This window comes from Streptomyces sp. P5F9, assembly GCF_057961495.1.
Map to the genome: position 1 here is coordinate 1 of NZ_JBXVPZ010000003.1, position 57,671 is coordinate 57,671.

Annotated in this window: 48 protein-coding genes and 4 pseudogenes (1 of these 52 running past the window's edge); 17 read left to right on the forward strand and 35 right to left on the reverse strand. The window is 70.0% G+C overall.

Annotated elements, in window-relative coordinates; genetic code table 11:
- Positions 1-411: 411 nt before the first annotated feature.
- The 4 genes from AC31A1_RS00945 to AC31A1_RS00960 all read left to right on the forward strand — a co-directional run bounded on the left by AC31A1_RS00945 (position 412) and on the right by AC31A1_RS00960 (position 6,203).
- A complete protein-coding gene (locus AC31A1_RS00945) occupies positions 412-2,709 on the forward strand; it encodes an alpha-L-fucosidase (RefSeq protein ID WP_489651319.1) in 2,298 nt (765 codons plus the stop codon).
- A gap of 596 nt (positions 2,710-3,305) precedes the next feature.
- The gene (locus tag AC31A1_RS00950; RefSeq protein ID WP_489651320.1) at positions 3,306-3,860 is read left to right on the forward strand and encodes a TetR/AcrR family transcriptional regulator; all 555 of its coding nucleotides are present in this window, start codon (positions 3,306-3,308) and stop codon (positions 3,858-3,860) included.
- Positions 3,861-3,998: 138 nt separating this feature from the next.
- Positions 3,999-4,766 carry a phytanoyl-CoA dioxygenase family protein gene (locus AC31A1_RS00955; RefSeq protein WP_489651321.1) on the forward strand — a complete coding sequence of 256 codons (768 nt, stop codon included), beginning with the start codon at positions 3,999-4,001 and terminating at the stop codon, positions 4,764-4,766.
- 399 nt (positions 4,767-5,165) lie between these two features.
- The gene (locus tag AC31A1_RS00960) at positions 5,166-6,203 is read left to right on the forward strand and encodes an MBL fold metallo-hydrolase (RefSeq protein WP_489651322.1); all 1,038 of its coding nucleotides are present in this window, start codon (positions 5,166-5,168) and stop codon (positions 6,201-6,203) included.
- Positions 6,204-6,217: 14 nt separating this feature from the next.
- Here AC31A1_RS00960 and AC31A1_RS00965 read toward each other — a convergent pair whose 3' ends face one another.
- Together AC31A1_RS00965 and AC31A1_RS00970 are read right to left on the reverse strand one after the other, a co-directional pair.
- On the reverse strand, positions 6,218-7,267 hold the full coding sequence (locus AC31A1_RS00965; RefSeq protein WP_489651323.1) for a MaoC family dehydratase: 1,050 nt from the start codon (positions 7,265-7,267) through the stop codon (positions 6,218-6,220).
- Positions 7,264-8,151, reverse strand: a complete 888-nt coding sequence (locus AC31A1_RS00970) for an HpcH/HpaI aldolase/citrate lyase family protein (protein ID WP_059211590.1) — start codon at positions 8,149-8,151, stop codon at positions 7,264-7,266. The genes AC31A1_RS00965 and AC31A1_RS00970 overlap by 4 nt, the downstream gene beginning before the upstream one ends.
- 78 nt (positions 8,152-8,229) lie before the next feature.
- On the opposite strand from AC31A1_RS00970, the gene AC31A1_RS00975 reads away from it, so the two are divergent.
- The 3 genes from AC31A1_RS00975 to AC31A1_RS00985 all read left to right on the forward strand — a co-directional run bounded on the left by AC31A1_RS00975 (position 8,230) and on the right by AC31A1_RS00985 (position 11,230).
- Positions 8,230-9,387, forward strand: a complete 1,158-nt coding sequence (locus tag AC31A1_RS00975; protein WP_489651324.1) for an acyl-CoA dehydrogenase family protein — start codon at positions 8,230-8,232, stop codon at positions 9,385-9,387.
- 75 nt (positions 9,388-9,462) lie between these two features.
- Positions 9,463-10,512, forward strand: coding sequence for an LLM class F420-dependent oxidoreductase (locus AC31A1_RS00980; protein WP_489651325.1), 1,050 nt, complete (start codon positions 9,463-9,465; stop codon positions 10,510-10,512).
- A gap of 7 nt (positions 10,513-10,519) precedes the next feature.
- Positions 10,520-11,230 (forward strand): TetR/AcrR family transcriptional regulator, encoded by a 711-nt coding sequence (locus AC31A1_RS00985; protein WP_405846700.1) that lies wholly within the window; start codon positions 10,520-10,522, stop codon positions 11,228-11,230.
- A gap of 73 nt (positions 11,231-11,303) precedes the next feature.
- Here AC31A1_RS00985 and AC31A1_RS00990 read toward each other — a convergent pair whose 3' ends face one another.
- Positions 11,304-11,564, reverse strand: a complete 261-nt coding sequence (locus tag AC31A1_RS00990; RefSeq protein WP_489651326.1) for a hypothetical protein — start codon at positions 11,562-11,564, stop codon at positions 11,304-11,306.
- Positions 11,565-11,841: 277 nt separating this feature from the next.
- On the opposite strand from AC31A1_RS00990, the gene AC31A1_RS00995 reads away from it, so the two are divergent.
- Positions 11,842-12,276: a nuclear transport factor 2 family protein gene (locus tag AC31A1_RS00995; protein WP_489651327.1), complete on the forward strand. Its 435-nt coding sequence runs from the start codon at positions 11,842-11,844 to the stop codon at positions 12,274-12,276.
- A gap of 74 nt (positions 12,277-12,350) precedes the next feature.
- Here AC31A1_RS00995 and AC31A1_RS01000 read toward each other — a convergent pair whose 3' ends face one another.
- The 20 genes from AC31A1_RS01000 to AC31A1_RS01095 form a co-directional block, all read right to left on the reverse strand.
- Entirely contained in the window at positions 12,351-13,493 is a 1,143-nt protein-coding gene (locus AC31A1_RS01000) for a CaiB/BaiF CoA transferase family protein (protein WP_489651328.1), read from the reverse strand.
- Between the two features lie 11 nt (positions 13,494-13,504).
- Positions 13,505-14,740 carry an NAD(P)/FAD-dependent oxidoreductase gene (locus AC31A1_RS01005; protein ID WP_489651329.1) on the reverse strand — a complete coding sequence of 412 codons (1,236 nt, stop codon included), beginning with the start codon at positions 14,738-14,740 and terminating at the stop codon, positions 13,505-13,507.
- The gene (locus AC31A1_RS01010; protein ID WP_489651330.1) at positions 14,740-14,931 is read right to left on the reverse strand and encodes a ferredoxin; all 192 of its coding nucleotides are present in this window, start codon (positions 14,929-14,931) and stop codon (positions 14,740-14,742) included. The genes AC31A1_RS01005 and AC31A1_RS01010 overlap by 1 nt, the downstream gene beginning before the upstream one ends.
- Before the next feature lie 10 nt (positions 14,932-14,941).
- On the reverse strand, positions 14,942-16,261 hold the full coding sequence (locus tag AC31A1_RS01015; RefSeq protein WP_405846691.1) for a phytoene desaturase family protein: 1,320 nt from the start codon (positions 16,259-16,261) through the stop codon (positions 14,942-14,944).
- A 23-nt stretch (positions 16,262-16,284) separates the two neighbouring features.
- Positions 16,285-17,148, reverse strand: a complete 864-nt coding sequence (locus tag AC31A1_RS01020) for an SDR family NAD(P)-dependent oxidoreductase (RefSeq protein WP_405846690.1) — start codon at positions 17,146-17,148, stop codon at positions 16,285-16,287.
- A gap of 31 nt (positions 17,149-17,179) precedes the next feature.
- A complete protein-coding gene (locus tag AC31A1_RS01025) occupies positions 17,180-18,349 on the reverse strand; it encodes an acyl-CoA dehydrogenase family protein (protein WP_489651331.1) in 1,170 nt (389 codons plus the stop codon).
- Between the two features lie 11 nt (positions 18,350-18,360).
- Positions 18,361-19,557 carry an enoyl-CoA hydratase-related protein gene (locus AC31A1_RS01030; RefSeq protein WP_489651332.1) on the reverse strand — a complete coding sequence of 399 codons (1,197 nt, stop codon included), beginning with the start codon at positions 19,555-19,557 and terminating at the stop codon, positions 18,361-18,363.
- Positions 19,558-19,654: 97 nt separating this feature from the next.
- The gene (locus tag AC31A1_RS01035) at positions 19,655-20,848 is read right to left on the reverse strand and encodes an acetyl-CoA acetyltransferase (RefSeq protein WP_489651333.1); all 1,194 of its coding nucleotides are present in this window, start codon (positions 20,846-20,848) and stop codon (positions 19,655-19,657) included.
- The gene (locus AC31A1_RS01040; RefSeq protein WP_489651334.1) at positions 20,845-22,251 is read right to left on the reverse strand and encodes an OB-fold domain-containing protein; all 1,407 of its coding nucleotides are present in this window, start codon (positions 22,249-22,251) and stop codon (positions 20,845-20,847) included. Before AC31A1_RS01040 ends, AC31A1_RS01035 begins: the two co-directional genes overlap by 4 nt.
- A gap of 5 nt (positions 22,252-22,256) precedes the next feature.
- Positions 22,257-23,462 carry an acetyl-CoA C-acetyltransferase gene (locus AC31A1_RS01045; protein WP_489651377.1) on the reverse strand — a complete coding sequence of 402 codons (1,206 nt, stop codon included), beginning with the start codon at positions 23,460-23,462 and terminating at the stop codon, positions 22,257-22,259.
- 5 nt (positions 23,463-23,467) lie between these two features.
- On the reverse strand, positions 23,468-24,730 hold the full coding sequence (locus AC31A1_RS01050) for an acetyl-CoA hydrolase/transferase family protein (RefSeq protein WP_489651335.1): 1,263 nt from the start codon (positions 24,728-24,730) through the stop codon (positions 23,468-23,470).
- An 11-nt stretch (positions 24,731-24,741) separates the two neighbouring features.
- On the reverse strand, positions 24,742-25,011 hold the full coding sequence (locus AC31A1_RS01055; RefSeq protein WP_489651336.1) for a hypothetical protein: 270 nt from the start codon (positions 25,009-25,011) through the stop codon (positions 24,742-24,744).
- 11 nt (positions 25,012-25,022) lie between these two features.
- Positions 25,023-25,541 (reverse strand): aromatic-ring-hydroxylating dioxygenase subunit beta, encoded by a 519-nt coding sequence (locus tag AC31A1_RS01060; protein WP_489651337.1) that lies wholly within the window; start codon positions 25,539-25,541, stop codon positions 25,023-25,025.
- Positions 25,538-26,815, reverse strand: a complete 1,278-nt coding sequence (locus AC31A1_RS01065) for an aromatic ring-hydroxylating oxygenase subunit alpha (RefSeq protein WP_489651338.1) — start codon at positions 26,813-26,815, stop codon at positions 25,538-25,540. The genes AC31A1_RS01060 and AC31A1_RS01065 overlap by 4 nt, the downstream gene beginning before the upstream one ends.
- A 281-nt stretch (positions 26,816-27,096) precedes the next feature.
- On the reverse strand, positions 27,097-28,662 hold the full coding sequence (locus AC31A1_RS01070) for a class I adenylate-forming enzyme family protein (protein ID WP_489651339.1): 1,566 nt from the start codon (positions 28,660-28,662) through the stop codon (positions 27,097-27,099).
- Positions 28,663-28,718: 56 nt separating this feature from the next.
- Positions 28,719-29,519 (reverse strand): enoyl-CoA hydratase/isomerase family protein, encoded by an 801-nt coding sequence (locus AC31A1_RS01075; protein ID WP_405846678.1) that lies wholly within the window; start codon positions 29,517-29,519, stop codon positions 28,719-28,721.
- A gap of 10 nt (positions 29,520-29,529) precedes the next feature.
- Entirely contained in the window at positions 29,530-30,339 is an 810-nt protein-coding gene (locus AC31A1_RS01080; RefSeq protein WP_405846676.1) for an enoyl-CoA hydratase/isomerase family protein, read from the reverse strand.
- A 1-nt stretch (position 30,340) separates the two neighbouring features.
- Entirely contained in the window at positions 30,341-31,123 is a 783-nt protein-coding gene (locus tag AC31A1_RS01085) for an enoyl-CoA hydratase/isomerase family protein (protein ID WP_489651340.1), read from the reverse strand.
- Complete coding sequence (gene fabG, locus AC31A1_RS01090; protein ID WP_489651341.1) at positions 31,120-31,869, reverse strand: 3-oxoacyl-ACP reductase FabG; 750 nt, start codon at positions 31,867-31,869, stop codon at positions 31,120-31,122. Before fabG ends, AC31A1_RS01085 begins: the two co-directional genes overlap by 4 nt.
- The gene (locus AC31A1_RS01095; RefSeq protein ID WP_489651342.1) at positions 31,869-32,321 is read right to left on the reverse strand and encodes a MaoC family dehydratase; all 453 of its coding nucleotides are present in this window, start codon (positions 32,319-32,321) and stop codon (positions 31,869-31,871) included. The genes fabG and AC31A1_RS01095 overlap by 1 nt, the downstream gene beginning before the upstream one ends.
- A gap of 103 nt (positions 32,322-32,424) precedes the next feature.
- Between AC31A1_RS01095 and AC31A1_RS01100 the strand changes: the two genes are divergently transcribed.
- The 5 genes and pseudogenes from AC31A1_RS01100 to AC31A1_RS01120 form a co-directional block, all read left to right on the forward strand.
- Complete coding sequence (locus AC31A1_RS01100; protein ID WP_489651343.1) at positions 32,425-33,225, forward strand: SDR family NAD(P)-dependent oxidoreductase; 801 nt, start codon at positions 32,425-32,427, stop codon at positions 33,223-33,225.
- A gap of 12 nt (positions 33,226-33,237) precedes the next feature.
- Positions 33,238-33,867, forward strand: a complete 630-nt coding sequence (locus AC31A1_RS01105; protein ID WP_489651344.1) for a TetR/AcrR family transcriptional regulator — start codon at positions 33,238-33,240, stop codon at positions 33,865-33,867.
- 68 nt (positions 33,868-33,935) lie between these two features.
- The gene (locus tag AC31A1_RS01110; protein ID WP_405846667.1) at positions 33,936-35,090 is read left to right on the forward strand and encodes an acetyl-CoA C-acetyltransferase; all 1,155 of its coding nucleotides are present in this window, start codon (positions 33,936-33,938) and stop codon (positions 35,088-35,090) included.
- A gap of 4 nt (positions 35,091-35,094) precedes the next feature.
- Positions 35,095-36,255 carry an acyl-CoA dehydrogenase family protein gene (locus AC31A1_RS01115; RefSeq protein ID WP_405846665.1) on the forward strand — a complete coding sequence of 387 codons (1,161 nt, stop codon included), beginning with the start codon at positions 35,095-35,097 and terminating at the stop codon, positions 36,253-36,255.
- Between the two features lie 753 nt (positions 36,256-37,008).
- A pseudogene (locus AC31A1_RS01120) lies at positions 37,009-37,269 on the forward strand (helix-turn-helix domain-containing protein); the annotation flags it as partial.
- A gap of 68 nt (positions 37,270-37,337) precedes the next feature.
- On the opposite strand, the gene AC31A1_RS01125 reads toward AC31A1_RS01120, so the two are convergent.
- Entirely contained in the window at positions 37,338-38,903 is a 1,566-nt protein-coding gene (locus tag AC31A1_RS01125; protein ID WP_489651345.1) for a class I adenylate-forming enzyme family protein, read from the reverse strand.
- 108 nt (positions 38,904-39,011) lie between these two features.
- Positions 39,012-39,465, reverse strand: a pseudogene (locus AC31A1_RS01130) (phosphoglucomutase, alpha-D-glucose phosphate-specific); the annotation flags it as partial.
- A 148-nt stretch (positions 39,466-39,613) separates the two neighbouring features.
- On the opposite strand from AC31A1_RS01130, the gene AC31A1_RS01135 reads away from it, so the two are divergent.
- From AC31A1_RS01135 to AC31A1_RS01150, 4 genes and pseudogenes are all read left to right on the forward strand, one after another.
- Positions 39,614-40,255, forward strand: coding sequence for a helix-turn-helix transcriptional regulator (locus AC31A1_RS01135; protein WP_489651378.1), 642 nt, complete (start codon positions 39,614-39,616; stop codon positions 40,253-40,255).
- A gap of 9 nt (positions 40,256-40,264) precedes the next feature.
- Positions 40,265-41,269, forward strand: coding sequence for an ornithine cyclodeaminase family protein (locus tag AC31A1_RS01140; protein ID WP_489651346.1), 1,005 nt, complete (start codon positions 40,265-40,267; stop codon positions 41,267-41,269).
- Entirely contained in the window at positions 41,266-42,441 is a 1,176-nt protein-coding gene (locus tag AC31A1_RS01145; RefSeq protein WP_489651347.1) for a DSD1 family PLP-dependent enzyme, read from the forward strand. Before AC31A1_RS01140 ends, AC31A1_RS01145 begins: the two co-directional genes overlap by 4 nt.
- 430 nt (positions 42,442-42,871) lie before the next feature.
- Positions 42,872-42,982: pseudogene (locus AC31A1_RS01150) on the forward strand (hypothetical protein); the annotation flags it as partial.
- A gap of 351 nt (positions 42,983-43,333) precedes the next feature.
- Here AC31A1_RS01150 and AC31A1_RS01155 read toward each other — a convergent pair.
- The 10 genes and pseudogenes from AC31A1_RS01155 to AC31A1_RS01200 form a co-directional block, all read right to left on the reverse strand.
- The gene (locus AC31A1_RS01155) at positions 43,334-44,026 is read right to left on the reverse strand and encodes an alpha/beta fold hydrolase (RefSeq protein WP_489651348.1); all 693 of its coding nucleotides are present in this window, start codon (positions 44,024-44,026) and stop codon (positions 43,334-43,336) included.
- Positions 44,023-44,838, reverse strand: coding sequence for a citryl-CoA lyase (locus AC31A1_RS01160; protein ID WP_489651349.1), 816 nt, complete (start codon positions 44,836-44,838; stop codon positions 44,023-44,025). The genes AC31A1_RS01155 and AC31A1_RS01160 overlap by 4 nt, the downstream gene beginning before the upstream one ends.
- Positions 44,831-45,139 (reverse strand): annotated as a pseudogene (locus AC31A1_RS01165) (CoA transferase); the annotation flags it as partial. The gene AC31A1_RS01160 and the pseudogene AC31A1_RS01165, both read right to left, overlap by 8 nt.
- Positions 45,140-45,491: 352 nt before the next feature.
- The gene (locus AC31A1_RS01170) at positions 45,492-46,427 is read right to left on the reverse strand and encodes a glycosyl hydrolase (RefSeq protein WP_489651350.1); all 936 of its coding nucleotides are present in this window, start codon (positions 46,425-46,427) and stop codon (positions 45,492-45,494) included.
- Positions 46,428-46,484: 57 nt separating this feature from the next.
- Complete coding sequence (locus AC31A1_RS01175; RefSeq protein WP_489651351.1) at positions 46,485-47,486, reverse strand: LacI family DNA-binding transcriptional regulator; 1,002 nt, start codon at positions 47,484-47,486, stop codon at positions 46,485-46,487.
- Positions 47,480-49,939: an alpha-L-arabinofuranosidase C-terminal domain-containing protein gene (locus AC31A1_RS01180; RefSeq protein ID WP_489651352.1), complete on the reverse strand. Its 2,460-nt coding sequence runs from the start codon at positions 49,937-49,939 to the stop codon at positions 47,480-47,482. The genes AC31A1_RS01175 and AC31A1_RS01180 overlap by 7 nt, the downstream gene beginning before the upstream one ends.
- Before the next feature lie 80 nt (positions 49,940-50,019).
- The gene (locus AC31A1_RS01185) at positions 50,020-51,330 is read right to left on the reverse strand and encodes an alginate lyase family protein (RefSeq protein ID WP_489651353.1); all 1,311 of its coding nucleotides are present in this window, start codon (positions 51,328-51,330) and stop codon (positions 50,020-50,022) included.
- A 17-nt stretch (positions 51,331-51,347) separates the two neighbouring features.
- Positions 51,348-54,701: an alginate lyase family protein gene (locus AC31A1_RS01190; protein WP_489651354.1), complete on the reverse strand. Its 3,354-nt coding sequence runs from the start codon at positions 54,699-54,701 to the stop codon at positions 51,348-51,350.
- The gene (locus tag AC31A1_RS01195; protein WP_489651355.1) at positions 54,698-56,233 is read right to left on the reverse strand and encodes a glycosyl hydrolase family 28 protein; all 1,536 of its coding nucleotides are present in this window, start codon (positions 56,231-56,233) and stop codon (positions 54,698-54,700) included. The genes AC31A1_RS01190 and AC31A1_RS01195 overlap by 4 nt, the downstream gene beginning before the upstream one ends.
- A 115-nt stretch (positions 56,234-56,348) precedes the next feature.
- Positions 56,349-57,671 carry the 3' portion of an alpha-N-arabinofuranosidase gene (locus AC31A1_RS01200; protein ID WP_489651356.1) on the reverse strand. 195 nt of this gene lie beyond the right edge of the window, so only the last 1,323 of its 1,518 coding nucleotides appear in the window; the start codon falls outside the window, past its right edge; its stop codon occupies positions 56,349-56,351.

Consider the following 57,671-nt stretch of genomic DNA (forward strand, 5'->3'; position numbering starts at 1 on the left):
CCCCCGCCTACGACGTCGGTGACCACCTCCACCTCAACCCCACCGGCTACCAGACTCTCGCCGACGCCGTCCCGGCCGACCTCTTCAAGCACGCCTCGATCCCGTTCGCGGTCCCCACGACGCAGTAACGAACACCCAGGGGATACGTGAGGGGACATGACCGTTTCCCTGCCGTCCGGCTCTCCCGTGAGCGCTCGATGATTGTTACGTCCTGACCTGTTGACGCGTCAGGATTAACATCCTACCTTTCGTCGTGCTACCTCAGATCAGTCGAGCAGTGCACTTCCAAAGCAGGGCAATTGAGCCGCATGAGCCGCTTGGGGTCACATAGTCCTCCGATCACTGGGGAATGCATCGACCTGTTCCCTTTGCTCTGCGAGTCAGCTCCGGCACCCCAGAAGGGCAGGAACCGTGAACGAGCACAGCGCGAGGGACCTTCGGCGCAGGGACGTGCTGAGGGGCATGGCGGCGGTCGGCGGGATGGCCGCGGCCGGCGGTCTCGGGGGCTCGCTCCTGGCCGCCGGGACCGCCTCGGCCGCGACGGCGGGGAACCTTCAGGCGCTCCAGCAGAAGTTCGTTGACATGCGGTTCGGCATGTTCATCCACTACAACATGGGGACATACCACGATGCCGAGTGGGTCTCCCCCGGCCAGGACCCGTCGTCCTTCAATCCGACCAAGCTCGACTGCGGGCAGTGGGCCGCGGCGGCGAAGTCGGCGAAGATGACCTTCGGGATCCTCACCACCAAGCACCATGACGGCTTCTGTCTGTGGCCCACGAAGCAGACGAGCTACAACGTCATGAACAGCTCGTACCAGCAAGACGTGGTGCGGAAGTGCGTCGACGCGTTCCGGGCCGCGGGTCTGGAGCCGTGGATGTACTTCTCCGTCTGGGACCGCAATCAGGGCATCGCCTCCGGCTCCGTCTCCCGGGCCGACATCGACTTCGTCAAGGCCCAGCTCACCGAACTGCTCGGCGGCACCTACGGCACCATCCCGGTCCTGGTCTTCGACGGCTGGGCCTGGCAGGCGGGGCACCGGCAGATCCCGTACGGGGAGATCCGTGAGCACATCAAGGCGATGCAACCAAACATCCTCATCGTCGACATCAACGGCCACAGCGAGCCCTGGGAGCAGGACATCCTCTTCTACGAGGAGCCGCTCAGCGTCACGGCGCCGTCCGACAGCACCTACGCCAGCTGCCAGGGACAGACCATCACCGGCGGCTGGTTCTGGCACCCTTCGACGCCGACCGCGACACCGCTGTCCCTGGCCAGCATCGTCGACAGACATCTGAAGGTGCTGGAGCCCGTCCACTGCACCTTCATCCTCAACTGCCCGCCGAATCCCGACGGATTACTGGACACCAACATCGTGAACCGCCTCGCCGAGGTGGGTGCGGCGTGGACCCCGGACACCTCCCGGCCGGCGCTGCCCGTGCAGAAGGACGTCCTCCTGCACGCGGTCACCCCGACGGCCGTCACCGCCACCAGCGGCACCGCCACCAACGCCGTGGACGGTCTGATCGACTATCCCAAGAGTTCCAAGTCCCAGTCCCTGTGGGAGACCACGGGCTCGCTGCCCCAGTCCGTCACTCTCGACCTGGGCGCCACCTTCACCCACCTCGACACCCTCGAATACCTGCCCCGGGAGGACAAGGACAGCTCCGGCGCGTACGTCACCACCGGCAACATCACCTCGTACGAGATCCACACCAGCACCGACGGCAGCTCCTTCACCCGGGCCACATCCGGCACCTGGGCGGGCGACAAGACCGTCAAGCAGGCCCGGTTCGGCGCGGTAAGCGCCCGTTATGTGCGGCTGGTGGCTGTGAACACGGTCGGCGGGAGCATCGCCGTGGCCAGCGAGGTCAACTGCGGCGGCATCGCGGCGAAGCCGGCCTCCTCTCTCACCTCACCTGTCCAGACGCCGGTCCTGCCGGGCAGTGACAACTCCCTCTCCCTGCCCCCGGCCCTGGCCGCCCTCGACAACGGCGGTATGAAGCTGGAGAACAGCCCGGCGAACATCGGCTACTGGTCCAGCTCCAGTGACAACGCCACCTGGCGCGTCCGCTTCGACGCCCCCGGCACCTACACGGTGACCGCCACCGTGGCCGCGACCGCCGCCTCGCGGCTCGTCCTGGACGCGGGGATCGGCTCCGCCGCGATCGTGGTGCCCAGCACCGGTTCCTGGTCGACCTACACGACGGTCACCACCACGATGACCGTCCCCGAATCCGGCTACCGCACTGTCAGCCTGCGCCCGGACAAGTCCATCACCTGGCAGTCGGTCAACGTCCGCGGCATCACTCTCACCCCGGGTGCCGACGGATCGCTCTCCCTCACCGCCGCCACCGCCACTCTCTCCGGCAGCGCGATCAAGCTGGAGAACGATCCGCCCGACATCGGCTACTGGACCAGCGCGAGCTCCACGGCCTCCTGGACCGTGACGTTCCCGGCCGCAGGAACCTATGCCGTACGGGCGCGGGTCTCGGCCGGTTACGGCGCCACCGCCTTCACACTCGACACCGGGGCGGGCAGCACCACGCTGCCGGTGGCACGAACCTCCGGCTGGGACGACTACGTCACGGTCGAGGGCACGACCACGGTGTCTGCCGCAGGCCGCCGAACGGCGGTGATCAAACCCGCGAACGCATCGACATGGCAGGCCATGAATCTGCAGTGGGCCGACCTGAAGCTGTCGCACTGACCTCGCGCTTCGACGAGACGAGCTGTGCGGCTGGTGATCTGGAAAACAGTGAGTTCCTCCGCACAGCACTGCTGATGATCCAGGGTTCGGCGCAGGTCGGCGCCCTGTGCCAGCACCTTTGTGACCTGTGAAAACGCCAACTACACCCCTGGGGTGACGGAGACAGATCAGGTCATCGATCGCATCTGCCGCTACCGCTCGCGCCAGGGACGTCGGCCTGGCTCAAGTCTGCGGCGGTGAGGATGCCAGTGGCCAGCCGTCCGCGGTAGGGGCTGTCGACCTCGGAGACGGCGGGACGGTGACCCCGGTGCGACCCTTGCGCAGGTGCCCTGCTCGCAGGCCAGGCGGAGGCGGCCGTGACGGGGGCGGATAGATGTCCCCCTCGAATGCGTCAAGGACTCGGCGCTGGTGGCCACCCCGTGGAGCCCGGAGAGCAGACGCAACAGACGCACTGCGAGGTCGATGCGAACAGCAACGCCTGAGCCCGACGTGCGGCACGTGAGCTCTGAGGGTTGCAAAATGAGTTGAGCTCAAATCATACTCGGGGAGTGACCGCACCAAGGAGACCGCGCTCCGCAGACTCGCGGGAGAGGCTGTTGCGCGCCGCCGTAGAGGAACTCGCCGAGACGGGTGAGCTGGAAGTGGCGGCGGTCGCCCGTCGGGCAGGGGCAAGCACAGGTCTGCCCTACCGGCACTTCGGCACCCGCAGCGGCCTCTTGATCGCCGTGCTGGAAGATTTCTATGAACGGCTCGGGGAGGCCGCGGCGCTGCGCGAATACCCACCCGGTACCTGGGCTGAGCGCGAGCAGCAGCGCATTCGCGACTGGGTGGCCTTCCTGTACGCCGAGCCCCTGGCTCCGCTCGTCCTGGGAGGGCTGGTGGGCGACGCGGAGGTGGCAGCCGCCAACGCACGGCAGCTGCACATGCTCATCGAGGTGGGCGTCCGCAACATGGCCCACGCTCAGCGCGCCGGCGAACTACCCGCCGACCGGGACCCGGAGTTCCTCGCCGCGGCCACGCTCGGCGGCACCCACGCCCTGATCTCCACCGCCCTGACCCGCACCCCGCACCCTTCGGCCGAAGACCTCGTCACCCAGCTGTGGGCCTTCGTCTCCGGCGCTGTGGGACTGACTTCACCCCCAGCCGCATGATGGGAGAAACCGACCATGTCTCACCTTTCTGACCCTCTGGATCCCGGTCGCAGCGGCGCGGGCGCCATTGGTTCGCTCGATGGCCTCCATGCCGACCTCGCCCGGCGGCACAGGGCTACGCAAAGCAGCGGAGCCACCGTGCCGGCCGCGGTCGTCGACGCCGACCTGGCCGCGGTGGAACGCGACGGGTACGTCATCCTCGAAGGCCTGCTCACCGCATCGGAGTGTGAGGACGTCCGGACAGCCGTGACGCCACTGCTGGACAAGCCCGGCCGCAACACCTTCGAAGGACAGCGGACCCAGCGTGTCTACAGCGTCCTGAACAAGACTCGGGTCTGCGATCGCCTGGTCGACCATCCGAGGGTGCTGGCCCTGCTGGACCGATTGTTCCTCCCCAACTACCTGCTCTCCCAGCTCCAGGTCATCAACATCCATCCCGGCGAGACGGCCCAGCTCCTGCACCCCGACGACAAGATGTACCCCATCCCTCGCCCCCGGCCACCGATGGGCGCGGCCACGGTATGGGCCATCGACGCCTTCACTCAGGACAACGGCGCCACCGTGGTCCTGCCGGGCAGCCACCGCTGGGGCGAGGAGCGCAAGCCCGGCGACGGTGACACCCGCGTAAAGGCCGTCATGCCGCCCGGCTCGTGCGTCTTCTTCGTCGGCACCCTGTGGCACGGCGGCGGCGCCAACGAATCCGACCGCGCCCGCCTGGCGATCACCACCCAGTACTGCGAGCCATGGCTCCGGCCGCAAGAGGCGTTCACCCTGTCCACCACACGTGACACCGTCCGTACGGTGTCCGAGGACATCCGCCGGATGCTCGGTTACAGCATCCACTCGCCCTTCATCGGCATGGTCGACGGCATGCACCCCAAGCGCCTGCTCGACACCCCATCCTGAGGGCCCACACCCCTGGGAGTCCCGGCCGACGGTGCCGTCCTGCCGCGGGCCGTCTCCGGCCGGGCAGCGCGGGCCCGGTACCCCGGGCGGAAGGCACTCGATGACCGGAAGGGCACTGCCGGCGACCTTGCCCTCCGCTCCAGGTATCCGCTGGGAGGTGACCGCCCAAGGAGCCCGGCCGCGGGTCAGGGATGACCCGCTGGGCACCACGTCGGGTTTCGCCGTGTCACGCGCGCCCAGGAGCGTGTACATCCGCTGACCGGCCGGCGGAAGACTGACCCCGGACCCCGCGCCGTGAATGCCGTCACGCCTGACCTCAGGCAGTAACAGCCTGACGCTCGTTCATTTAATCTAAGATAAGATAGATTTCTTCTGTCGAGCGCTATACGGGAGCAGGCCTTGGCGACACCACTGTTGGATCAGCCCGACGACTGGACCGAGCCCGGCGCCCACCCCGTCGTGGAGCATGTCTACCGTGTCCCTCTGACGCTGCCCGTGGACGGACTGGCTGCGGTCAACGTCTATGTGATCGAGGATCCCGGCGGACTGATACTGATCGACGCGGGCTGGGCCAGGCCGGAGACCGAGAAGACGCTCGTCGAGGCACTGCAGAGCCTGGGACACGGACTCGGGGACATCGACCAGGTCATCGTGACCCACGCCCACTGGGACCACTACACCCAGGCACTGGCACTGCGCGATTCGCTGGGCACCCGGGTGCGGGTCGGCCGGGAGGAGCGTCACACGATCGAGGACTTCGACCTGGACGGCGGAGTGTGGCCCCGCCAGGTCGACCTGCTGCGCGAGTGCGGCGCCCCCGAGCTGGCGGCCCGGGTGGATGCCTTGCCGGTCGAACCGCAGGACCGGAACATGCCGTTCGGCCCGCCGGACGCGTGGCTGTCGGACGGTGAACGGATCATCCTCGCGGACCGCCGTCTGGACGTGCGGGCCACGCCCGGCCACACCCGCGGTCATGTGGTGGTCGGGGATCCCTGCGCAGGCCTGCTGTTCTCCGGTGACCATGTCCTGCCGCACATCACGCCGTCCCTGGGGTTCGAACGGTCGCCGGAGAAGTTCCCGCTGCGGTCGTATCTCGCCTCCCTGCGCCTGGTCCGGGATCTGCCGGACGCGCTGCTGCTGCCCGCGCACGGACCCGTGACCCGGAGCGTCCACACGCGAGTGGACGAGCTGATCGCGCACCACGAGGAGCGTCTGGACGAGGTGCTGCGCCAGGTGGTTTCCGGCGCGGAGACGGCCTACGCGGTGGCGCGCGCCCTGCCGTGGACCCGGCGGCAGCACCGGCTGGACGATCTTCCGCCCGTCCACCAGATGACCGCGGTGCTGGAGATCGACGCACACTTGGACGTCCTGGACCAGCAGGGCGCGGTCGTCTGGCAGCGTGCCGACGGAGTCCGGCGGTTCGCTCCGGTCCGTTGACCCGCCGTCCCGCGTCAGGCGAGCACGACGGCGTACCTCCAGTCCAGGACGTCGCGCGGCGGTCCGTCGCCGTGGGTGGCACGGACCTTCGACCGCAGGTGCACCAGCCCGCCGTGACCGTCCAGCGGGTGTACGCGCTCCACGGCGACGGTGCTGTGCAGGGTGTCGCCCTCGTGGACGGGGCCGAGGTGGTCGCAGCCGTGCCACCCGGCCACGGTGACAATGGACGGGAGAGCCCGGGCCGCCTGGGCGAGGGCCACGCCGATCGTGTGGCCGCCGTAGACCAGCCGCCGGCCGCCCGCCGCGCTCTGATCGTGATGCGCCATGGCCACGTTGAGCGTCAGCCGCGCCAGCTCGGGCGCGCTCGACACGACGTCCCCGCCGCCGACCTCCCAGAGGGTCCCCTCGGCGAGGTCGGTCGGCCGGGGTCCGGCCACCCGTTGCGCGAACCGGTCGAGTCGCCATCCCTCAGCGACGGCGGCGAGCGCGGCACCGCCGGGCGCGACACCCACCACGTCGAGGTCGGCGGCGTGGCCGGTGTCCGCGTCCGGGTTGCGCAGCGGCAGCATGGCGCAGCGCCAGAAGTCCAGCACCGGGCGGTCGTGCTGATCGGTGGTGGTGATCCTCAGGGCGGCCAGTCCGGTGGGGCGACGCCCCTCGCGCGCCCTGTTCTGGCGCAGCGCGACGACTTCCGTGGTGGTGCGCAGGGTGTCGCCGATGAGGGGGGCACGGCGCAGGACCAGCCCGCGGTAGAAGAGATTGGCCTTCACATGATGGGTGGCCAGCGTGGACTGGCCGATGGCCACGTCCCAGACCAGGGCCGGGTGCGCAAGTGGGGCCCGGCCGGTCACCGCGCGGCTCAGCTCCTCGTCCAGCGGGAGCGCGAGCCGGTCCCCCACGATCGCCTGGTGGGTGGCGGCGTGCCCGGCGGTGAGCGTCATCGCGGGTGCCCCGCCGAAGACCTGACCCACCGCCAGTTCGTCGAAGTACGGCCCCTCGGCCGTACGCTCCGTACGAGCCGTGGATGCCGTGTGCACCGTTTCCACCGTACGTTCCTCGCTCATGCCCGCGAGCCTCCCGCCTTCGCCAGTACGCGTCGCGCCGACAGCGCGACGGCCTCGTCGAGCATCCGGCCGTCCAGAGCGACGGCACCCTTGGCTTGCACCCTGCCCCGCTCCAGCGCGGCCAGCACCGCCCGTGCCCGCTCCACCTCGTCCGCCGTCGGCGTGAACGCCTCGTTCACCGGCTGGATCTGGCCGGGATGGATGACCCACTTGCCGTCGAAGCCGAGCTGCGCGGCGCGCTGCACGTGCTCGGCGAACCGCTCGTCGGCCGCCACCCCGAGATACGGCCCGTCCAGGGCGGCCAGACCCGCGCTGCGGGCTGCCGTCAGGACGCCGTCCTGGGCGCGCAGCCAGGTCTCGGCCGGGACGTCCGCCGCGCGGCCCAGTGAGGCCGCCAGGTCGGCGTAGCCGATGATCAGGGTGGTCAGCCGAGGAGTGGCCGTTACGATCTCCCGCAGGTTGGCCAGGCCGGCCGCCGTCTCGATCAGCGCCTGCACGGTGACGGGCTCGACGCGCCCGGCGGCGGCCTCAACGCCGTCCAGCAGCCGCTCCACGAATGCCAGGTCGCCGGCGGACTCCACCTTGGGCAGCACGATCGACGCCGCGCCCGCCCGGCCCGCGCAGACGATGACATCCTCATGGCACCACGGCGTCCGTGGCGCGTTGACCCGTACGGCGATCCGCGGGCCGATCTCCGCGGACCTGTTCAGCCAGGAGGCGACCAGGTCTCGCGCTCCGGCCTTGCCGGCCGGGGGCACCGAGTCCTCGATGTCGAGCACGATCTCGTCCACTGCGGATGCGGCCGCCTTCGCGATCTTGCGATCGTCCGATCCCGGCACCGACAGACACGACCTGACCGCACCAACCGGGTTGTCCTCAGCCATCCGAACCCCTCTCGTCACTTAATTTAATTTAGACTATAATCGGAGGCCAAGCAGCGGAAGCCGAGCGAGGAGACCCGTATGCCCATCCTGTCCGACGAGGAACAGGCCGTCGTCGACATCGTCCGGGAGTTCGTCGACCGGGACGTACGGCCCGTGGTGCGGGAGCTGGAGCACGCCAACGCGTATCCCGAGAAGCTGATCGAGCAGATGAAGGCACTCGGCGTCTACGGCCTGGCCATCCCCGAGCCGTACGGCGAGGCGCCGGTCTCCACGTCCTGCTACGTCGGCGTGACCGAACAGCTGGCCCGGGGCTGGATGAGCCTGGCCGGAGCCATGGGCGGCCACACGGTGGTCGCCAAACTGCTGCTCGCCTTCGGTACCGAGGAGCAGAAGAACCGCTACCTGCCGAGGATGGCGACCGGCGAGGTACGGGCCACGATGGCGCTGACCGAGCCGGGCGGCGGCTCCGACCTGCAGGCAATCGGTACCGGTGCCCGCCGCCGACCGGACGGCGGGTATGTCGTCAACGGCACCAAGACCTGGATCAGCAACGCCCGCCGCTCGCAGCTCATCGCGCTGCTGTGCAAGACCGACCCCGGCGCGTCACCCCGCCACAAGGGCATCAGCATCCTGCTCGTCGAGCACGGCCCGGGTCTCACCGTCTCGCGGGACCTGCCCAAGCTCGGCTACAAGGGTGTCGAGAGCTGCGAACTCTCCTTCGACGACTATCAGGCGCCCGCCGAGGCGCTCCTGGGCGGCGTCGAGGGACACGGCTTCGCCCAGATGATGAAGGGCCTGGAGGTCGGCCGGATTCAGGTGGCCGCCCGGGCGCTCGGCGTCGGGCAGGCGGCCTTCGACGACGCGCTGCGCTACGCCCAGGAGCGCGAGAGTTTCGGCAAGCCGATCTGGAAGCACCAGTCGATCGGCAACTACCTCGCAGACATGGCCACCAAGCTCACCGCGGCCCGCCAACTGGTGCTGCACGCCGCGGAGAAGTACGACTCCGGAGGCCGCTGCGACATGGAGGCCGGCATGGCCAAGCTGTTCGCCTCCGAGACGGCGATGGAGATCGCGCTCAACGCCGTACGGATCCACGGCGGTTACGGCTACTCCACGGAGTACGAGGTCGAGCGCTACTTCCGGGACGCGCCCCTGATGATCGTCGGCGAGGGCACCAACGAGATCCAGCGCAACGTCATCGCCGCGCAGCTGATCAGCCGGGGTGGCCTGGGGTAGCGCCACACACCGCGGCCCCCCCCACCGCCGTACATCGGCGACGACCCCACGTTGCACAACCGACCGGAGGACCGAGTGAAACTGTCGATGCTGCTGTCCAGGTACACCGGTGATCCGGTGGAGACGGCCCGGCTGGTCCGGGACCTGGAGTCGGCCGGCCTGGACATGGTGTGGGTCCCGGAGGCCTACGGCTTCGACGCCATGACGCTCGTCGGCTACCTCGCCGCGACGACCGAGCGGATTCAGATCGGGACCGGCATCGTCAACGTCTTCACCCGCACCCCCACCCTGCTGGCCATGAGCGCCGCCGCCGCGGACAGTCTCTCCCGCGGCCGCTTCGTCCTCGGCCTCGGTGCTTCCGGACCGCAGGTCGTCGAGGGCTTCCACGGAGTGCCGTTCGAGCAACCGATGCGGCGGATCACCGAGACCATCGAGATCTGCCGCAAGGTGTGGCGCCGGGAGGCACCCCTGACCCACGATGGAAGGGTCTACCAACTCCCCCTGCCCGTCGACCGGGGAACGGGGCTCGGCAGGCCACTACGGCTGATCAACCACCCGTATCGCAACAGCATCCCCGTCTACTGGGCGTCCCTGATGGAGCGCTCGCTGCGCGCGACGGCCGAACTGGCGGACGGCTGGCTGCCCTTGTTCTTCATGCCGGACAAGGCGAAGGAGGTCTTCGGACCCGCACTCGCCGCGGGGACCGCGCGCCGCTCACCCGACCTGGCACCGCTGGATGTCGTCGCCGGCGGCCCGGTCGCCGTCGGCGAGAATCTCCCGGTCGACGATCTGCTCGACCGGGAACGGCCGACAGCCGCCCGGTACATCGGCGGTATGGGCGCCCGTGGCAAGAACTTCTACAACGACCTGGCCTGCCGGTACGGCTTCGAGGCCGAGGCCAAGGTCATCCAGGACCTCTACCTGGACGGCAAGCAGCGGGAGGCCGAGGCCGCGGTCCCCCGCGAGTGGCTGGTCCGTACCACGCTGATCGGACCGCCCGGTCATGTCGCGGAACGGATCCACGCCTACCGGGAGGCCGGCGTGACCACCCTCAGCCTGGACCCGGTCGGGCCGGACCCGGCCGGCACGGTCGAGGCGGTACGTCGCCTGGTGGACCACCTATAATTGACCCGTGTCTAGAAAATCCGCGGGCAAGCCGCCGACCGAGACCTCCGACTCCAAGTCGGCACGCACCCGCGAACGCATCCTGGACGCGGCGGCCCATGTCCTCAGCCGCAAGGGGTACGCCGGAACACGGCTGAGCGATGTGGCCGAACAGGCACAGATCCAGGCTCCCGCCATCTACTACTACTTCTCGTCCAGGGAAGTGCTGATCGAAGAGGTCATGTGGGTGGGCGTGGCCCGCTTGCGGGAACATGTCGCGGAAGCGCTCGACGCGCTTCCGGCGGACACCACCCCCATGGACCGCGTCGACGCGGCCGTCGAGGAACACCTGCGCTATCAGTTGGCGATCTCGGACTTCGCCACCGCCGCGATCCGCAACGCGGGCCAGGTCCCCGAGGACATCCGCACCCGGCAGCTCGCCGAGGAGGCCAAGTACGGGGACATCTGGCGCGCGCTCATCCAGGACGCCCAGAAGGCGGGCGAGCTCCGTGCCGACCTCGAACCGCGGGTTGCCCGCATGCTGGTCCTGGGCGCCCTGAACTGGACGACCGAATGGTGGAATCCCCGCCAGGGGTCGCTCGACGTCGTCGTACGCACCGCGAGGTCCCTGGTGCGTCACGGCCTCGGGGCGCCGGCCGTGCAGGAACAGGGTCCCACCCCGCCCTCAGGGACACCCCGGACCCGGCGCACGGCCGCCACGACAGGCCGAACGGCCTGAGAGGCGCTTGCGGGCAGGGCTCCCGCCGAAACGGCCAGAAGATTCCTTCCGTCCAAGGACACCGCCTGGGTCCTCACGAGGGCTTCGCCCCGCCCTGACCCGGGCGTCTCGACACTTGTGACGGCGAGGTCTCCACGCCCCACTTGGCGAGTTCGACGCGACGCGTCTCCTGGACATCAGTGCTCATAGTCATCCGTGGCCGCACAGCGGCCCGGATCGTGATCGCGACCGGCGCCGGAGTCTTGACCTGGGGGAAGTGACCAGCCCGGCCGAGCGCGGTCGCTGTCGCGTTCGGCAGCAACTCGGTCGCGGCGAGCACCTGACTGTCGGACACCGGTCCCGCAGTCCCCACTCCAGGCTGAGGGGGGGCCGTTCCACGGCCGCAGAGGTTGTCGAAGACCGCGGGATCAGCCAGTTCATCCTGTGGCGCCATGGCGGTACTCGGTGGACGATGGCGCACTTAATGATCGTCGGGCTGGCGGGCTCGAATCCGAGGACCCCGCGGTTACGGCGGCCAGGTGCTCTCGTCCGGGATCGCGCCGCGATACAGGGCTTCCCGCATGGCTGTTTATAATCTAACCTAGATTATAATACTTCTCCAAGGAGTCATCATGGCCTCGCCTCACCCGTCCGATCCGACCTTCGCGGACGCCTATTCGCGTGCCTGGACGTCCGATACCGAGAGTCTCCGCGAGTTCTTCGCCGACGAGGGCACGTACACCGACGTCGCCATGGGCGCGACGTACAAGGGGCATGAGGACATCTCGCGCTTCCACCGCTTCATGCTCAGGTTCGCCGCGGATTCGGTGATCGATTTCAGCGAGGCCCACGCGGCCGACGGCCACCTGTACGCCGAGTGGGTGTGGAGCGGATCCTTCGGCGGACCACTCCGGCTGCGCTCGGGGAGGGTGATCGAGCCGACCGGCGTGAGGTTCAGTGTCGCAGGCATCGCCGCATGCACCTACGGCGCGGACGGCAAACTGATCAGCCATCATGACTTCTGGGATCTGGCGACCGTACTCGACCAGGTGGCCGCGGCCGGCTGAGGAACGGTCCCCCACGCATCACCGTGCGGCACCCATGGGCGTTCGCCCATGGGTGCCGCACGCTTCCGGGTCTCTTACGCCTGCACGGCGGCCCCCGACCCCAGCAGGTCTTCGGCGCCCTCGACCTCCCACGCCTTCAGGACTTCGGCGGTGTGCCGGCCCGGCACGGGCGGGGGCGATCCGAGGGCGGTGGGCGTGGTCGAGAAGCGCGGTGCGGGCGCCGGCTGGAGGACGCCGTCCTGTTCCACCAGCGTGCCGCGGGCCTTGAGGTGCGGGTGGTCCGCGGCCTCGCGCAGGCTCATCACCGGTGCCACGCACGCGTCCGACGCCGAGAACGCCTGCGCCCACTCGCTCCGGGTGCGGCCGGCGAACGCCCCGGCGATGCGCTCGCGCAGCCGCGGCCACCGGGTGCGGTCGTGCTGGGCGGCCGGGTCCTCGTCGAGGCCGAGGACGGCGAGCAGCTCGGCGTAGAACTTCGGCTCCAGCGCGCCGACGGCCATGTGGCGGCCGTCGGAGGTTTCGTAGACCGCGTAGAACGGTGCCCCGCCGTCCAGGAGGTTGACGCCCCGTTCGTCCTGCCACATCCCCGTCGCCAGCAACATGTGCGTTCCGGCCAGCAGGTGAGCTGTGCCGTCCACGATGGCGGCGTCGACGACCTGCCCCCGGCCCGCGCGGTCGGCCTCGCGCAACGCCGCCAGGACACCGATGACCAGATACGTTGCTCCGCCGCCGAAGTCGCCGACGAGATTGAGCGGGATCTGCGGCGGTCCGTCGGCGCTGCCGATGGCGTGCAGGGCACCCGTGAGCGCGACGTATCCGATGTCGTGCCCGGCCAGTTGGGCCATCGGCCCGTCCTGACCCCAGCCGGTCATCCGGCCGTAGACCAGGCGGGGGTTACGGGCGAGGCAGTCCTCGGGGCCCAGACCGAGCCGTTCGGCGACGCCCGGGCGGTAGCCCTCGATCAGTACGTCGGCCTGGGCCACCATGTCGAGCACGGCCCGTACGGCGTCGTCCTGCTTGAGGTCGAGCAGGACGGACTTCTTTCCACGGTTCAGGATGTCGAGGTGTTCGAAGCCGGGGAACAGCCCGCTACCCCCCGGGCGGTCGACGCGGACCACCTCGGCGCCCAGATCCGCGAGTGTCATCGCGGCGAACGGGCCGGGGCCGAGCCCGGCGAGTTCCAGTACCCTGCATCCGGACAGCGGGCCGCCTGTCATTGTTTCCTCCCTCATGCGTCAGCGGTCTCACGGGCCTTGCGCCGCGTCTGCGCGAACGCGAGGCCGTCCGCCCACGAGGCACCCCGGGTGATCAGTCCCCGGTACTTCATGATCTCGGTGGGCCTGTTGACGGCCAGGGCGCCCACCAGCCGGTCATCGGCGCGGTAGAGCGCGACACCGCGGTGTTCCCGCTCGATGTCGCCGTCGACCACGTCGATCTCGTCCGCCTCGGGGATGCCGACGAACTGGATGCGGGTGTCGTACTGGTCCGACCAGAAGTACGGCACCGTCGAGTACCGTCCGGCCGCTGCCGGGTTCAGCGCGTTGCGGGCGGCCAGAGCGCCCTGTTCGGCCGCGCTGGTCCAGTGCTCCAGGCGCATGGGCCGGTCGAAGAGCGTGTTGTGCCACCGGGCGACGTCGCCCGCCGCGTACACGCCTTCGGCGCCGGTGAAGAGCGTCTCATCGCAGACCACGCCGTTGTCCAGGGGCAGGCCGGAACCCTCCAGCCAGTCGGTGGCGGGCACGACTCCGGCACCGACCACCACCAGGTCGGCGTCGAGTGCGGTGCCGTCAGAGAGCCGGACCCGTTCGATGCGTCCCTCACCCTCCAGCGCGGTGACGCTCACCCCGCACCGCAGATCGGTGCCGTGGCGCAGGTGCAGTGAGGCGAGGGCAGCGCCCATGGTCTCGCCGACGGCGCGCACGAGCGGGGTCGGCTGTGCCTCGACCACGACGACGTCCAGCCCGCGCTTCCTGGCGGCGGCCGCAGCCTCGGCTCCGATGAAGCCGGCGCCGATCACCACGGTCCGGGCGCCCGTGTCGAGTGCCCGCCGGATGGCCGCCGCGTCGTCCACGGTACGCAGCGTGTGGACACCGTCCAAGCCCTGCATGCCGGGCAGTTGACGGGCGGTCGCGCCGGTGGCGATGACCAGGGCGTCGTATCCGATGGTCCGTCCGCCGACGCCGACCGCCCGGGTGCGGGTGTCGAGGAAGGTGGCGGGGGTGCCGAGCAGGAGTTCCACACCGAGATCGGCGCGCAGCACCGCTTCGGTGCGGAAGGCCGGCGTGGTCCCCTGTTCACCGGTCGCGTCGAGGAACTCCTTGGACAGCGGCGGCCGGTCGTACGGGAGATGCCGCTCGGCGCCGACGAGGGTGATCCGCCCGTCGAAGCCGTCCTTGCGGGCGGCCTCGACGGCGCGCAGCCCGGCCAGGGAGGCGCCGACGACGACCAGTCGGCGGGTGCCCATCAGGGCTCCAGCCGGAGCGCCTCGGTCGGGCAGCCGGCGATGGCCTCCTCGACATCGGCGAGGGTTCCCGTCGGCACGGTCTCGGTCTTGAGTACGAGCTCACCGTCGTCGTTCACTTCGAACACGTCGGGTGCCAGGGACTCGCAGATTCCCAGGCCCGTGCACTTGGTGCGGTCAACAATGATCTTCATCGGTGCTCCTTCACACTCCGGTCGGCTCGCCGCCGACGCCGACCGGGTAGTGCCGCTGGATCTGCTCGACGACGAGCTTGGCGGTCTCGGCGCAGGCCGTGGTGCCGCCGTTGGCGTACTCCTTAACGGCGTCGCCGACGTTCCAGAGGTTGGGAATGGGGGTGGTGTGGGGCAGGTCGAAGCCCGCCACCGCGCGTTGCGGGGGCCAGCCGTCGCGGGTGACGACGGTGGACAGGATGCGGGCCCCCTCGAAGCCCGGGATCTGGTCGCGGAGGTCGGCCATGAGCAGCTCGGTCTCGGCCGCCTCGTCGAAGTCGCCGACGGCGGGCTGAGGTACGGCTGTTCCCACGTAGAGGTGCCAGCCTTCCGGCGCCATCTCCGGGCAGGTCGCGGTGAAGTTGGCGACGTAGCACATGCGGCGGGTCTTGGCGAAACTGAGCAGGCCCGGTGAAGTGACCAGCGGTTCCCGGCTGGCGAAGTTGACCGAGATCATCGCGCAGGGACGGTCGCCGCCGCGTACCGATGTCAGGTACTCCGCGGGGAAGTGCTGCTCACCGACCAGGCCCACGGTGGCGGCCGGGCCGGTGTCGCTCACCGCGAACCGGCAGGCGACCTCGGTGTCCCGGCCGTCGCGGGCGATGAGCGCACCGGTGACCCGGCCCGCGTCCACCGTCAGTTTCCGCACCTCGCTGTCCAGCCACACCTCACCGCCGCCCGCAGTGATCACATCGGCGAGTGCCTGCCAGATCCCGATGGTGCCGTCGGGGCAGAAGCCGAACTTCTTGAAGGCGCTCTTGCGGGTGAAGTAGGTGAGGAAGACCCGGGCGGGCAGTTCCTCCGAGCCGACCGCGAAGACCGATCCGCACATGTTGCGGAAGACTCCGTGCACCGACTCGTTCTTGGTGTAGCGGCGGATCCAGTCGGCGGTGGACAGTTCGGTGTCCGGCAGACCGCTGTCCTCACGGGCGGCGCCGATACCGTTGAGCAGCTTGGCGCCGTGGCGGGTCAGCTTGGACAGCAGCATGCCCCAGCCGCCGCCGGTGATGTCGGCGTCCTTGCCGCCGATGCGGTAGAGGATCGGCGGATTGGCCCGGCGGACGTCGAACTTGGCGCCGACCTCCTCGAAGGTCTCCTGGGTGATGCCGCCGACCTCGATGACGATGGCGCCGTTGTTGACCTTGAAACCGTCGATCTCGTGCGTCGACGCCCGGCCGCCCACGCGGTCGAGACGTTCCACCACGAGGGTGCGGTAACCGAGATGGGTCAGGCGGGCCGCGGCGAACAGGCCGCCCGCACCGGCGCCGACGACGAGGGCGTCGAAGGGTTTCACGATGGTGTCTCCTGTCCGGGCTCTCAGCCCAGTGGGTTGGTGCCGAGGGCGGAGGCGTCCATGTCCGTGATGTCGGGCCAGCGGTCGGCGACGTCCTGGAGGGTCGGGGTGCCCGGGAAGGTCGCGCCCTTGGAGGCGAACTGCGCCACCCGCTGGACCCGGCCGCCGCCGGCGACCAGCACCGTGCCGGTGTCGGTGCATTCGTCGGTCAGCAGATGGGCGACGACGGGCGCCACGAACTCGGCCGGAAGCCTCTCCAGCAGCTCGGCCGGGGCGACGTCCTCGCTCATGCGGGTCCTGGCCAGCGGTGCGACGGCGTTGGCCAGGATGTTGTACTTGCGTCCCTCGACGGCGAGCGTGTTGACCAGACCGACCAGACCGAGCTTGGCGGCGCCGTAATTGGCCTGCCCGAAGTTGCCGTACAGCCCGGAGGTGGAGGTCGCCATGACGACCCTGCCGTGTCCCTGCTCCCGGAAGTGCGGCCAGGCGGCCCTGGTGACGTGGAAGCCTCCGAAGAGGTGTACCTGAAGTACGGCTTCCCACTGGTCCGCCGTCATCTTCACGAAGGAGCTGTCGCGCAGGATGCCGGCGTTGTTCACCACGCCGTGCACGGCTCCGTACTCCTTCAGCGCGGTGCCGATCACACCCGCGGCGCCCTCCTCGGTGGCCACGCTGTCGTGGTTGGCGACCGCCTGTCCGCCCGCGGCGCGGATCTCCTCGACCACCGCGTCGGCCATCGCGTTGCCGGATCCTGTGCCGTCCCGCGCGCCGCCGAGGTCGTTGACGACGACCCGGGCGCCGTGCCGGGCCAGCAGCAGCGCGTACTCGCGCCCGAGTCCGCCGCCCGCGCCGGTCACCACGACGACCCGGTCCTGTACTCCTGACATATGTGCGCTCCTCGTTGTCATGGGTAGGGGTTCAGTACGAATTCGGCAGGTTCAGGCTGTGCTGGGCCACGAAGTTGAGGACCATCTCCCGGCTGACCGGCGCCGTGCGCAGCATGCGGGCGACGAACCACAGATCGGCCAGCCCGTACTCGCGCGACAGGCCGTTGCCGCCGTGGGTCTGGATCGCCTGGTCGAGCGCCTTGAGCGACGCGTCGGCCGCGGCGAACTTCGCGATGTTGGCCGCTGTCGCGGCGTTCTCGCCGGCGTCGAACATCTCCGCGCTCCGGGCCGTGGCGAGCCGGGCGAGTTCCACCCCGATATGCGCTTCGGCGAGGGGGTGGGCGATGCCCTGGTGGGCTCCGATCGGAGTCGACCAGACCTTGCGCCCGGCGGCGTAGTCGCGGGCCTTGGCCACCGCGTAGCGGCCGATGCCGTTGCTGAGCGCGGAGGCGGTGATGCGCTCGGGGTTGAGGCCGGCGAAGACCTGCCGCAGCCCCTTCCCCCACTCCCCTACGAGGGCGTCACGCTCCACCCGTACGTTGTCGAGGAAGAGGGTGAACTGCTTGTCGGGGCAGACCAGTTCGGTCTCGATCGGATGGAAGTGCAGGCCGGGTGCGTCGACGGGCACGACGAAGAGCGACAGCGGGGATGATCCGGAGGAGGATGGTGGCAGGTCACCGTCCCTGGTGACCACCAGCACCGCGTCCGCCTCGTCCAGAGCGGAGATGTAGTACTTGGCGCCCGAGATGAGCCACCCCGCCCCGTCGTCGGAGCGGGCTGTGGTGGTGATCGCGTGGCTGTTGGAGCCGGCGTCCGGCTCGGTGAGGGCGAACGCCATCTTCCGGCGGCCGGAGGCGAGGTCCGGTAGCCAGGCGCCCTTCATCTCCGGGGTGGCGTGGGCGGCGAGGATCGAACCGCAGATGGCCGGCGAGATGACGGCGCTGAGCAGCGGCATTCCGTGGGCCGACAGCTCCTCCAGCACCACGACGAGTTCCGCGAGGCCCGCTCCCCCGCCGCCGTACTCCTCGGGGAGGTGGACGCCGAGCAGCCCGGCTTCGCCGAGTTCTTCCCACAACTCCCGCACGCCGCCGTTGTTCCGGGCGCGTTCGGCGTAGTACGCGTGCCCGTAGCGGGCGGCGATCTTGGCGGTGCTCTCCCGGATCATCCGGTGGTCGTCGCTGTCCGTGACGAATGCGGACATCCCCACTTTCCCTACCTTCCCTCGAATGTCGGCTGGCGCTTTGCGATGAAGGCGGCGACGGCCGCCGAGGCGTCCGACGTCGCGGCGGTGCGCGCGATCCCGTCCGACTCGGCGGTCAACTGCTCGGACAACGTGGCGGACCACGAGTCGCGCAGCAGCCGGCGGATCTCGCCGTAGGCCCGGGTGGGGCCGTCGGCCAGCCTCCGGGCGACGGCGACGGCCTCGTCGGCCAGTGCGTCGGCCGGCAGCACGCGGGTCACCAGGCCCCATTCGGCGGCTTCCTGGGCGTCCAGCACCCGCTGCTCGATGTAGAACTCGACGGCGCGGCGTGGCCCGACGAGCCGGGGCAGGAACCAGGAGTTGCCGCCGTCGCCGGACAGGCCCAGGGCCGTGAACCCGGAGGCGAACTTGGTGCCCTCGGCGGCCAGCACGATGTCCGCGCAGTACAGCAGGCCGAGCCCGCCGCCGGCGGCGGCACCGTGCGCGGCGCAGACGATCGGCGCGTCGAGCCGGCTGAGGATGCGCATCGCCTCGTGGTACGGCGAGGTCATCCGGCGCAGCTTCGTGGGCAGCCCGGCGGCGGTGCTCTGAGCGAAGACGGAGATGTCGCCGCCCACGGTGAAGGCGGGGCCGTTGCCCGTGATCAGCACCGCCCGCACGCCCGGGTCGGCGGCCAGACGCTGGGCCACCTCGTACAGGTCGGCGGCCATGACCTCGTCGAGGGCGTTGCGGGTGTGCGGGCGGTCGAGCCGGATCTCGGCCAGCCCGTCACTGACGCGGAAGTCGATGGTCGTCAGACCCTGGGCGGACCCCAGGGCCGTGGTCCAGCGTGCACTGTCCGTCAGCTGGACGAGTGCGGTGATCCGCTCCTCGTCGAAGCGCAGGAGGTGGAAGAACTCCGCGTCGAGCTTGCCTCCGCCCTCCCGGGCCTCGCCGACGTACCTGCCCAGGACCAGCACCTGTCCGTCGTCCAGGTGGCGGTACTCGGCCGGTTCCGCCCGAGCGTCGTAGCTCCTGGCGATGCCGCCCCAGAACTTCCGGCGCATGGCGTCCGGCCCGGTGTACGTCCCCCCAAGGCCCATCGGAAGCCCTTCGGTGGTACGGCCCTCGAACCCGGGGTGCAGGATCTCGTCCAGTCGCTTTCGGTCACCGCGGGCCAGCGCCCGGTAGAGCCCGGCCGCTATCGCTTCCTTCTCGTCACGTTGCACGCTGACAGCCTCCACATCTCATTAATCTAATATAGATAAAATTCTGAGGACGGGTCAACGCCCCCGGCGGACGAATCACTCACCCGAGGGTGGGGCCTCACCCGAGGTCGGGCCCCACCACCGAAACAAACGAGACGCACCCGCCCGGCCGGCCGCCCAGGTTGTGGGTGAGGCCGAGAGCGGGGTCGGCGAGCTGGCGCTCGCCCGCTTCGGCCCGGAACTGCAGCCAGCACTCGTAGAGCATCCGCAGCCCGCTCGCGCCGACCGGATGGCCGAAGGACTTCAGCCCGCCGTCCGGGTTCACCGGCAGCCGGCCGTCGAGCTGGAAGGCGCCGTCCAGGACGTCCTTCCATGCCTGGCCGCGCTCGGCGAACCCAAGGTCCTCCATCAGCACCACCTCGGTCGGCGTGAAGCAGTCGTGCACCTCGGCGAGCGAGATCTGGCTGCGCGGGTCACTGATCCCCGCCTGCCGGTAGGCGTCGGCGGCGGCGCGGACCACCTCCGGGAAGGTGGTGTAGTCGTAGCCGGGATCCATAGCGCCCCGGGCCGGTCCCGCGACCAAAGACAGGCCCTTCACATACATGGGCCGGTCGGTGTACCGGAGGGCGTCCTCGGCCCGGACGATCAGCGCGCAGGCGGCGCCGTCGGAGACCCCCGAGCAGTCGAAGACCCCGAGCCGGCCCGCGACGAGAGGCGCCCGCTCGATCTTCTCCTTCGAGACCACCGAACGGAACTGCGCCTTGGGGTTGAGGGCCCCGTTGGCGTGGTTCTTCCACGCGACGTGCGTCATCGCCTCCCGCATCGCGGCCGGATCGACCCCGTACCTGTCGCAGTACGCCGGATCGAGCAGGGAAAAGGCGGCCGGCGCGGTCAGTGACTGTTCGGGAGCGGTGCCGTCGCCCGGCGGGTCGCTGCGCAGCAGCCCGGAGAAGCCGGAGTCCTTGAGCTTCTCCACGCCGACCGCCATCACCCGGTCGTACGCTCCCGAGGCGACCGCGTAGCAGGCGTTGCGGAAGGCCTCGGAGCCGGTGGCGCAGTAGTTCTCCACCCGGGTGACGGGCTTGTAGTCCAGGGACAGCGGACGGCTCAGCGTCATCCCGGACTGCCCGGAACCGAGGGTGCCCAGCCAGTACGCGTCCACGTCCTCGGCGGCCAGAGCCGGGGTCGCCGCGAAACACTCCCGGGTGGCGTTGAGCAGGAGGTCGTCGGCCGAACGGTCCCAGTGCTCGCCGAAGCGGGTGCATCCCATGCCGACGACCGCCACCCGGTCGCGGATGCCGTTGCTGCTCATGCCGTGCTCCCGTCCACGCTTGCCTCTTGGGTCGTACGGGCCTTCCAGAAGTAGTTGTGCACTCCCTGGGCGGTGTGGAGCCGCCGGAAGACCGGCTCGACCCGGGTTCCGACGGTCAGCCGGTCGGCCGCCCCGTCAGCGATCTCCAGCGTGCAGCGACCGCCGCCGTCGAAGTCGACCACCGCGTCGATCAGCGGGGGCGAGGGCGAGTACGCGAGCCGGTCGACGGTGTACGTCGCCACCGTGCCGCGTGCTCCGGCCAGCGGCACGGGCGTCATCGCGTCCACCGCCCCACACTCCTTGCACACCCGGGTGGGCGGCATGTGGACGAAGGCGCACCGGTCACACCTGCTGCCGGTGAAGGCGAACTTCCACCTTTCCCCCCGCGCCGACGGCGGAGCCGCCGGACGTTCGGGCTCAGGGCGGCGCGGTGGCTCACGGTCCAGCCACCCGCGCCAGGTCAGGTACGTCGTGTACGAGACGTCCCGGCCGCCGACGAGCTGATGGGTGACGGGTTCGGGCTGCCGGGCGACGAGCACGCGGTCGGTCGTCCGCAGCAGTACGGCATCGCAGCCGTCCACCGCCGAGAGCAGCAGGATCGTCTCGCCGGCTCCCGCGCGGTCGAGCGCGTCGGCCAGGGCGAGGCCCGCGTCGGCGGTGCCGGCGTGGCCTATGGGTGAGCCGCCCGCGGAAAGATGCGCGGTGAACAGCTTCGTGGCGCGCTTACGGACCGCCGAGTTGGGTGAGACCAGGACGACGTGGTCGGCCTGCCCGGCGCCTGCGGCCTTCAGGGCGCGCTGCCCGGCGTCCTCGATCAGCGGCAGATAGCGCTCCAGGCCGAACCGTTCCTCCCACTGCTCGCCGGCCCGGTTCTCCGGAACCCGCCAGCGGTCCAGGAACTCGGAGGTCGCCGAGGTGTGAGCAAGTATCTCGGCCACCGCCGATCCCGCGTCGCCGAAGAGGAAGGCGGCCGCCCCGTCTCCCCCGTCCCGCTCGTCCGCCGAGCCGGGCCGGCCGGTGCGTACGTCGGACAGCACGGCGAGCCCGCCACCGCCCCAGGCGGCGCGCAGCGCGGCGATTCCGGAGCGTGCCGAGCCGGCCAGGTCCGCCGCGAAGGCGTCGTGCGGCAGGGCGAGCGCGGCGTGCAGGGCGGCGGCGTTCGTCTTGTCGAGGTAGGCGGGCGAGGTGGTCGCGAAGTACAGCGCGTCGGGCGCGCGGTGCCCGGGCAGGGCACGGCGGGCCGCTTCGACGCCCATGGTGGTGCTGTCCTCGTCGAAGGAGGCGGCGATCCGCGCCCCGCGCCCCGCGTTGATGCCCAGCGCGGTGCCCAGTTCCTCGCGCTGAAGGCGGTGTCGGGGGAGGTAGGCGGCGTAGGAGACGATGCCGTAGGGGCTCGGGCTCATGATGGTCACGCCGCCTCGAAGATCGCGGCCATGCCCTGGCCGCCGCCGATGCACATGGACTCCAGGGCATACCGGCCGTCCCGGCGCCGCAGTTCGTGCAGCATCGTGGCGAGGATGCGGACCCCGGTGGCGGCGATGGGGTGGCCGAGCGAGATGCCGGAGCCGTTGACGTTGAGCCGGTCGTCGTCCTCGTCGTACTTGAGTCCCCAGCCCTTCAGGACGGCCAGGACCTGGCAGGCGAACGCCTCGTTCAGCTCGACCAGGTCCAGGTCGTCGAAGCCGAGCCCGGTCCTGGCGAACAGCTTCGCGACCGCCGGGACCGGCCCGATGCCCATCATCGAGGGCTCGCAGCCGGCCGCCGCCCATCCGCGCAGGAAGCCGATCGGCTCCAGGCCGAGGGCGTCGAGCTTGTCCTCGGCGACCACCAGGCAGGCCGCCGCGGCGTCGTTCTGCTGACTGGAGTTGCCCGCGGTGACGGTGCCGCCCGGCATCAGCGTGCGCAGTCCAGCGAGGGTGTGCGGGGTGGAGTCGGGGCGGATGCCCTCGTCCCGCCCGAAGGAGAGGGGCTCGCCGCGTCGCTGGGGAACCTCGACCGGCACGACCTCGTCGGCGAAGCGTCCGGCTTCCCAGGCCGCGGCGGCGCGCCGGTGGCTGCGGGCCGCGTACGCGTCGGCTTCCTCTCGGGTGATCGCGTACCGCCCGGCGAGGTTCTCGGCGGTTTCGACCATGCCGCTGATCGGGCCGAACCGCTCCTGCGGCTGCGAGCGTTCGCGGCCGCGGTCGAGCCGGTCGTGGAGCTCTACGGAGCCGGAGCGGGTGCCCCAGCGGACGTTCGTGGAGTAGTGCTCGATGTTGCTCATGCTCTCCACGCCGCCCGCCAGCACCACATCGGCGGCGCCGGTCTGCACCATCATCGCCGCGGTGACCACGGCCTGCAGTCCGCCGCCGCAGCGCCGGTCGAGCTGGAAGCCGGGCAACGCGACCGGCAGTCCGGCGTTCAGGGCGGCCCAGCGTCCGATGCACGGGGCCTCGGAGTTGGCGTACGACTGGGCGAAGGAGACGTCCTCGATACGGTCCGGGTCGATGCCGGAGCGCTCCACCACCGCCCTGATGACGACGGACGCCAGGTCGTGCGCGGGGAGCGGGCGCAGCGTCCCGCCGAAGGCACCGACCGGGGTGCGCAGCGGCGCGACGATCGCGGCTCGGGGCATAGCGGTCATGCCGGGGCTCCTTGCTCTTCGAGCGCGGCTTCCAGCGCCGCACGGTGGTCTGGGTGGGCGATGGCGAGCATCCGTTCACGGCGTACGCGCAGGGGTTGTCCGCGCAGGTCGGCGACCCCGTACTCGGTGACGAACAGCCCCGCGTCGCTGCGTGAGGTGCTCACCGGACCGGACAGACGGGCCACCACGCGACTCGCGGGGCCGGCGGTGGAAGGCAGGGCGACGACGGGCAGGCCGCCCGGGGACCTGGCGGCCCCGCGAAGGAAGTCCCCTGCCCCGCCGACCGCTCCGACGTAACGCCCCCCGGCCAGTTCGGAGTTGACCTGTCCGGAGAGGTCGACCTCGATGGCCGAGTTGATGGCGACCAGCCGGTATTGCGCCGCCAGCGTCTGCGGGTCGTGGGTGTAGCCGGTGTCGCGCAGCTGGATCGCCGGGTTGCGGTGGGCGAACCGGAACAGCCGCCGGGTGCCCATCAGCAGTCCGCCGACCGCTCTGCCTCGGTCGAGCGTCTTTCGGGCGCCCGTGACGACGCCGGCCTCGATCAGGTCCATCGCCGCGTCGTTGATCAGACCTGAGTGGATGCCCAGGTCGCGGCGGTCGGTCAGCAGGCCGAGCACGGCCTCGGGGAGCGCGCCGACGCCGAACTGGAGCGTGGCGCCGTCGTCCACCAGGCCCGCCACCCGGGCCGCGACGCGTGCGGTGACGCCGTCCGGCGTGCCGGGCCGCAGTTCGGCGGGCGGGCGTGAGGTGCGGACCACCACGTCGAGATCGGACGCACCGAGTGTACGGGGGCCGTACGTGTACGGGACCTGGTCGTTCACCTCGGCGATCACCACCCGGGCGGTACGCAGGGCCGCCCCCAGGTAGTCGTCGGCCAGGCCCGGGCTGTAACGGCCGTCGCCGCCGGACGGCGGGAGCTGGACGAGCACGACGTCCGCGCGCAGAGGGCCCGCACCGAGCAGACCGGGGAGGCTGGAGTAGGGCGCGGGCAGCACATCCAGCAGCCCTGCCCGGTGCAGGGCCCGGTTGCCGCCGCTGCCGATGTAGGAGACGAAGGACACCAGGTCGGCGTGGTCCGGGCGGACGGTGTCGGTCGCCGGGATGCCGAGGAAGCACCTGAAGTGCCCGATGTCGGCGCGCTGTTGCATCAGCCGCTCGGTCAGGGTCTGTGGCTCGGCGCATGCCTGGCCCCAGACGACGGTGTCGCCCTCCCGTATGTACCGGGAGAGGTCGAGCGCGTCGGGTGTGACGTCGTCCATGTCCCTGCCCGTCAACTGCCCGCGTCGTCGCGCCAGCGGTGCGCCGACGGATCCAGCAGCCGGCGCAGATCTCCGTCGGGGAGCCACACGAGGGTCTCAAGTTCGAGCGCGTCCAGATACCGGACCCGTCCGGTGCGCAGGTCCTCCAGCCGCAGCCGGGGGCCGTTGGCCGCAGTGTCGATGCTCACCGCGACCTCGGCGAATTCGCTGCCTACGGTCCCGGTCAGGGGCTTGGTCCCGCTCTCGGTCTCGATTCCAGTGTCAGTCTCGGTCTCGGTCATCTGTACGGTCCTCAGATCAGGAAGGCCAGGGTGGGCAGCGCCCGGTCGTGGTTGACCAGGACGACCTTCTTGTACGCCAGCCGGATCTGCTCGTCGACGACGCGCAGCCGGTATGTGGTGCGGCCCGCCCAGGTCTCGTTGCCGCGCTCGCGGGACTCGACCAGGACGAAGTTGGCGGCGACCGTGATGTCGCCCGGCTCGCCGGCCCCGTCGGCGTCATCGGCGTCGTCCAGGATCTCCACGTTGGAGATGATCCGGCGGAGGTTCGACGGTGGTGACTGCGAATAGCGCTTCCCGGTCCTGAGCTGCTTCAGGCGGGTGGAGATGCGGCTGCGGTTGTCGCTGATCACCGACATCCGCGGTCCGGGGGCGGCGTCCGGGTCGCTCGCGGGCACCCAGTAGAGGGCGTCCTCGGTCCACAGTGCTTCCCACGCGTCGTAGTCGTGCTCGTCCGCGTAGCGCGCCTCTCGGTACAGGAACTGCTCGACCTGGCGCAGGTCCAGTGCTGTCGCGGTGGCTGGTGCGGTCACTTCTCCGCCTCCATCAGGTTCCGGTAGTGCGACCAGAAGCCGCGCATCCCTGTCTCGTCGGTCGCGGTGCCGATGCGGAAGCCGTTCTCGTCGGTCCGCTCCCGCTCCACGCCCCGGCGGATGTCGACCCATTCCGGGTCGCGCAGGGCAACGCCGCGCTGGTTGCGTTCGTACATCTCGGTGTCGTCGGCGAGCAGCATCCCGGCCGGGCCCACGGAGCCGACGCACTGCGACACCATCCGCCGGTTCAGTTCGGGTGCGCCCTTGAACTGGACGGCGGTGGAGTGCTGGACACACTCACCGACCGACAGTGGCTGGATGACGAAGAGCTGGATCTCGGCGATGAACAGGTTGGGGAAGATCATCACGTGCGGGGATCCCTCGATGAGGATGTCCTCGGCGGCCGGTCCGTGCAGCTCCCGCATGCGTGCCACATAGTCGGGGACCTTGGCCTCGGTGGTGCCGAACCAGCGCATGGGCTCGGCGAAACGACGGAACTCGGGCCGCAGGTCGTTCTCGCTGTGGCCGCCGCCCAGATCGCGGGTCACGGCGGTGGAGTTGTCGCTGTACAGAGCGCCGATCGGGCTGCCGGTGACGCTGAAGATCGAGCCGTGCACGAACTGCGGGTGGTAGCCGTCCGTCTCGTTCTCCGCCAGCAGCTTCCAGTTGGCGCGGGTGCGGTGCTTGAGAAAGCCGGCCGTCAGTTCGACCTCGCCCTCGGGCGAGAGCCGTGCGAGCCGGTCCAGTTCCCCGGTGGCGGCGCCCAGGTGTTCGGCGAGCGTCGGCCCGTCGGGGGCGAAGCTGCCGAAGACGAAGCCCTGGTGGGATGCCACCCTGGGCACCCGCCCGAGCCCGAGTTCGACCTTTCCCTTGCCGCCGTACCCCTTGTTGTACGGGTAGCCGAGCAGCTCACCGTTGTTGCGGTAGGTCCAGCCGTGGTAGGGGCAACGGAAGGAGTTGGAGTTGCCGCTCGGCGCGTCGCACACCAGGTTGGCCCGGTGGGCGCAGCGGTTGAGCAGCAGGTGCACCTCACCGTCGCGGTCGCGGGTCATGATGACGTCCTGCGGACCGATGCTCTTGCGCACGTAGTCACCCGATTCGGGCACCTCGCTGACGTGCCCGACGTACACCCAGGTGCGGTACCAGATGCGTTCCAGTTCCTCGGCGAAGATCTCCGGGTCGGTGTACATCGAACCGTGCACCCTTGTCGGCTGGATCAGCCGCTCGTACTTGCCTACTTGCTCGTGTGCCGTCTCCGGCAGCGTGGCAGTCATCTCCGCCGTCCTCCAAGCGCTTCTGGGCGTACCGCACCAGCCGGAACCGCGCATCGTGCCGGCGGGTGTGGTGGGCAGCTCGACCGTCCGCGAGCCGGACGGGCCGGTCGGTCGTGTCACTGTGGCCGATGACCCGTCCGTCGTTGATCACGACGGGACGGGCCGCCGTACCTCGCGGCTTAGGCGATCGAGCTGTTTTTTAATTGACTTTAGATTAAGCGATCCAGGGTCGGATCGGCAACCGATACGAGCGGATGAGTTGCGCGCCTCGCGAAGCGGGCTCAGTCGAGATCGCGCAGTGTCCCGGCGGTGACGGCGTCGCGGAGTTTGAACTTGCGTACCTTGCCGGCCGGGGTGACCGGCATCTCGTCGGCGACGTACCAGTGTTGCGGGACCTTGTACTTGGCGAGGCGAGCGCGGCAGTGCTCCACCAGGGCGTCGCGCAGCCCGGCGGGCTGCTCTCCCGCGAGCCGGACAACGGCGGCGACCGCCTCGCCCATCTTCGCGTCCGGCACCGCGACGACGGCCGCTTCCAGCACGGCCTCGTGCCCCAGCAGACAGGTCTCGATCTCCACCGGCGCGATGTTCTCGCCACCGCGGATGATCAGCTCCTTGAGCCGCCCGGTGACGGTGATCACGCCGCGCGCGTCCATGGCTCCGAGGTCACCGGTATGCACCCAGCCTCCGGAGTCGACCGTGCGCGCGGTCGACTCCGGGTCGTGCAGGTACTCAATCATCTGCTGGTAGCCCCGTGCACAGATCTCCCCGGGTGTGCCCAGTGGCTGCACCGCACCGGTGATCGGATCGACGATCTTGCACTCCACCTGCGGCAACGGCCGGCCCACCGTGTCCGTGAGGTCCTCAGGGCTGTCCGAACGCCCGGTGGCCGTCAGCGTCGGCCCCAGCTCCGTCTGGCCGTACAGGATGTGCACCGAGGCTCCGAACAGCTGCCGGGTCGCCTCGACCAACGCGGCGGGCACGTTCGCCCCGCCAACCACGACGGTGCGCAGCGCGGGCGCCGTACCACCGGCGTCGCGGGCGGCCTCGACCAGTGCGCCCAGCATCGCGGGGACGCAGAACAGGGCGGTGGCCTGTTCCTTCTCCATCAGTTCCAGTACGGGGGCGGGCCGGAAATGTTCGACGAGTACCACGCAGCCGCCCAGCCACAACGATCCGAGGGTGGCCACCACGCACCCGGCCGTGTGGAACATGGGCAGCGGGTTGACCTGCACCGCGCCCGGCTCGGCCTGCGCCCTCTCCGCGGACAGCTTCGCGACGTTGACGAGGGACCGGTGGCGCAGCAGTACTCCTTTGGGCAGGCCGGTGGTACCCGAGGTGTACTGCAGCATCACCGGTGCGTCGGCGTCCTGGAGGACGGCCGTGGCGGGCGGGTCCGCCGACTCGGCCAGCCAGCGGTCACGTGCGGAGAGCGAGACGACCTCGCGCAGCGCGGGGCACCGGGACCGGACGGAGGCCGCGACGGCCGCGAGGTCGTAGTCGCGGCTGACGTCGGCGTGCAGGAGCATCGCGGCGCCCGAGTGGTTGACGGCGTAGACCAGTTCGTCGGCGCGGAGCACCGGGTTGAGCGCGACGAGGGTCATCCCGGCCAGCGCGGCGCCGTACTGGATGACCGGCCACTCGATGACGTTCGGCGCCCACAGGGCGATGAACTCCCCGGGCTCGGCCAGTCGCAGCAGGGCGGTGGCCACCCGCCGGGCCTCGGTGTACAGGTCCTGGTAGGTCAGCCGGCGCTGCTCACCGGTGCCGTGCGCGGTGCCGACCAGGGCGGGGGCGTTGCCCTGGGTCCTGGCACGTTCGGCGAGCAGCGAACCGACGGTGTACTCCACCAGGGGCACGCTGTCGTCTCTTGGCCACTGTGATGTGGTGAGCGGCTCTCTCATTTTCAGCATCCCTTGAATACGGGCCGGCGTCGCTCGTGGAAGGCGGCAACACCTTCTGCGAAGTCCGCCGAGTCGAACAGACGGGTCTGGTGCTCGACCTCGCGGTCGAGTGCCGCGCGCGGATCGCCTGCCTGGCAGGCGCCGAGCATCATCTTGATCGCGGACAGTGCGAGCGGTGGGCCCTCGGCGATCCGTTCGGCATCGGCCAGCGCCCAGTCCAAGGCGCTCCCCGGCTCGACCAGTTCGTCGGCGAGCCCGAGAGCGAGGGCTTGTGGGCCCTGGATCCGGCGGGGCAGCAACAGCAGCTGACGGGCCGTCGCGAGTCCGGTTCTGGCCGGCAGCGATATCGATATCCCCATGTCACCGGCGAGTCCCACGCCGGTGAACGCCGTGTTGAAGGACGCGTCGGACGCGGCCACGACCCGGTCGCAGGCCAGCGCGAGCGCCGCCCCGGCGCCGTACGCGAAGCCCTCGACCGCCGCCACGACCGGTGTGGGGCCGTCCCACACGGCCCGGATCACCCGCTGGGCGGCCCGCGCCCTGGGGCGGCTCTCCTCCGGGCCCTGTCGGCGCATGGTGGAGACGTCACCGCCGGAGCAGAAGGTGCCGCCGGCGCCGGTCAGCACGATCGCGCGTACGGAGGTGTCGGCCATCGCGGCTTCCAGCTTCTCCGCGAGCACCACCCGCAGGGCCAGATCGATGGCGTTGCGTTTGTCCGGCCGGTTCAGGGTCAGCACGCGGACCGGGCCGTAATCCTGGAGCAGAACGATGTCCGCGTCGTTGCCCTGGCTGTCCTTGCTCATCGCGTCCCCCTCACCGGCCCGTGAAGATCGGCGGCCTGCGTTCGAGCACCGCCGCCAGCCCTTCCCTGGAATCGGCGGTGCCGGAGAGTTCGGCGACCGTACGGGCCTCCTCGGACAGCCGTTCCGGCACACCGGCGCCGACGCCGCTCCACAGCAGCCGCTTGGTCGCCGCCAGCGCGAGAGGGGCACCCGCGGCGAGGTCGCGGGCGAACGCGAGGGCGTCGTCGAGCAGCCGTTCGTCCGGTACGACCCTGGTGAGCAGCCCCGCGTCCAGCGCCTCGGCGGCGGTCAGGGTGGGGTTGGTCAGCAGGATCTCCATCGCCTTGCGCAGGCCCACGAGCTGGGTCAGCGTCACCGACACGCCGGCGTCGGGGGCCATGCCGACCCGTACCGCGCCCGACATGAACTTCGCCGACTCGGCCGCGATGACGAAGTCGGCCGAGCAGACGAGCCCGAAGCCGCCCCCGCCGGCCGCGAAGCCGTGCACCGCTGCGATGACCGGGGCCTGCAGGTGGAGGAGCGCGGAGGCGGCGATCTGGAGCCAGGAGGTCGCCTCCCGAAGATAGTCCGGAAGGTCTTCGCCCTTGGCGGCGAAGGTGTGGACGTCGCCGCCCGCGCAGAAGTGCCGGCCCTCTCCGGTGATCAGCACCACGCGCACGCCGGGTTCGGCGTGGCAGCGCATGACGGCCGCGTGGAGCGCCTGGAGGAACGGTACGTCCAGGCCGTTGGACGCCTCGGGGCGGTTGAGCCGCAGTCGTGCGACGCCGTCGGCGTCCAGGTCCAGGAGCACCGGCCCGGAGTCGATCAGTTTGTCCGTCATCTCAGTTGCCTTTCGTGACTTTGGCCGTGAAGGTGGTGATCCCGGCGCCCGCCGCCGCCCCGGCGATGTGGGCCAGTACCGCGGCGCGCTCCAGGGCGAGACCGTCCTCCAGCGGCAGCCGCAGCCCTTCGTGCACGAGGTGTTTGGCGGCAGAGAGCGCCTGCGGGTCCTTGCCGCCGAGCCGCTCGGCGAACTGTGCCACCGCCTCCTCGAACCCCTCGTCCGGCAGGCACCGGTAGGCCAGCCCCCAGTCGACGGCCTCGGCGGCGGTCAGCCGGTCTCCGGTGAGGATGTGCGCCAGGGCCCGCTGGCGCCCCACGAGGCGGGGCAGCCGCTGGGTGCTGCCGCCACCGGGAATCTGGCCGAAGTTCGTGTGTGTGTCGGAGATCGTGGCCCGTTCGTGCACCAGCGCGATGTCGCAGGACTGCATCAGTTCGAATCCGCCAGCCATCGCGTAGCCCTCGACCACCGCCACCACGGGGACGGGCAGGGTCGCGATCACCGCGCAGGCCCGGCCGAAGTTGTCGAAGAGCGGCGCCATGGCCGCCGGCCCCCGGGCCCGCAGCCGCTCCAGTTCTCTGAAGTCGCCGCCGACCGAGAAGTTGCCGCCCGCGCCGCGGATCAGGATGACCCGCGCCGAGGCGGCGAGTTCCGTCAGCGCGTCCCACAGTTGACGGCCGAGTTCGACCGTGATCGCGTTCATCGCCTCGGGACGGTCGAGCAGGATGTGGCCCACCGCACCGTCCGTGCGGGTTCGTACGACGTGTGCGACCTGGGTACTCACATCAATCGCCCGCCGCCCACTTCCAGTACCGCGCCGGTCATGTAACTCGACAGATCGGACGCGAGGAACAGGACGGCCCCGGCGACCTCCCTGGGCTGCCCCGCCCGCTTCATGGGGATGTCGGCCTCGCGTGCCGCGAAGACCTCCGGCGGCATCGCCTCGGTCATGGCGGTACGGATCAGGCCCGGCTGCACCGCGTTGACCCGGACCCCGCGGTGGGCGAGTTCCTTGGCCGCCGCCTTCGTCAGACCCACGATGCCCGCCTTGGCGGCGCTGTAGTTGGTCTGTCCGGGGTTGCCGGACTTCCCGGACAGCGAGGAGATGTTCACGATCGATCCTCGTCCGGCCTCGCGCATCACCGCCGACGCCGCCCGCACCCCGAGCCAGGTCCCCTTGAGGTGAACCCCGATCACGGCGTCGAAGTCCGCGGCGCTCATCCTGCGCAGCGAGGCATCGCGGGTGATCCCGGCGTTGTTCACCAGGATGTCCAGGCCTCCAAAGCGCTCGGCGGTGTACCGCACCGCGTTCTCGACCGACGCCTCGTCGGTGACGTCGCAGCCCAGCCCCAGCACGGAGTCCGCGTCGCCGCCGGCGATCTCCGCCGCGGCCTTCGCCGCCCGCTCGGCGTCCACATCTGCCAGGGTCACGCGCGCGCCGTGTTCGTGCAGAAGCCGGGCGATCTCCAGTCCGATCCCCTGGCCGGCGCCGGTCACGATCGCGGACCGGCCCGCCACCAGCCCGCCCATCAGCCGACGTACCGCACGACGGAGTCGACCACGCAGGCGGGCTTCGTGCCGCCCTCGATCTCGATGACGGTGGACAGCTTCAGCTGGACCGCGCCGTCGAGAGGAGTCACCTCGGCGATGCGGGATGTGGCCCGCAGCTTGGAGCCGACCGGCACGGGCGCCGGGAAGCGCACCTTGTCCAACCCGTAGTTGACCGCCATGCGGACGCCGTCGACACGGTAGATCTGCTGCAGGAACGCCGGCAGCAGGGACAGAGTGAGCAGACCGTGGGCGATGGTGGAGCCGAAGGGTCCCTGGGCGGCGCGCTCGGCGTCCACGTGGATCCACTGGTGGTCGCCGGTGGCGTCGGCGAACCGGTCGATCCGCTCCTGGTCCACCGCGACCCAGTCGCTGCTGCCGAGGCTCTCCCCCGCCGCGATGACGAGTTCGGGCAGGCCGTCGAAGATCTTCATGTTTCGCTCCGGGGCTGGTCAGAATTTTGAATCTAATCTAGATTCATAAATGTCGGGGGTCAACGGTTGTGAAGCGACCGAGGTGCGAGGGAGCGGAGAGAGCATGGATCTAGGACTCGGCGGCGCGCGGGTGCTGGTCACCGGCGGGGCCTCCAACATCGGCCGCGGAATCGTGCACGGCTTCGCTGCCGAGGGCGCGCGGGTGCTGATCTGCGACATCGACGGCGACCAGGCCGCGAAGGTGCGGGACGAAGCGCTGGCGCGCGGGGCGGCCGAGGCCGAGGTCGCCATAGCGGACCTGGCGGTCGAAGGGTCGGGCAGGGCCATGGTCGACCGGGTCGTCGAGGCGTGGGGCGGGATCGACGTACTGGTGAACAACGCGGGCCTGAGCCTGCCGGGGTTCATCGCCGAGGACACCGACCGCGACGGCTGGCGGCGCATGGTCGACGTCAACCTGTTCGGTGCCGTCGAGTGCACCCAGGGCGCCCTCGCCGCGATGCGGGGGGCGGGAAGCGGATCGATCGTGTTCATCTCCAGCGACGCGGCCTTCGGCGAGATACGGCAAGGGGTGTACGGAGCGACCAAGGCCGCACTGATCGCACTGGCCCGCACCGTCGCCCGGGAGCACGGCCGGCACGGCATCCGGTCGAACGTCGTCTGCCCCGGACTCGTGCTCCCCGAAAGCCCCGACGCGATCGGCACCCGCAGCCTGTGGGCGGTCGGCGGCCGTGACGCCGTCTTCGACGACCGGCAGATCGAGGCGGTGCGCAGGCAGATCCCGCTACGCCGGCTCACCACGGCCGAGGACGTCTCCGACGCCGTGGTCTGGGTCTCCTCGGAGCGCGCGGCCCGGCAGGTGACCGGCCAGGTCCTCTCGGTCAGCGGCGGCTACTCAATGCCGTAGGAGGCACTCTCTGTGGACACCACCAGCAACAACAACATGACGAAACCGGTACCGGAGGCGAAGTCGGCGGCCACCCGGGACCGTATCCTGGCCGCCGCGGCGCGGGTACTGAGCCTCAAGGGCTACGCCGCGACCCGGCTGTCGGACATCGCCGACCTCGCCGGAGTGCGTACGCCCGCCGTCTACTACTACTTCCCCTCCCGCGAAGTACTGATCACCGAGGTCATGGTGGTCGGCCAGCTGCGGCTGCGGGAGCACGTCGAGACCGAGCTGGCCGCACTGCCCGTCGGCACACCACCGATGGACCGGATCTGCGCCGCTGTGGAGGCACATCTCCAGGTGGAGCTGGATCTGTCGGACTTCGCCACCGCCGTCACCCGCAACAGCGGCCAGCTGCCCGACGAGGTACGCGCCCGGCTGCGCGAAGAGAGCGGCGCCTATCTCGCGCTGTGGCGGGATCTGCTGGCGACCGCGAAGGCCGCGGGAGCCATCAGGGACGGCCTGGACCTGCGTGTGGCTCGCATGCTGGTCATGGGCGCCCTCAACTGGACACCGGAGTGGTGGAACCCCCGCCAGGGTTCGCTGACCGGCGTCATCCGCACCGCTCAGAGCCTGGTGCGACACGGACTCGGCGCGCCCTGACCTTCGGGCCCGCCATCACCCACATCCCCTTCCCCATCACCCCACATCCCCTTCCACTGGAGGACCTCATGCCCGAGGCGTACATCATCGACGCGCTGCGCACCCCTGTCGGCCGGCGCGGTGGCGGCTTCGCCCAGACCCATCCGGCCGATCTCGGCGCCCACGTCATCCGTTCCGTGGTCCGCCGCGGCGACTTCGACCCGGCCGCGATCGACGACGTCATCTTCGGCTGCCTGGACCAAATCGGCTCACAGGCCGGCGACATCGCCCGTACCTGCGCGCTGGCCGCCGGACTGCCCGAGTCGGTGCCCGGTGTGACCATCGACCGGCAGTGCGGCTCGTCCCAGCAGGCGGTGCACTTCGCCGCGCAGGCCGTCATGTCCGGCACGGCCGATCTCATCGTGGCCGGCGGCGTGCAGAAAATGAGCCAGTTCCCGATCCTGTGCGCATTCGGCGCCGGTGAGCCCTACGGCGCCACCGACCCGTGGACCGGTTCCCAGGGCTGGCAGGAGCGCTACGGCGACCAGGAGATCTCCCAGTTCCGCGGCGCCGAGATGATCGCGGAGAAGTGGGGCCTTGAGCGGTCCGTGATGGAGGAGTTCGCTCTTGAGAGCCACCGGCGTGCCCTGACCGCCCAGAAGGAGGGCCGCTTCGACGCCGAAATCATCCCGTTCGACAAAGTCACGGCCGACGAGGGCCCACGTCCCGACACCACCCGGGAGAAGATGGCGGGGCTCAAGACGCTGATTCCCGGCGGGCGCTTGACCGCCGCGGTGTCCAGTCAGATCTCCGACGCGTCCTCCGCGATGCTCATCGCCTCCGAGCAGGCCGTACGCACGCACGGGTTCACACCCCGAGCGCGTATCCACCACCTGTCGGTGCGCGGCGCCGACCCCGTGATGATGCTGGCCGCCCCCATCCCCGCCACCGAGCACGCCCTGAAGAAGGCCGGACTCACGATCGACGACATCGATCTGGTCGAGATCAACGAGGCCTTCGCCTCGGTCGTCCTCGCCTGGCAGGCCGACATCGGCGCCGACCCGGCCCGGGTCAACGTCAACGGCGGCGCCATCGCGCTCGGCCACCCGCTCGGCGCCACCGGCACCCGGCTGATGACCACCCTGCTGAACGAACTGGAACGCACCGGCGGCCGCTACGGCCTGCAGACCATGTGCGAGGGCGGCGGCCAGGCCAACGTCACCATCATCGAGAGGCTCGGCTGACCCCATGCGCAGGGATCTGTACACCGAAGACCACGAGCAGTACCGCGAGACCGTCCGCGAGTTCCTCGCCCGCGAGGTCGTCCCCCACCACGATCGGTGGGAGTCCGAACGATGGATCGACCGCAAGGTCCTCGCCACGGCCGCGCAGCAGGGAATCTACGGCCTGCAGATCGGTGAAGAATACGGCGGCGCCGCCGAGAGCGACTACCGCTACCGCATGGTCGTCTGCGAGGAGGTCGCCCGCGTCCACGCGCTGTCCTTCGGTCTCACCGTCGCCCTGCAGGACGACCTGGTGCTGCACTACCTGCTGGATCTGACCAATGACGAGCAGAAGCGACGCTGGCTGCCCGGTTTCGGCTCCGGTCACGTCATCGGCGCACTTGCGATGACCGAACCGGGAACCGGCAGCGACCTGCGCGGTATCCGTACCTCGGCCCGCAGGGACGGCGACGACTGGATCCTGAACGGCCAGAAGACCTTCATCTCCAGCGGAATGACGGCGGACCTGGTGATCGTCGCCGCACGCACGGACCCCGACGCCGGGTCGCGCGGTTTCAGCCTCCTGGTGGTCGAGCGGGACATGCCGGGCTTCACCCGTGGCCGCAAGTTGGACAAGATCGGACTCCCCGCTCAGGACACCGCCGAGCTCTACTTCGAGGACGTACGCGTGCCGGCCGCCAACGTGCTCGGCGCCCCGGGCACGGGCCTGCAGCAGCTCATGAGCCATCTACCCAGGGAACGGCTCGGAGTGACCGCCATGGCGATCGCCACCAGCCGGGCGATCTTCGACCTCACCCGCGACTACTGCTTCGAGCGCCGGGCATTCGGCAAACCCATCGGCGACTTCCAGCACATCCGCTTCGAACTCGCCGAGATGGCCACCGAGATCGACGTGGCGGAGGCCTACGTCGACCGCTCGGTGCACGCCTACAACGCGGGCCAGCTGACCCCGGTGGACGCGGCCAAGGGCAAGTGGTTCGTGAGCGAGCTACAGAAGCGGGTCGTCGACCGATGTCTGCAACTGCACGGCGGCTACGGCTACATGACGGAGTACCCGGTCGGCCGGGCATACGTCGACACAAGGATCCAGACGATCTACGGCGGCACCACCGAGATCATGAAGGATCTCATCGGACGTGACCTGGCATCGAAGGGCCGCACCTGACGGTCTGCGCCCGGGCATGCGGCGAGATGCCCGGGACGGGATCGAGGGCACTGCAACCACGGCCTCGTCGAGACCGGCCGGGTGAAGGGATCACCTCAAGCAATGTCACGGTCCCTTCACCCGCCGCCGACGGCGATCACGGGCCTTCACCGGCCTTGCCACGATCGTGATCGGCGCCCTCCGGAAATGCCCGGGGCGACGCAACCGGATGACCCCCGCTGGGTGAAGAACGACGAACCGGACGCCGGCGGGAAGCGGGTGGCGGATCTGGACACCTCGGGGCGGCGACTCCCCCACCTGCTTCGCACGCGGGGCCTGCACCAGACCAGGAATGAGTTGCCCTACGTGCCGGAAGCGGACGCCGCAGGCATCATGCGCTACGCACCTACCGCCAGTGTGCCTGGGCCGCCGGCCGCCGTACCGACTCCCGGTGGGACCTGGCAGCACGTGTAACTGTGGCGCCCGGTCAACTCTTCGCACTGCCCGGCGCCATGCCGACCGTATCTGCCGCCGAGATGCCGATCGACTACCTCACTGGCCACTTCGCGCTCACCCGGCGCGCAGAGCCGAGGCCGACGAGGCAGTGCTGATACATGGTGCCGACGTCATCGGCAGCGCGGCTCCGCACCCGCGCCGCGCCTGGGTTTGCGCGGCATCGCGGGGGTGAGTGGACCTCGCAAGACGGAGGCCGCGCGGACCGCCGCGTGCCGACCTGGTGGTACAGATTGACGGCTGGCTCGCCGGTCCGCGAGCATGTCGGCAGCCGGGGCGCAGACATCATGCCCTACTCACGGGGATCGGTTCGCTGACTCCCTGCGCACCCTCGCCGTGTGTGCCGCGCTAGAGCCCGCCTACGGACATCGCGCAACTCAAGACGCTGGTCGCAGTGGCGGAGGTGTGGGCGGCGTGACGTGCGCCGCCGAGCTGCTGCACTTCGTCCGGTCCGCCGTCGCCAGGCAGATCCACACCCTGAGGGACGAGCTGGGCACCGCCTTCTTCGAGCGCGCCCGACACGGCGTGCGGCCCAAGAAGCACTCGGCGTCATCATTGCCGGTCTCCGAGAAAGCACCACCGACCTGTTCTCAGGCTCCGGAGATCCGGTGCGTCGCACCCTTCCAGAACTGGTCGCGGACCTGGCGGCGCAGGATCTTGCCCAGTCCCGACTTGGGGAGCGAGTCGACGACCTCAACGCTGGTCACCTTCTTGGTGGGACCCACCATCCGCCTGCTCTCGGCGATGATCTCCTCCTCAGTCAGCGAGCAGTCCGGATCGAGCACCACGAACGCGCGGGGAGTCTCCCCCCACTTCTCGTGCGGGACGCCGATCACGCACACCTCCCGGACTCCCGGGATGGACTCGATGGCGTTCTCAAGCTGGGCGGGCCAGATGTTGTAGCCCCCAGAGATGATCATGTCCTCCTTGCGGTCCGCGAGGAACAGGAAGCCATGGTCGTCGAGGTAGCCCATGTCGCGAGTGAGGATGCTGCCGTCGGGGAGTATCCGGGCGGCCGTGGCCTCGGGATCCTTCCAGATCTCCTTCATCCCACCCGGCGCCTTGGCCGCGATCTCACCGATCTCGTACGGCGGCAATGGGTTCCCCTCGTCGTCCACAACGGTGACGGTCGTATTCGGGGTCGGCCGCCCCACAGAGCGCATGAGGCGCCGCTCCTCCTCCGTCCCGTCCGGCTTGTGCTGGTGGGGCAGGAGCATGGTGATGGTGATCGACTCACTCTGCGCGTAGAGCTGGTAAAGGACCGGGCCGAACCTCTTCAGAGCCCGCGTCATCGTCGTCTCCGATATCGGGGACGCCGCGTAGTTGAGGCAGCGCAGACTGCTCAGGTCGCGACGTTCGATATCGGGGTGGGCCAGCATCGCCTGGATCATCGTCGGCACGACCAGGGTCACCGTGGGCTTCTGCTCTTCGATGAGTTCGAGGGCGCGGCCCGCATCGAAGCCGGGCATCACGATGATGCGACCGCCGACCTGCAGCAGCGGCCACAGCCAGAGGACGGCGGCGTGGGTGAGCTGCCCCGCGGCCAGGTAGGCGTCCCGCTCGTCGAGCTGAGGAGTCACCCAGCGGTACTCGGCATTGTTGTCCAGCCACTGCTGGACGGTGTGGACGATGCCCTTGGGACGGCCCGTCGTTCCGGCGGAGAACCGGATCACGTGGATGTCGTCGGGGTCCGAACCCACACGGGGGCGGCCACTCTCGGCAGCCGCGAGGACAGCTTCGTATTCAAGGGCTCCGTCCGTGGCCGGACCGTCGAACACGATGACGTGCTTGAGCTCCGGCAGCAAGTCGAAGTGCGGGCGGATCTCGTCGATCAGCTTCGCGTTGACCAGCAGCGCCTTGGCGTCCACCAGTCCGAGCAGGTAGGCGTTGACCTCACCGGTCTCATGGGCGTAAAGCCCCGCCCGCACGAACCCGCCCATGGCGATCCCGGCGATCTGCTCCGGGATCTCGAAGGCGTTCGGGCTGAGCATGGCCACCCGATCGCCCTTGACGAGGCCGAGCCCGGTGAGCATGTTCGCCAAGCGGCAGGAGCGATCGAACAGCTCTTCATGGGTCTGCGTCCTGCCGTCGCACCACACAGCGACCCGTCCGCCATGGCGGACGGCGGAGTTCTGAATGATCGTTCCAAAGTCCATGGGGGCGACTCCCTGATGCCGAGCCGACGCTGCACGTGAGGCAGCAGGCGCGAGAAGGAATTTTAATTTATTCTATATTCAATTCTAGGAAGGAGGTCAAGCCTCCGCAGCAGGCGGGTTGCGTGAGGGGGTGACCACCGCGCCGTCGGCGAGACCGGAGGCGCGGCCGCGGTTGTGGGTGAGGATGGCGTACGAGACGGCGGCGGTGGCCGTGTAGCCGTCCGCGCCGTCGATGAGCACGGTCACCTCGTTGGCCGCGAACACCTCGGGTGCGGTGACCCGCGCAGGCTCAGACAGGGCATGGATGTCGGCGCCGAGGAAGAGCGGGCCGCCGACGCCCTACTCGGCGCCGCACCCGCAGATCGCCTGACTGGTCGCGGCGATGTGGTCGTCGTTGAACGCGGCCGCCAGGGACGACCCGCGGTTTCCTGACGTCCCGAACGGCACCCGCCGGCCCGGAGCGGCTGCCGTTCGGGTGCAGCGCGTAGTACGCGGTGACCAGCCGGGCGATGTCGACGAGGTCCTCGGGGCGTGCCGAACTGCCCGCTCGCTCGTGCTGAATACACCCGTTCCTGGCGGCCAGCTGGACACGGAACGGGAGATTCGGTTAGATTTTCCGTCTAGAATCAGAAAGAGAATCTAATTCACAGGTGGGAAGGGTTTCCGTGGACGGCGTCGTGGACAGTGCGGACAAGAGCGGCCACAAGGGGCTGGCTGTAACCACCTCTGACGAGGCGGACGAGCATCTCATCCGGGAGGCCGAGAAGGTCGCTGTCGCGCTGGGCCGCATGTTCCCGGGCCTGTGCGAGGTGGTTCTGCATGACCTGCGCAATCCGCGGCATGCGATCCGGGCGATCGAGAACAACCTCTCCGGCCGCGAGGTCGGGGACTCCGTCACGGAGCTGGGCCTGGCCCGCATCGAGGACCCCGACTACCCGAGCGTCATCCAGAACTACCCCAACCGGTTCCCCGACGGCCGCCCGGCCAAGAGCACGTCCATCGGCATCAAGAACACCGCAGGCGAATATGTCGCGGCCCTCTGTCTGAACCTCGACGTGTCCGTCCTGTCACCCATGACGCTCGCGTTGTCGAACCTGGTGGCCACGGACACCGAACACCGCGACCAGCCTCTGGAGGCGCTCCGGGACCGCAACGCGCGCGAACTGCGTCAGGTGGTGGAGGCGCTGGCTGCGGAGCGCGCCGCCGCCCCCCGGTCACTGAGCCGGGAGGACAAGAAGGCACTCGTGCGGCAGCTCCACCAGGACGGCTACTTCGACTCGCGCGACGCCGCGCAGACCATCGCGGACCTACTCGGCGTGTCCCGAGCGACCGTCTACAACTACAGCAAGTGAAAGGCCCTGATGACCGCCACCGGATCGACCACCGAGACAGTGTCTGCTCCCTCCTCCGGTTCGGGCCGCCCATCGACCGCACGGGGTCTGCTGCACATCACCGAGGAGGAGACCGCCGCGCTCGTGGACGAGGAACTTGCCCTGGCGGCGGCCCGGGCCGCCTTCGCCGCGACGGTGGACGGCGCTGTCTTTCCCAGTCTCGCCGTGCACGGGTCCGACCCGCGCAACCGCTTCACGCTCAAGCCGTCCGCATCCGCGACGCACGCCGCAGTGAAGATCGGCACCTACTGGCCGGGCAACACGGAGCACGGTCTGCCGCGTCACCACTCCACTCTGCTGCTGCTGGACCAGACGATCGGCCGTATCGCGGCCGTACTGGAAGTGGGCACGGCCAACGCTTACCGAACCGCCGCGGCCGACGCCCTCGCCGTCGAACTGCTGTCCCGGCCGGAAGCCGCCACCCTGGCCGTCTTCGGCACCGGTCACCAGGCCGCCTATGAGGTGCGGGCCGTGAGCCGCGTCCGGCCCATCGAGGAAGTCCTGGTCGTAGGACGCACCGCGGCGCGTGCCGAGCGGATGGCCGCAACACTGACCTCACAAGGCCACGCTGCCCGTGCTTGCGGCGCGGAGGAAGCCTGCGCCCGTGCCGATGTGATCGTCACCGCCACCACTGCTCGGGCCGACACCCCGCCCCTGTTCGAGGCCGGATGGGTCCGCCCCGGCACGCACATCTCCTGCATGGGTGCCGACGCCCCCGGCAAGCGCGAACTCCCACCCGAACTGTTCGGCCGCACACGTGTCTTCTGCGACCTGCCCGAACAGGCCCGCCGCATGGGCGAAAGCCAACACGCCCCCACAGCCACAGTCCTGACCCCGCTCGGCGAGGTTCTCACCCACCGCACCACGGGACGCACCGACGACAGCGACATCACCCTCTTCGACAGCTCCGGCATCGGACTGCAGGACCTCTACCTGGGCCTGGCCCTCCTCCAGAAGATGGACATCTCCCTGTGAACGCCGCCGCACACATCAGCCTGACCACCGACCAGACTTTGTCCGACCCGGACACCCCGTTCGCCGTCGTCGACGTGCACAAGGCGCAGCGCAACATCGAACGCCTCAAGGCCAGGGCCGACCGGCTCGGCGTCACCCTGCGACCCCATGTGAAGACCGCCAAGAGCCTCGATGTCGCCGCCCTCATGCACAGCGGCACGCCCTGCCCGGTCACCGTCTCCACGCTCGCCGAGGCCGAGGCGTTCGCCGACGGCGGCTACACCGACATCACCTATGCCGTGGGCATCGACCCCCACAAACTCCCGCGCGTCATCGCCCTACTCAACCGCGGCGTGCGGCTGCGCCTGCTGCTGGACAGCACCGAGCAGGCAGTGTCCATCGCCGAAGCCTCGCGCCGGGCCGGACTGCCCGTTCCCACCCAGATCGAGATCGACTGCGACGGCCACCGCGGCGGCCTCAAGCCCGACGATCCGACGCTGACCGAGATCGGCCGCATCCTGCACGAGGCCGACTGCCTGGACGGCGTGCTGACACACGCGGGCGAGTCCTACTTCGCCTACACCCCGGACGAACAGCGCCTGGCCGCGAAGAACGAACGCGACACCGCCGTCGCCGCCGCCGAGCGGCTGCGCGCGGCCGGACTGCCGCTCGACACCGTCAGCGTCGGCTCCACCCCCACCGCCCATGCCGCCGAGAACCTCACCGGCGTCACCGAACTACGCGCGGGCAACTACGTCTTCTTCGACCTGGTCATGGCCGGCATCGGTGTCTGCCGCATCGAGGACCTCGCGCTGTCGGTGGTCACCACCGTCATCGGCCACCGCCCCGAACAGGGATGGATCATCACCGACGGCGGCTGGATGGCCATGTCCCGCGACCGCGGCACCGCCGCCCAAGCGCAGGACCAGGGCTACGGCCTGGTCACCGACCTGCACGGCACGCTCATCCCTGGCCTGATCATGAGCGCGGCGAGCCAGGAACACGGCACCCTCACCGCCCGCGACGGCGCCGACCTCCCTGACCTCCCCGTCGGCACGCGCCTGCGCGTACTTCCCAACCACGCCTGCGCCACCGCCGCCCAGCACCACGGCTACCACGTCGTCGACAGCACCCGCACCACGAAGACCGCACCAGCGATCCAGGCCTTCTGGGAACGCGTCACCGGCTGGTGAACAACCGGCGCAGCCAATAGACCCGCCGCACCCGTCAGCGGATGCGGCGCAGGGGTTTTGTCCGGCCCCGCCTGCGCGCACATACTCGACGGAGATCCTGGGTGGATGCCGAAGCGCCGGACGAGGTGGACCGGCGACACCGCCCCCTACGCCGTCCGATCCGCGCCCGGCGCCGAGTGAGCGGCGCAGGCACAGAGGCAGGAGGGTACTGGGCCGAACACGGTGAGCCCAAGTCGGTCCGCGACGGCGGTCGCTACCCCGTCAGCGTGCCGTCCAGGAAGGCCGTCATCACCGCCTGGGCCTCCTTCGATGAGGACGCCCGGCCTCTGGCCCGGATCAGGTCCCGCGGGTCACCCGGCAGGACCGGTGGTCGAGACCATACCCGCGGACGAGCCACCACGAAAGACGGGTCGCCTTCGCCGGCGCGACCGTGATCACTGCGCCGGCGGCGTCGGCGGTCACCGGTATTCCGTTGCTGACGGTGATGGGCCCGGCCGCCGCGGCCACCGTGCTGTTCGCGGTCCCGGTCGCCGTCGGTCTCGTACCCGCCGTACTCGCCATGTTCGGAGAACGGCTGCTCCCGCTCGCCCGCCCTACGCAGGAACGCGCCCCCGCGCCTGCGGCGGGCGGGCCACCAGGAGGGCCGGCACGAGCCGCCAGCACTGCCCCACGGACAGCGGGCCGACCGGCTTGTCCAGATCGGCGTCGTACATCGGACCGCGGGAGCTTTGCCCGCAGGCTTATCGGCGAAGCCACCTGAACTGGCGCGGTACCTGACCAGGGGCCCCACACGGACACCGGACCAAAATCTCAGTCGGGCGGGACAAACGGTGGTTCGCCGACGCCATCCATCCACTCGATCTCATCCAGCGGGAAGCAGCCTGTCGAAGCGTCACAGTGCCGCCGCCTGCGCGGCCAGGAACTGGGCCAGCGGTTCGGGTGCCGAGTAGAACGGCGAGTGGTCGCAGTCGAGTTCGATGCGGGTGGTGGCGCGCGCGGCGCAGGCGCGCTGCGCCTCAGGCAGTACGGTCCGGTCAGCTGCGCACACGACGTACGCGCTGGGCGCAATCAACCACGCCGGGTCATCGAGGGGCGTGTCCGGCACCTGGCTGCGCATCGGTCGCCAGAGTGCTGCCGCACGCTCGGCGTATTGCGCGGGCGTGGTGGAGTAGAGCGCCTCGCGGGCGGTCGGCAGCAGGGTCACCGTGCCGTCGGGGGCCGTCTGCGTGGACTGGCGGAAGGCGGGATCGTTCCATTGGGGAGTCAGCCGCGCGGGGGACTCGCCGGGCAGCGGCATGCGCGCCGCGATGTAGACCAGGCGCGAGGCGGCGTGTCCGCCGGCCGAAACCGGCAGGCCGCCGTAGCTGTGTGCGACGAGCAGCACGGGGCCGTGTCGTGCCCCCTCGCGTACGGCGCTGCGCACCGCCTCGGTGTCATCGGTGAAGGAGGTCAGAGGGAGGTCGAGGGCATGGCTGCGGAGGCCGGCATCACCCAGCCGTTCCGTCACCTCGTCCCAGCACCGGGCGCCGTGGTGGGCGCCGTGGACGAGCAGGACGAAGGGCTCACCGGGGAGCGACCCGCTCATGGGCGGTTTCCGGGGTGCGGGTCGGGGGCGACGGGCCGGTTGTTCAGGTCGACGGAGAGGAAGATGTCGTTGGCGACCGGATGCCGCATCTCCTCGGCGAGTTGACCGATCAATCCCGCTGTACGGGCCAGCAGCGCGAAACCGCGCAGCAGCGGCAGGGGCAGGTCGAGGTCGGCCAGGGCCGCCCCGCACACTCCGGCGCCGTTCAGTGGCAGGGTCTTGCCCAGGACCTGCGGATGCGTCCGGCCTATCGCGGCGAACAGCGACAGGTGGGGGCCGAACTGCTGCTCCTCCACGGCGATCTCCATGAGCCGCGAGGTGCGCGGGTCGCCTTCCTTGTGGACGTGATGGCCCAGGCCGGGCACGAACCGTCCCGACGCCCGCTGCGCACTTACGGTTTCGAGGGCGAGCTCGTCCCATCCCGCCTCCTCGCACGGCAGCGGGCCGAGGTGGCGTTCCAGCACCCCGTGCAGAAAGGCCCCGGTGTCCTCGGTGACCCCGAGGAACCGGGAGCCGCCACCCAGCAGTCCGGCGGCGAGTGCGCCCTGTACCGAGTCCGGCGCCGACAGGTACGTGAGGCGGGTGACGATCGCGGTCGGAGTGAAGCCGTGGTCGGCGAGGGCGGCCAGTACGGCCTCGAAAACCCGCACCTGCCCGGGCGTGGGGCGACGCTGGGTGGCGAGCCAGTAGGCGAGTTCGCCGAATCCCACCTCGCCCATCACGTCACGGGCGAGGTCCTTGCCGAGCAAGGTGATCGCGGTGGACGAGGAGGCGCCCAGTGCGGTGGGGTAGGGCGCTGGCAGGTCAGTCACGGACTTCCTCCTGTAGTGCATGCGAAGTGTGCGGTGTCGCCAGCCACTTGCGCAGTTCGGGGCCGTGCTCGTCGAGTTCGGGAGGCGGTAGCTCGTAGCGGGCCGGGGTGGTCGAGAAGGTGATCGGGTGACGTGTCATGGGCACGGTCCGCTCGCCTTCGCCCACCTCGACCACCGGGTCGAGTCCGAAGCGCTCGGCCATGGCGAAGCCCCCGTCGATGGTGTTGATGGGCGCGGCCGGAACGCCGGCTGCGACGAGGGCGTCGAACCAGTCGGCCGCGCGGCGGGTGGCCAGGCGCTCCTACTCCTCGAATTCACCCTGGACGCGCCCGGCATCCACGAGAGCGACGCCGAACGCCGTCGCACCGCCCATGCCGACCTCGCCTCCTGGCTTGACGGCGAGCACCGCACCAACAACACCTACCGCTGACCGCAGCCCCGCCGACGCGGCTCCCGGCTCACCGCAGGGCTCCTCTGCCTCCCCCGGGTCGTCCTGCCCCCGTGCACCCCATCGACCCGGCTCAGGAGAGAAGCTGACGAGGCCCGGGCCGGTCAGCAGAGTCAGCCGGCCGGTCTCGGCCGGGGGTGCGTCAAGGCGGGGAACGAGGGGCTCCCGCCGGTGTGGACGTCACGATCCACACCGGTGCGAGGATCTAGGGCACGGGGGACAGATCGAGCGGTACGGGTTCGTCGCGGTCGCAGTGCAACGTACCGTCGACGACCCGCGCGGCGGCGACCTGGAGTGAGGAACGGCGAGTGGCGTAGCTGTCGTCCTCCGCGGCGTCACCGACTCGGCCCGGGTGCGTGAAGTAGAAGACGTAGGCCGTCTCCCCCTGGACGACCACGTCAGCGTGGAGACCGATGGTCCCGTCGTCGGGACGGTGGCCCGGCTTGTCGAGGATCAGCCCCTGGTGCTCCCAGGTGGTGAGGTCGTCGGAGCGCAGCACGCCCTGGCCGCGCCACTCGTCGACGAGCATCCAGTAGTGGCCGCCGAGTTCGAAGACGTTGGGGCCCTCGTGCGGGCGGTGGCCGACCGTCAGTCCGATCGGCCGCCAGTCGTACAGGTCGGTGCTGTCGGCGGCGTAGGTGAGGGAGCCCCGGGCTTCGTCCTTGAACCACATCCGCCAGCCGCCGCCCGGCAGCGGGAACACGCACGCGTCGATGACGCGGTCGGAGCCGAGGTGCAGGGCGCCGTGATGGGTCCAGTCGAGCAGGTCGGGGCTGGTGTAGTGGCGGATCCGGGCGGCACCGTTCCAGTCGTCGCGGATGCCGCGGAGGTAGCTGACGTACATGTGGTAAAGCCCGTCGTGCCAGATGATCTCCGGCGCCCAGAAGGTGTTGTGCCCCCACTCGGTCTCCAGGCCGGTGAGGGTGCCCCGGTAGGTCCAGGTGCGGCCGCCGTCCGCCGACGCGGCCACACCCAGGTCGGTGCCGTACACCCAGGAGACGCCGGGGCCGGGGGCGGTGGTGCGGCGGTTGGTGTAGACGAGCCACCATTCGCCGTCCTGACGGTTGAAGACGGCGACCGGGTCGGCGGCTCCGTCGTGGACCGGGTCACGGAAGAGCGGGGCACGGGCCACGCGGTTCACGGAGGTCTCCCTTGTCGTGGGGTGGAGAGGTAAGACGAAGTGAGGCGCGAACGGTCCTCAGCCGCCCGTCGACTCCCGGATCACCAGCGAGAAGTCTCCGATGAAGTCCTGGTGCCGGGCAGGGGGCTCGGTCTGTTTGATGCGTCTGATCAGGAGGTCGACCGCGCGCTCGGCCATGCCGTCGTGGTCGGGGTCGATCGTGGAGAGCGAGGGGATGAAGAACTCGCTCTCCGTGACGTTGTCGAACCCGATCACCTTGACCTGGTCGGGCGCCCGTATCCCGGCGTCGGCCAGCCCTCTCAGCACGCCCATGGCCAGGGAGTCGGTAACGCAGAACACGCCGTCGAAGTCGAGGCCGCCCTGCGCCATCTCCCGCGCGCGTCCTGCGCCGTCGCGCATACCGAGCCTGTCCACCTGCTGCACCAGGGCGGGGTCCGACGGCAGACCCGCCTGCTCAAGGGCCTGCCGGTAGCCGGTGAGACGCAGGCTGGAGGTGTCGACCTCCTCCACAGCCCCGCACAGGAACGCGATCCGCCGGCAGCCCCGCTCGATCAGGTGGCGGGTGGCCGCACGGGAGGCTTCGAGGTTGGGCATGGCGACGTGGTCGACGGGCGCGCCGAAGATCCGGTCGCCGAGGATGACGACCGGGTGGTCCACCCGAAGCTGTTCGGCATCGGCCTGTCGCATGCCCGCGGCGGTCAGGATGATTCCGTCGTACATGCGGTTGCGGGACAGGGACAGGGCGTCCAGTTCGTTGTCCCGGGAGGCGGTCTGCTCGACGCTCACGCGCAGGCCCCGCCGTTCGGCGGCGGCGATGATGGTGGCGGCCAGCCGGCTGTAGTAGGGGCTGTTCATCTCGGGGACGGCGAGGCCGATGGTTCCGGTGCTGCCCTTGGCCAGGTTGCGGGCGGCGACGTTGACCCGGTAGTCGAGCCGGGCCATGGCATCGAGGACCTTCGCGCGCGTCGACGGGCGGACGTTCGGATGGTCGTTGATGACGTTCGAGACGGTCATCGGTGAGACTCCGGCCGCCTTCGCGACGTCCTTGATCGTTACCACGCTCGCCCCTGGTCTCCTGTCTCGGCACCCTCTCGCATGGTATGCCGCGGGTCCGTGCGCAGAACGGTGAAGGAGTGCGGCGGAACAGCGCAGAGGGGCCCGGTGATCCGGTCGTGGACGGGCGCGGCCGGGGCCGGCCCGAAGCGGCTGTCGGCGTCCGGGGAAACGGTGAGGGTGGTGCGCGCGCAGCCGGTGTCCCCGGCCAGGTCCGCCGGCCGCAGACGAACCGTGACAGGTTCCGGCGTGGTGTTGACGATCTTGATGATGACCTCGTCGGCGGCGCTGTCGCGGACGGCCGAGACGGCGAACACCTCCGGGTCCGGCCGGACGTCCTCCACGTCATGGAGCAGCTCGCCGTCGCGGAAGCAGCGCACGCGCGGGCCGTCCACCTCCACCCGCAGGTCGTACCACCGGCCGCTCTCCACGCCTTCGAGCACGCGCTCGCTGAGGTCTTCCGGCACGCCGTCGTCCACCCGCTGGAGCCAGGTCGCCCGGTTGTCCCAGCCACCGAGCCGCCACTGGTAGTGATGCTCGGACGTCATCCCGGTGAAGCACAGGACGAATCCCTCGGCGCCGTCCGTCTTCCTCGCCCGCACCGAGAAGGCGTACGACGTTCCGCGCACCGCGTCCATGAGCAGCGGGCCGGCACCGGTGCCGGCCAGTGCCCCGCCGGTCAGGTCCCACGCTCCCGACTCCGTCCGCCAGTTGCGGAAGTCGGGGGCCGGCACGAGCCCGCCGCCGACCGGCCCGCAGCGGACGTCGGTGAACTCGGCGTGCGTGTCGGGTCCGGTACCGATGCGTATGTCATGCCGGTCGCGCACCTGGACGGCCGGTGCCTGGGGCGCTCCGGTGACCGTGACGGGCAGCGCGGTGTCGCCCGAGTTCAGCGAGTGCATTTGCTGGACGTGGTAGTTGAGGGTGGTCCAGACGTTGGTGTTGTCGAAGTAGATCAGGTCGGGCAGCCACTGAGTGTGATCGCGCTTGGCGAGCAGCGGGGCGTAGGAGGCAAGCCGGACGACGTCGCCGTTGCGCTCCATGCCGATCATGTAGAGGGCCTCGGCGAGGGCGCCGCGGCCGTCGTTGCAGTGGCTGCCGTACTCGCCGATGTACAGGTGCGGGCCGTCGCGGTCCATGCGATCGAAGCGGCGGCTGTTCTCCAGGAGCCAGCGGGGCGATTTGTAGGAGTGCTCGTCGACAAGGGGGAGGTTCCGCTCGCGGGCGAACGCCCAGCCCTTCTCCCAGTCCTCCCCGAAGGTGGCCGGACCGAGCGTGCCGATGACCGTGATCTCGGGATGATGCTCGCGCAGGGCGTCATGGATGCGGCAGAAGCGGTCGCGGAAGGTGTCGGTGACGGCGTCTTCGTTGCCCACGCCCAGGTATTCGAGAACGAACGGCTCGGGGTGTCCGGCCGCGGCGCGCAGGGACCCCCAGGGTGAGTCGGCGGGGCCGTTGGCCCACTCCACCAGGGCCAGCACCTCGGCGATGTAGGCGTCCATCTCCTCGTCGGGGATGCCCGCCTGGCCGGTGACGTCGCTGTTCTGGCAGCAGACCCCGGCCGGTACGACGGGCAGCGGCTTGGCGCCGATGTCCTCGCAGAACTGGAAGTACTCGTAGTAACCGAGGCCCATCGACTGGTGGTAGCGCCAGATGTTGAACTGCTGGCGGCGCTCGTGCAGCGGGCCGACGGTCTCCGACCAGCGGTACATGTTGCCGAGGCCCTGCCCGTGGGCGAGGCAACCGCCGGGAAAGCGCAGGAACTTGGGCTTCAGGTCGGCGATCGCCTGCGCGAGGTCGGCGCGCAGGCCGCCCGGCCGGTTCCGGAAGGTGGCCTGTGGGAAGAGCGAGACCATGTCCAGGTGGACGGTGCCGGGACCGGTCGCGGTGAGGGCGAGGCGAGCGTCCGAGTCGGTCACCTCGCAGGTGATGACCGCCGCGTGCCGCTGCCAGGACCCGTCCACGGGTCCCAGCTCCACCCGGCCGTGAACCCGGCTGCCGTCCTGGCTCTCGATCTGCGCGACCAGCCGGACCGCGGTGCCGTGGGCCAGGCGGGCGAAGGCGCTCACGTCGTAGGTCTCGCCCGCCCGGACGGGGATGCCGTCGAAGCCCTCGTTGCGCAGGCCCGCCCCGAGGCCCGCCGTACCGGTGGCGGCCGTGTGCAGGACCGCGTAGTGCGGGTTGGCCGGGTGCGGCGGGTCGTCGCTGGAGACCGTGAGCCATCCGGCCGCGCCGTCCCGCTCCAGCAGCTCCCAGGCGGTGAAGGCATGCCAGTCGGGACGGTCGGCGGGGCCGTACTCGAAGGACCTGTTCTGCACGAGCTCGGCGTAGAGGCCCCCGTCCGCCGCATAGTTGAGATCCTCGAAGAACGCGCCGAACAGGTCGGGTGAGATGGCGGTGCCCGGAGTCCGGGTGTCCACCTCGATGACCGTATCGACAGGGGGGTTGGCGTCGGGCACGGAGATGCTCCTGCGTGGGTGTGGCGTTGCGTGAACGGTGTGACGATCGGCCCCGCGGGGGAACGCGGGGCCGCCCGGGGCTACTTGGCGTACATCAGCGTGCCGAAGCCGAGCTGGTCGAAGCCGCCACTGGTGGAGCCGTAGTCGCCGCCTCCGCCTTCGGGGGTGACGAGGTCGTAGTACATGGCCGAGATGTACTTGTCGTCCAGGTACAAGCGCCGGTTGTAGTGGAAGTGAAGCTGTGCCCACACCGGGCGGATCTGACCGCGGCTCCCGTCACCGATCGCCGTCTGGGACGCGGTGGCGCAGCTCTGGCCGGTGCCCCAGGTGTAGGTCGTGAAGGGGACGTCCTGGCCGATGTTGTACTTGGCGACGTACTGCGCGGCCTTCATGAACCTCCGGTCGTCGTAGCCGTACAGGTCCTCGCCCTGGTTCCAGGCCATCTCGCAGATCGCGCCCATCTGGCCCATCCCCATGACCGTGTGGCCCTGGTCGCGGCCCGACTCCTGCCACTGGCCCAGCGCGTAGCCGTCGTCGTCCGTGTACAGGTACGGCACCGCATGGGCGATCGAGCCGTTGCCCGCGCCGGACTTGAAGTAGGTGACGGCCTGGTCGTACTTGGCGCTGTCTTCGTTGAGGATGCCGATGGCCAGGATCGAGGCCATGTTGCACAGGTCCCAGTTGGCCCAGTAGTTGGTGATGCACGCGCCGTTGTGGTTGGTCAGGAAGTCGTCGTTCATGGGGTAGAACACGTTGGCCAGCAGCTCCTGCGCGGCGGCGAGGTCGAAGTCGTCGTAGTCCCGCATGAGTTCACAGGCGTTGGCGAACTGCCAGCCGTAGATACCGGCCGCCAGGAACCGGTCGGCGTTGCCGGTGACCGTGGTCAGTGTCGTCGACCACGCGTTGAGGATGGCGGCCGCGCAGACCGCGTTGTCCTCGGTGCCGCCGACCTGCCAGCGCAGGGCGTTCTGGTAGGCGGCCGCGATGTCGTTGTACAGCAGGCTGTAGTTCTGTCCGGTGCCTCCGCGGATGATGGTGTCGGTCGCCCGGTTGGTCCAGGTCGACTGCGAGTGGGAGTTGGCGGTCAGCTTGTTCCAGCCGGACAGCCAGGGGTCGGTTCCCGCCGCGACCCTGACCCTGGCGCGGTTGATGTCGCCGGCGTTGTGCAGCATGCCGGGGTGGGTCCACACGGACGGCGCGGCGGCTAGGGCCAGGTTGCGGGCCCCGTGCCGCTTGCCGGCCGCGTCGGCCGAGCCTGCGGAGGCGGCGCCGAGCGCGCCTACGAACGCGGCTCCGCCGGCGGCCCGCAGGATGCCTCGGCGGCTCAGCAGCTCGCCGCGGAGGGATTGCGGTCTGCCTTGGTCGAGTGGGGGGAGATCGTTGCGGCTCATGGGATGTGCATCTCCAATCAAGCGGACCCCGACCGGCTCTGGTCGGGGGTGATGCTGACTTGATCGAACTGCGTGGTGCCGAGGGCCAGCGGGCTGCGGGAGCAGACCACCAGACCCACGTAGTAGGGAGCGTCACCGAATCCGGGGATGTCTCCCGCGGCGAGGGGGGTCCAGGTGCCGCCGTCATCGGTGGATGCGTAGGCGGTGAAGGCGGTCCCGACGCGCTTCAGCCGCAGCAGGCAGGGGGTGGTCACCGCACCGTTGCCCGTGAAGGCCGATCGCCCGGCCACCGTGGTGCGGAGCATGAGCTGTGCGGTGGTCCCACCGGTGACGATCGCCCCGGCCGCCTGGTCGAACGGCGACAGGGACTTCGCCATCAGCAGCCCCACCTGGTCGGCGGTGACTCCGGTACGGGAGACCAGGCGGGCGGTGACCTCGCAGTCTCCGGTGACGGGCTGCCGTACGAACTGGCCTGTCATTCCCTGGTTGTTGACGGACAGGTCGACTCCGGCGCCCCGCACGACAAAGGTCCCGTCCTCGTGTGAGGTGCTGCCGGCGGTACGGATCGCGACCACGCCCAGCGTCCCGAAGGCGCGCTCGTCGAGGACCACGTCGCCGAGGTCGCCGTACGTCCAGGGGGAGGGCGGGGGTGTGCCGACGGTGAGGGTGAGGGTTCCGGTGCCGTCGCCGGCCGCGTTGCCCGCTGTGGTGCTGACGGTGAACTCGCCGGTCTCGTTGGGGATTCCGGAGATCAGACCGGTGCGCTTGTCGATGCGCAGGCCGTCGGGGAGGCCGTCCGCGATGAAGCGTACGGGTTCGTGCGAGGCGCGCAGGAGATGTTGGAACGGAACGCCCTTGTTGGTGAACGCCGTCGCCAAGGAGGTGAGTTGGGGTGTGGAGGGCATCGGCATGGGGGCCGCCGCCGACTCCGAGAGCGGGCCGCGTCCGCCGGCGTTCGTCTGCGCGACGACGTAGTGGTACGTCGTCCCGGGTGTGCCGGTGGCGTCCGCGTACCGGATGCGGGTACCGAAGCCGACGGGGCCGACACCGGCGGCGACCGTGTGGTAAGGGCCGTCGGCGTCCGTGGCGCGCAGCACCTTGTAGCGGGCAGAGAGGTCCGGGTCGGTCCAGGCCAGCTCGATGGCGTCCGCACCGGCGGTCGCCGTGAGGTCCGTGGCGGCACCGACGGGGCGGGGCACGGACCACACCTCGCCCGACGCCGAGGTCACGGTGACGTTGTCGAAGGCACCGGTGCCGGTCTCGGCGTACTCCTCGTCGACGCCGAGGCACGAGGTCAGGACCAGGCCCGCGTACACGGAGTAACCCAACTCGACTTCTGTGGCGCCGACTTGGGTCCAGCGGATGCCGTCCGGCGAGATCGCGCCGGTGCAGCGGCGGCCCTTGCGGGTCACCCGCACCCAGTAGGGCGCGCGCAGCCGGTAGCCGTCGCCGGCGCCCTCCACGTACGGGGCCTCCAACGGGGTCGCCGACTCCGGCAGCATGCCGAGGCTGGAGATCGGGAAGGACGCGTTCACCGTGATCGCGTCCTGCTGGGAGGGCGGCACCGGGGTGCTGCCGGTCGCGGAGATGCCGGCCCCGGCCGACAGCCGTACGGTCCACACCCCACTCCAGGTGTGCAGCGGCAACCCCTGGATCAGCATCGAGGCGTGCGCCGCGTCCGCGCCGAGGCCGGCCCGGAGGGTGACGCCGATCTTGGAGTACTGCGAGCTGAGCGGCCACACGATCCGGGCGGTGACCGTGCCGTCGCCGCGCAGCGGCAGGTGGACCAGGCGGTGGGTGTCGGCTGTGCCGCTCGCCTCCAGCACGAACCGTTCGCCGTCGAAGGCGGCGGAGCCCGGGATCTTCACCTCGCCGATGTCCCGGGTGGACCATGGCTCGGGGAGGCCGGCGGTGGCTGCGGCGATGCTCGAAGTGCCGCTGGTGCCTAGGGAGTTGGTGGCGGTGACGGTGTAGTAGTAGGTCCGCCCGGACCGTATGCCGTCGTCCGCGTACGACGTCCCGTCGACCGCCGACGCGATCTCCTCGTACGGCCCCTCGGGCTTGGCCGCCCGGCGGACGGTGTACGTCGTCGCCCACACCGACGGCAGCCACGCCACGGTGACCGACGTGCCGTCGCCGACCGCGGTGACGCCGGACGGTGCCCTCGGCACGGTCGCGGTCGGCGCCTTCGTACCCGCGTACGCGAACGTCCCCCAGCCGGGCAGGTCGTCGTTGCCGCCCTCGACGACGCGGGCGCCGCCGGTGCCACGGAAGACGGCTGCCTCGGTGTACGGGGCGTCGATGCCGCGGACGCCCGCGTAGTGGGCGTAGTACATCTCGTAGATCGGCGGCAGGGTGCCGCGGACCTTGTCGGAGACGGTCGTCTTGATGTACTTGCCGGTGCGGTCCAGGTCGGGGGTGAAGGGAACGTCGCCGCCGAGGTTGTAGCGGGCGGCGTACTCGGCGTTGGCGAGGACCCGATGGTCGTCGAAGGCCCACAGGTCGACGCCCTGGTTCCAGGCGACCTGCGCGGCGTCGCCCATGAGGCCGACGGCGAGCTGCTCGTGGGCCTGGTCACGGCCGGACTCCTGGCCCTGGCCGGCGTCGGTGACGACACGGTTACGGACGCTGCCGTTGCCGGCGCCGGCCGCGGCGAAGCGCAGGGCGTCCTCGAAGAGTGTGCGTTCCTCGCAGAACACGCCGATGGCGAGGACGGACTGAGCGGACGTCAGATCCCAGTTGCCGTTGGCGTAGAGCATGTAGCCGGAGATCGCCGGATACCAGACGCTCAGGAAGGACTCCTCGCAGCGCGCGATGTCGGCGTCCGTCCAGCCGTCATAACCGCCGTGCCGCAGCAGTTCGGCCGCGTTGACGAACTTGAAGGCCTGGAGCCCCGCGCCGAGCGGGCCGTCGGCCCCGGTGATCATGGTGAGGGAGGCCGACCAGGCGCCCAGGATGTCGCGGGCCTTGTCCGCGTGGGCGCGCTCGCCGGTGACACACCACATCAGCGCGTTCTGGTAGGCGGCGGCCGAGTCGGCGACGGCCTGGTTCTGGAAGTTGGTGGGACCACGGCCCCAGGAGGTGATCTGGCCGGTGTTCTGGATCGTGTACATCGACTGCGAGCGGGCGTGGGCCGCGAGGGCGAGATAGCCGTCGTAGACCGGCGACTCCTTGGCGGCCACCGCGGCCTTCATCCGGGCCAGGTCGGCGGCGGTGTGCAGGAGGCCGGGGTGTGCGAAGCCGCCGGCTCCGGCGTCGTTCTGTACGGCCGCCCAGGCGGCGCCGGGCACGAGCAGTCCGCTCGCGCCCGCCGCCAGCAGGGCCGCCGCGCCGCCGAGGAAGCCTCGGCGGCTGGTGGCGGGGAGGTTCATGACGCGGCTGCCGCCTCGGCCTGGGCGGTGGTCAGGAACTTCATGTTGGTCACGTGCTCGTTGGCGTACCACTGCACGGTGTCGGTGGTGTAGTACCAGGTGGGCTTACGCATGGTGTCGGCGATGACCACGCCGTTGACCACGAGGTTCTCGAAGGTGACGTTGTTGATGGCGTGGTCGGCGTCGTAGCCGAGGAAGAGCGACGGGTTGGCGTGGGTGCCCGTGTAGGTGAGGTTCTTGATGTAGACGTCCTCGACGCCGCGGCCGACCGAGGTGTTGTACTTCGTGTTGTACATGACCCTGAAGCAGAGGAGCTGGCCCCAGCGGAAGTCCTCGACCCGGACGTCCTCGACGCGGACGTTCTTGATCAGGTTGGAGTCGCCGGCGTTGAGGGAGATGCAGCCCTGATAGTTCATCTGGGGCTCACGGTGGTCCAGGATGTCGACGTTCTGGATGAGCAGGTTCTCGATCATCTCCGGGTTGTCGCTGTTGCCGTGCGTGCCCACGTTGATCGGGTGGGCGACATCCGCCCACAGGGTGCAGTTCTTGATGGTGAGGTTGCGGGTGTCGCCGTAGAAGTCCCCGCGGTGGGCGTAGATGGAGAAGCAGTCGTCAGAGGTACGAGCGAAGCAGCCGTCGAAGGTGATGTTCTTGGAGCAGTAGACCGGGTAGCCGTCCCCCCACTGCCCCCAGGTGAACACCCGGGTCTTCTTGACGTGGACGTTCTCGGCCTGGCCGAGGCCAATGCCGCTCGCCAGGAAGATGACGTCTTCGACCCGGCAGTTCTGGCTGTTCTCGATGTGCAGACCGCCGACCGAGGAGGTCGGGGCCAGCAGCACGCCGTGGCCCTTGACGGTCACCTTCTCGATGCCGATGGCGTTGATCGCGGCCTTGAGGACCGCGCCGCCGGCCAGGTAGACGGTCTTGCCGCTGGGGACGGTGAGGATGTTGCCCGTGACGGTGTGCAGACCGGGACCGTAGTAGAGGACGTCCGGGTCGTCGGCGGACGGGGCGTGCTTCTCGACGCGGTTGGTGATGATGTGCAGGCAGTCGAAGATCTCGTCGTTGATCTGGACGACGACGTCCTTCGGCTCGTCGAGCGTGAACACCACGGTGTCGCCGCCGATCTCGGGCGTGATGCCGTACGAGTCCGGACGCACCCGGGCCTTGGTGGTGCCGCCCTTGAGGTAAGTGACCTCGATCTCGACCGAGCCGCAGAAGTCGAAGTACACCATCGACGAGCCCCAGACCTTGCCGGAGCCGGTGGTGGGGTTGATCTCCTTCACGCCCGGCGCGTAGCAGGAAAGGGTCTGCCACTCGCCGTCGGGGGCGGTGCGTACCCGCACCTTGAAGCTTGCCTGGGTGGCCACGCCGGACGGTATCGGGTACGTGACCAGCTCGGGCGTGGGGCTGTCGCCGTCCGCCGTGTCGTCGGCGCGGGCCGCCGTGGCGGTCAGCGAGGACAGGCCTGCTGCGAGGGCGGCGGCTCCGGCAGCCTGGAGGGTTCTGCGGCGGGTCAGGTCCGTGCTCATGTGCGGCTCCTTGTCAGGATGAAGTACGGGTGGAACGGGTCTCCTCAGGCCGGGGCCGGGGCCGGCGGCGGTGCGCGGCCGGGCCGGCCCCACGCGGAACGCGGCGCCGGGCAGATCAGCCCAGCGGGGCCCGGACGGTGACGAACGAGTGGGGCGGCAGCGTCAGGGTGAGCCCCTGACCGGTCGCCTTCAGCTCGTCGAAGGGGCGCGGGCTGACCGACTCCGGTGTGGCCGGAGTGTTGTGGTCCTGAAGGCGGTCGGCGGTCAGGATGCGGGCGGTCGGCTCGCCGATGGTGCGGCCGCGCAGGTCGAGGGTCACCTCGACGGGCTCTTCGGCGTCGAGGTTGGACAGCGAGATGAGCACCGCCCCGTCCTTGACGCTCGCGGAGGCGGACAGGGTCTCCAACTCCGCGTCGCCGACCGTGCGCCGGATGTCGTCGCCGCTCAGGTGGACGGCGAGCGACGTGGCGTCCTGGTGGTCCTTGTTCATCTCGAAGACGTGGTAGGTCGGGGTCAGGACCAGGGCGTCGCCGTCCGTGAGCACCATCGCCTGCAGGACGTTGACGGTCTGGGCGATATTCGCCATGTACAGGCGGGCGGCGTGCTGGTGGAAGATGTCGAAGTGGGTGGAGGCGACAAGCGCGTCGCGCAGGGAGTTCTGCTGGAACAGGAATCCCGGATTGGTGCCCGGCTCGACGTCCCACCAGGTGCCCCACTCGTCCAGGACCAGGCCGACCGTACGCCCGCGGTCGTAGATGTCCATGACGGTGGAGTGGCCGGTGAGGATGGTGTCGATCTTCCGGGCCGCGACCATCGTGCGGTAGTAGTCGTCGGTGTCGAAGACGGTGGCGCTGCCCTTGGCCTCCCAGGGGCCGGCGATCGTGTAGTAGTGGACGGACAGGCCCTGGAAGAAGTTCTTCGGGGTGGCCTCGCAGCCGAAGCAGCTGATCTGCTGCATCAGTGTCTCGGTCCATTTGTAGTCGTCGTCGGAGGCGCCGGAGGCGATGCGGTAGAGCGTGTTGTCGCCGTGGTCGCGGCAGTAGGTGGCGTACTGGCGGGCCAGGTCGGCGGAGTACTCGGCGCGCATGTTGCCGCCGCAGCCCCAGGTCTCGTTGCCGATGCCCCAGAACTTCACGCGCCACGGCTCGTCACGGCCGTTGGCCCTGCGCAGGCGGGCCATGGGGCTGTCGCCGTCGCGGGTGAGGTACTCGACCCACTCGCTCATCTCCTGGATCGTGCCGGAGCCGACGTTGCCGCTGATGTAGGGCTCGGCGCCGAGGAGTTCGCACAGGGTCATGAACTCGTGGGTGCCGAAGTGGTTGTTCTCCTCGACGTCGCCCCAGTGGGTGTTGACCATCCGGGGGCGCTGGTCGCGGGGGCCGATGCCGTCCTTCCAGTGGTACTCGTCGGCGAAACAGCCTCCCGGCCAGCGCAGGTT

Coding starts and splice junctions, on each gene's coding strand:
- AC31A1_RS00965 (WP_489651323.1), bottom strand. CDS start 7,267: ATGAGCGAGGAACGTACGGTGGAAACGGTGCACACGGCATCCACGGCT.
- AC31A1_RS00970 (WP_059211590.1), bottom strand. CDS start 8,151: ATGGCTGAGGACAACCCGGTTGGTGCGGTCAGGTCGTGTCTGTCGGTG.
- AC31A1_RS00975 (WP_489651324.1), top strand. CDS start 8,230: ATGCCCATCCTGTCCGACGAGGAACAGGCCGTCGTCGACATCGTCCGG.
- AC31A1_RS00995 (WP_489651327.1), top strand. CDS start 11,842: ATGGCCTCGCCTCACCCGTCCGATCCGACCTTCGCGGACGCCTATTCG.
- AC31A1_RS01000 (WP_489651328.1), bottom strand. CDS start 13,493: ATGACAGGCGGCCCGCTGTCCGGATGCAGGGTACTGGAACTCGCCGGG.
- AC31A1_RS01005 (WP_489651329.1), bottom strand. CDS start 14,740: ATGGGCACCCGCCGACTGGTCGTCGTCGGCGCCTCCCTGGCCGGGCTG.
- AC31A1_RS01010 (WP_489651330.1), bottom strand. CDS start 14,931: ATGAAGATCATTGTTGACCGCACCAAGTGCACGGGCCTGGGAATCTGC.
- AC31A1_RS01020 (WP_405846690.1), bottom strand. CDS start 17,148: ATGTCAGGAGTACAGGACCGGGTCGTCGTGGTGACCGGCGCGGGCGGC.
- AC31A1_RS01025 (WP_489651331.1), bottom strand. CDS start 18,349: ATGTCCGCATTCGTCACGGACAGCGACGACCACCGGATGATCCGGGAG.
- AC31A1_RS01035 (WP_489651333.1), bottom strand. CDS start 20,848: ATGAGCAGCAACGGCATCCGCGACCGGGTGGCGGTCGTCGGCATGGGA.
- AC31A1_RS01040 (WP_489651334.1), bottom strand. CDS start 22,251: ATGAGCCCGAGCCCCTACGGCATCGTCTCCTACGCCGCCTACCTCCCC.
- AC31A1_RS01045 (WP_489651377.1), bottom strand. CDS start 23,462: ATGCCCCGAGCCGCGATCGTCGCGCCGCTGCGCACCCCGGTCGGTGCC.
- AC31A1_RS01050 (WP_489651335.1), bottom strand. CDS start 24,730: ATGGACGACGTCACACCCGACGCGCTCGACCTCTCCCGGTACATACGG.
- AC31A1_RS01055 (WP_489651336.1), bottom strand. CDS start 25,011: ATGACCGAGACCGAGACTGACACTGGAATCGAGACCGAGAGCGGGACC.
- AC31A1_RS01065 (WP_489651338.1), bottom strand. CDS start 26,815: ATGACTGCCACGCTGCCGGAGACGGCACACGAGCAAGTAGGCAAGTAC.
- AC31A1_RS01075 (WP_405846678.1), bottom strand. CDS start 29,519: ATGAGCAAGGACAGCCAGGGCAACGACGCGGACATCGTTCTGCTCCAG.
- AC31A1_RS01080 (WP_405846676.1), bottom strand. CDS start 30,339: ATGACGGACAAACTGATCGACTCCGGGCCGGTGCTCCTGGACCTGGAC.
- fabG (WP_489651341.1), bottom strand. CDS start 31,869: ATGGGCGGGCTGGTGGCGGGCCGGTCCGCGATCGTGACCGGCGCCGGC.
- AC31A1_RS01095 (WP_489651342.1), bottom strand. CDS start 32,321: ATGAAGATCTTCGACGGCCTGCCCGAACTCGTCATCGCGGCGGGGGAG.
- AC31A1_RS01100 (WP_489651343.1), top strand. CDS start 32,425: ATGGATCTAGGACTCGGCGGCGCGCGGGTGCTGGTCACCGGCGGGGCC.
- AC31A1_RS01110 (WP_405846667.1), top strand. CDS start 33,936: ATGCCCGAGGCGTACATCATCGACGCGCTGCGCACCCCTGTCGGCCGG.
- AC31A1_RS01115 (WP_405846665.1), top strand. CDS start 35,095: ATGCGCAGGGATCTGTACACCGAAGACCACGAGCAGTACCGCGAGACC.
- AC31A1_RS01125 (WP_489651345.1), bottom strand. CDS start 38,903: ATGGACTTTGGAACGATCATTCAGAACTCCGCCGTCCGCCATGGCGGA.
- AC31A1_RS01140 (WP_489651346.1), top strand. CDS start 40,265: ATGACCGCCACCGGATCGACCACCGAGACAGTGTCTGCTCCCTCCTCC.
- AC31A1_RS01155 (WP_489651348.1), bottom strand. CDS start 44,026: ATGAGCGGGTCGCTCCCCGGTGAGCCCTTCGTCCTGCTCGTCCACGGC.
- AC31A1_RS01185 (WP_489651353.1), bottom strand. CDS start 51,330: ATGAGCCGCAACGATCTCCCCCCACTCGACCAAGGCAGACCGCAATCC.
- AC31A1_RS01190 (WP_489651354.1), bottom strand. CDS start 54,701: ATGAACCTCCCCGCCACCAGCCGCCGAGGCTTCCTCGGCGGCGCGGCG.
- AC31A1_RS01195 (WP_489651355.1), bottom strand. CDS start 56,233: ATGAGCACGGACCTGACCCGCCGCAGAACCCTCCAGGCTGCCGGAGCC.